The sequence below is a fragment of the Marinomonas sp. S3726 genome, assembly GCF_000967665.1.
In the GTDB taxonomy this organism is placed as follows: Bacteria; Pseudomonadota; Gammaproteobacteria; order Pseudomonadales; family Marinomonadaceae; genus Marinomonas.
Genome location: NZ_JXYC01000004.1, coordinates 634,386 through 692,056, shown reverse-complemented (window position 1 = coordinate 692,056; position 57,671 = coordinate 634,386). Strand labels below are relative to the sequence as shown.

The following is a 57,671-nucleotide window of genomic DNA, read 5'->3' as shown; positions in this document are numbered from 1 at the left end:
GTCGCCGGATAATTTATATCTAAAATTTCATTCTCTTTTATCGTATTACCTAACGTAGCGAGAGAAAGAGCCCCTAAACTAGCAGATATATAGTCAATTAAACGTTCTTCTTTTTGAAAATGTGCGTTTGATTCTTCAATAGCTTCTTGCTTATTTTCATAAATACCCTTGAGCACTTGTTCAAAATTTTCACTCATTATATATTTCTACGATGGATGACATTTAAAAAATTAACGCCCCAATCAGAGGCTATAAAATAGCTGTTTAAAATTGGCGACGCAGGAACAATACTAGCTGTTTTTTTGTCCTTTGACTTAGCTTGTTATATTTATGCAGCCAATACACCCTCAGCCTTAGTTGGTATTTTATTTATAGAAGACTCATACATAACCTTGTAGTCCCCCTCAACAACCGCTGTAATTATTACCTCGACATCAAATGACTTTAAAAGTCCCATTTTTTCATCATCCATTTGATTGGTGTAAAAGTATATTTTATTTGAAACCAAACCGTCGGCTACAAAGCGAGCTCGCTTATTAAGCACCCACCAAAGATCAGTTTCACTATAATCTAAAGACAGACCTACGATATGAACATTACTAGAAAAAAATAGGTCAACCCATGACGTAAAACAGAACTTCTCAGATTTCAGTTTATCTTGCATAGAAGCTACAGAAACGCTTTGACCAGAAACGGTATGCTTATACGTACCTTTAACATAAGAGTCGATTTTACCTACCGAACCACAATAATGATCTAATCCCAACATTATTGATTTGGGATGATCTATTTCACCATGAATATTCCAGAGATATTTAAAACCACTATTGGTTGAATATTTCCTCTTCCGACGTAAGCTATAAATTTCCTCTGTACTCAATTTTTCAGGAGATATATTGAGTGCTTTTTCAAAAGCATAATCGTAATTTGTAGTTAAGTAATTTTCTACGTCCATTGACGCTAGCAATTCAAATATTTCATTTGAACCTTGAGATTTCATCGCTTCAGCTATGCTTTCTTTGATTTTTAGCTCATCCGCTTTGTGGCTCTTTTTAGACACATGCTGTTCCATGAAAATACGTTCATAAACCATCGTGTTTGGAAGGTTACCATTGTCAAAAATGTTTGAGCCTTTGATGGTATTTAGTAAATCATCCCAACTAACAGCATTATCAGAAAGTCGATTTATTCCATTTCCAAAAAGTACAGTATTGCTCATAACGATCCTTCATAAATATAACAATTAAAGATTATTGCGTGGCGAAGCCACGATTACAAGCATCTGTTGAACGGCCGTTTTTTCACAGAGATGAATCGATTTTCATGATATGACCTCCCTGTTTTATACGATATTTAATAGGCTCTTCTTAAACCTAAGGTTGGCTGATAATTTTCTTCAACAAGGCTTTCTCTTCTTCATTTCTGATTTCTAGGCCACTCAACACCCCAACCACCCGCATTCACTCTTCCCCCTCAAGTGAAAAACTAGCAACTAAGCTTAACTTAGGTATTATGTGCGCCTCGCAAAACTGATGTCGCTTTTTTCATCAAAAATGTCGTATTAGTTTTAAAAAATGGCGGTTAATTCCCCTAATCTGGTTATGACTGAACGGGTTTCAGTCTTATATAACGATCGCTAGTTATTCTGAGGAAGAGCATGGAAATAATTAATTTTCTATTTCAAAACCAAGAACTACTGCTTAAGTTAACAATTGAGCATATTTCCTTGGTCGCTGTCGCAGTGGGGCTGGCTACTGTCACGGGTGTACCTATCGGTATCGCCATCACTCAAAATGAAAAAATGGCCAATATAGTTCTCTATATTGCTTCCATCATAATCACGATCCCATCTATTGCCTTGTTCGGTTTGATGATCCCAATATTGTCCGTTATCGGCCAAGGGATAGGCTATCTGCCTGCTGTGATTGCGGTTCTGCTTTATTCGCAACTACCTATTATTCGCAATACCTATACGGCGATAAACAATGTTGATCCTGCCTTGAGAGAAGCCGCTCGCGGTATCGGCATGAACCCTATGCAGCGTTTAAGAATGGTCGAAATTCCCTTAGCGACACCTGTCATTATGGCGGGTATTCGTATCGCTGTGGTGATGAACATAGGGGTTATGGCCATTGCCTCTTATATCGGTGCTGGCGGTCTAGGCGTATTGATTAGCCGTGGCATATCACAGAGTGATCCAAGACAGCTTATTGCCGGTGCTATCGCCGTTAGTGTGTTGGCGATTATCGCTGATTACTCCCTCATGTTTTTACAGAAGAAGCTGACACCAAGAGAGAGTGCCCAAGCCTAATCCCTGACTTCATCGCTTATTGAGATTAAATAAAATGATAAAAATAGATAATTTAACCAAGATATTTGACACCCCCAACGGCCCAGTAACCGCCGCGAACAATATTCAAATGGAAGTCCCTGAAGGGGAAATTTGTGTCCTGCTTGGCCCTTCTGGTTGCGGTAAAACCACCACACTTAAGATGATCAACCGTATCGTGCCGCCCACATCAGGTAAGGTTTACATCAATGGTGAAGACACGACTGACCTAGACACTGTGAGCCTGCGTCGCAACATAGGTTATGTCATCCAACAAATTGGTCTCTTCCCTAATATGACAATCGAAGAGAACATCGCCATCGTGCCTAAGCTTTTAGGTTGGGAAGCCAGCCGCTATAAAAAACGTGCCGCTGAGCTTTTAGACATGGTGGCACTGGACCCGTCCGTTTTCCTAAAACGTTATCCCAAAGAGCTGTCTGGTGGCCAACAACAACGTATCGGTGTCGCCCGTGCTTTGGCCGCTGATCCGCCAGTTATGTTAATGGATGAGCCATTTGGCGCTATTGACCCGATCAACCGAGAAGTGATTCAAGACGAATTTTTGAAGATGCAAAAAGTCTTGAAGAAAACCATCATGTTTGTGAGCCACGACATAGATGAAGCGGTGAAAATGTCGAACCGTATCGCTATTTTCAAAGACGGTGAGTTGATCCAATACGATACTCCCGACGATATCTTGGCTCACCCGAAAGACGACTTTGTGAAGAACTTTGTGGGTGATGACAGAGCCCTAAAACGCTTACGTCTAGTTAATGTTGAGCAAGTGATGGAGCCGCCTATTTATGTGTCACAAGCAGACAGCTTGAGTGATGCTTTTAACAAGATGGAAGCCTGTGGTTATTACCATGCCATTACGCTGGTGAATAAGACGAAGCAACCTATTGGTTTTGTCAGCAAAGAAGCAACTCAAACAAGGCAAGGGCAATGTGGCGAGCACTACCTTGGCCTTAAATCCATTATCAGCCTTGATGATGACTTGAGAAAAGTCGCCTCAAAAATGTTTACCCATGACATCACTTGGATGCCTTGTGTCGACAAAGAAGGCCGCATGGTCGGGCAAATCACCCAAAGAGGCATTACCCACTATCTAGGGGCGACTTATCGTCGTGATGGTTACCAAGCCAGCGCAGAGCAAGCCCCTCTGGGTGATGACCTTGCCACTGCGATCAAAGCCTAAGAGGTGCCTCAGATGAAACAGACAGCTATGAAACAGCTATCTATGAAAAGGTATGGCTACTTCTTTGGCATCTTGATCGCCTTTTGGCTTGGCTCGGTATTTGAAGCCAATGCGATTTTCGAAGCGCTTTGGGAGTATCAAGAAGATGTGGTTTATCTTATCGGTCAGCATATCGAAATGGTCTTGATCTCTGGGGTGATTGCGATTGCCTTGGCCATTCCTATCGGCATTATTTTAAGCCGTCCGAGGTTTGCCAAGGTGGCAGAGTCTGCCATGCAATTGCTCAATATTGGTACCACCATTCCGACATTGGCCATCCTTGCCTTAGCCATGAGCTTTTTAGGGATAGGCACACTACCAGCCATTTTTGGTCTGTGTATCGCCTCTTTATTGCCCATAGTGCGCAACACTTATATCGGTTTAAACGAAGTCCCTGCACACCTTAAAGAAGCCGCGGCTGGCATAGGTATGACAGCCAGCCAAATGCTCATCAAGGTTGAGATACCTAACGCTTTATTTGTCATCTTTGCCGGTATTCGTACCGCCTTGGCAATCAATGTGGGTACAGCGCCATTGGCTTTCTTAATCGGTGGTGGTGGCTTAGGTGAGCTTATCTTTACCGGTATCGACCTAGATGAACCCTTCATGATGCTAGCAGGCGCCATACCGGTTGCCATGCTCGCTGTACTTGTCGATGTGCTAATTGCAGCCATCGCCTTTTTGATCGTACCAAGAGGAGTAAATCCCTTAAGACGTTAGTCACTAGGCGGCTGCCATTAGAGAATTGCTATCAAGCATTTCGATTAACCTTCTCTATTAAATAGCCGCCTCACACTTATCAATTAAGAAAAGTAAAACAACAAAAAAACAAACGAGGATAGAGTCCATGTTGAAAATCGTAAAAAAACTTGCCCTAACCCTAGCGCTGCCTGTTTTGGCTGCAAGCTCGATTAACGCATCTGAGATTGTCATTGGTGGTAAAAACTTTACCGAGCAACAGCTTCTCACTGAGATCACCACCCAATACCTAGAGATCAAAGGATTTGATGTGGAAAAGCGTGCTGGCATGGGCAGTACTGTGCTGCGTAAAGCACAGGAAAATGGTCAAGTGGATCTTTACTGGGAATACACAGGCACCTCTTTGTTGAACTACAACAAGTTCAAAAGCAAGTTAAACCCTGATGAGGTTTATCAAAAGGTAAAAGAACTAGACGCGAAAAAAGGTCTGGTTTGGTTAAACGCTTCTTCTGCTAACAATACTTATGCCCTAGCGATGCGTAAAACCGATGCAGACAAGGCTGGTATTCAAAGCTTGAGCGACCTTGCTGATGCGGTAAACGGTGATGCAGGCTTGAAGATTGCAGTAAACGCTGAATTCTATGCCCGTGATGACGGTTTCAAACCTCTGCAAAAAGCCTATGGTTTTAAGATGAAGCGTAAAGATATCAAACGCATGGACTCAGGCCTTACCTACACGGCGCTAAAAGAAGAGCAGGTAGATATTGCCTTGGTATTTGCTACAGATGGCCGTATCCAAGCTTTTAACTTTGTGACCTTAGCGGATGATAAAAACTACTTCCCTAACTATGCCCTAACACCAGTTATTCGTGCAGATACCCTAGCAGCTAACCCAACACTAGAAGGCCTTTTAAACCAGCTTTCTGGCATGATTGACGACAACATTATGCGTGACCTAAACGCGCGTGTTGATGTGCTACGTATGCCGATCGAACAAACTGCAAAAGAGTTCTTAGCAGGTGTTGGCATTCAATAAGCCTTTTATCAGAGCTAAAGAAAGCTAAAGCGAAACGCTAAAAAAGAAAGAAAAAAGAGCTCTGCATTAGCCACATTTTAAAAGGCTAATGCAGAGGTTTAACCAAACTCTGCCAACGCTCGCGTTCAATAAGATAAGCGCGAAAACGGAGTTCTTTTTATGACACATCTTCTTATCATCGAAGGCAATAGCCCTGAGTTATTAGAGAAAATGGTGCAAGCAGGCCAACTGAGTGATTCACAATCTTACTCGGCCGCGTTACAGGCTTGCCAACCAGAATTAAGCATAGATTTTTTCCAGCCATATCATGCTGATTCAGATCTCACCAAGCTTTCTCTTAGTCAATATGATGGAGTGGTTTTTACCGGCTCTAGCGTTAACTGGTCTGTGGATGAACCAGAAGCCGCACCTTTAAGAGAGACCATGGAAAAAGTCTTTGCCAATGGCATTCCTACCTTAGGTTCTTGCAACGGCATGCAGCTTGCGGCTGTGGTACTAGGTGGCGAAGTAGCAAGCTCTCCAAACGGTAGAGAGTTAGGCATGGCGAAAAATATTAAGCTGACTGATGCAGGTGCCAAACACCCGATTCATCAAGGCCGCGAAGATGGTTATGCCTGTAGCTGTGTCCATAGGGATGAAGTCTCTAAATTGCCACCTGGCGCCATACTCACAGCAGGGAATCAACACTCTCCCGTACAAGCCTTTGTCTATGAAAGAGACGGCATTCAGTTTTGGGGCATGCAATATCACCCAGAGTTAAGCCCAGAGCGCATTGCTGAGCTCGTCGCTGGAGAAGGTTTGTTTAATACCGACCCAGAACTTGCTGAGCATCTAAACAAGGTGGCACAAGACAGTGAAAGCGAATCAGTCGCTGCTTTGGGAATCAAGCCTTCAGACCTTGCGCCTGAGATGCGTATGCGAGAAATAGATAACTGGCTCAAGATGATCCAGCCTTAATCTCGAAGCCATAGCTCAAAAAAATAGCTCACAAAAAGTAGCTCACAAAAACTCAATCAAACTGAAAGATTAAAAAGCGTATTCCTATGGAACAGATTAATCAGTTCATCCATACCTTAAGATTCGAAGACCTAAGTCAGCCTCTTATTAAACAAGCCAGTGATTGTTTGATTGATTTACTTGGGGTTGCTGCAGCAGGCCATGACACCAAGCTTGCTAAAATCATGGAAGCCTTTGTCAGTGAGCAAATGGCAGGCTCTGTGCCCCTGCTGTTTTCTAATAAAAGTGCCAGTGTCAGTGGCGCTAGCCTCTTTGGCGCAAGCTTAATTGACAGTATCGATGCCCATGACGGCCAAGTCTTAACCAAGGGCCATGTGGGTGTAGCTATCTTACCGCCTTTGCTGGCGCTCATCTCTGACTCCATCGAAAAAGGCCAAACCCTTGATGGCAAGGAGCTGATTACCTGTTTGGTAATAGGCTATGAAGTGGCCACACGCGCGGGTATCGCCCTACATGCCACAGCGTTGGATTATCACACCTCTGGGGCTTGGAACAGTATTGGGGTCGCGGCAGTGAGCGCCAGATTACTAAAGCTGGATCAACACCAAACCCGCGAAGCCTTAGGGATTGCGGAGTTTCATGGACCAAGAAGCCAAATGATGCGCTGTATTGATTACCCAACCATGGTCAAAGATGGATCTGGTTGGGGCGCATTAGCTGGGATAACAAGTAGCCTCTTAGCCAAGGCAAACTTCACTGGCGCACCGGCAATCACCTTAGATGCAGATACCTTGTCTAACTCACCAGAGCAAGCACACGCTGTCACCGAAATATGGCAGGATCTTGGCCGTCGCTGGTACATAGAGGAACAATATTTTAAGGCTTATCCTGTGTGTCGTTGGGCACAGCCTGCGGTTGATGCAATACGTGCGATACAAGCAGAAACCCCTTTAGATCACACCCAAGTTGAAAGCATAGAGATAGTCTCCTTCCATCAGGCCAAACGCCTACATGTGACTAACCCCAGTACCACAGAACAAGCACAATATAGCCTGCCCTTCTCGGTTGCTTCGGCCATTATAGATAACGAGGTTAGCCCAGAGTCCATTAGCGAAACTGACCTTGGTCTCTTTAACCCAGAGCGAATTGCCTTGAGTGAAAAGGTACAAATCAGTGAGAGTGATGACTATAACGCTATGTTCCCCGCAGAGCGTTGGGCCCATGCCATTATCACTTTAAAAAATGGAGAAAGGTTAAGGTCCCCTGGCTCAATTGCCAAAGGTAATCCAGAAAACCCGCTTACTGAGCAAGAAATAAAAGAGAAGTTCTTCAGGCTTTCAAGTACTCGCCTTAGTTCTGATCAACAATCTCTTATCTTTAGCATGTGTGACAATATGGCTGCCCTTGACTCACAAGAACTACGCCAGTTTATCGACTTGCTAAAAGCGGGCTAAAAATCAGATAAAGCCAATTTACATAAGGCCTCACTCTTCTGCTCTAACCTAGGCAGAAGAGTGAGATGCTTGATCACGCCTTAATCTTTTCTCTTAAATGTCGAGCCGAACATGATCCCTAAGCTGTCAGAGCAATCATCATTTTTTAGTCCTACCCAGTCTCTTTACCTTAAGTTTATAGAACGCCTAAGGGCTGATGGCTTTAGTGGTGATACTAACCCTGACTATGCCAACCGTGTGGTGCTATCTACGGACAACTCTATTTATCAAGTCTTGCCACAAGGGGTTATTTATCCCAAGTCTGTGGCTGATATTCAATTACTGACTCGCCTTGCCCACCTTGAAGAATTTCAATCCATTGTACTGAGCCCGAGAGGCGGCGGTACGGGCACTAACGGTCAGTCATTAACCGATGGTTTGATTGTCGATTTATCTAAGCACATGAATCAGGTGCTTGAAATTAACGCCGAAGAAGGCTGGGCCAGAGTCCAAACCGGTGTCGTAAAAGATCAGTTAAATGCAGCGGTAAAAGAACACGGGCTTTTCTTTGCCCCAGAACTCTCCACCAGCAACCGTGCGACCATAGGAGGTATGATAAATACCGATGCCAGTGGTCAAGGCTCTGTCATGTACGGTAAAACCCGTGATCACGTACTTTCTTTAAATACGGTATTACTTGATGGCACGCTTCTTAGTTCTGGTCCTATTTCTGATGAAAAGCTAGCGGAAGAAAAGCAACGTGAAGATTATGCGGGCCATATACATCGTGTGGTTGATGATGCCTTTAACCAGAACCAAGCAAAAATAGATGAGATTTTCCCTGAATTAAACCGTTGCCTTACGGGTTATGATTTAGCTCACATACGTGATGATCATAAAGCCTTCAACTTAAACTCGGTACTTTGTGGCTCAGAAGGCACCTTAGGTTTTATTGTAGAAGCCAAAGTTAACCTGCTTAAAATCCCAACCTTCGCCACCTTAGTCAACATTCGTTATGACAGTTTTGAGGGTTCGTTACGCCACGCCAAAGAGCTATTAAATGCAGCGCCCACTTCAATTGAAACCGTGGATTCTCGCGTACTTGGCCTTGCCAAAGACGACATCATTTGGCACTCAGTCGCTGATTTCTTCCCTGATGAAAGTGGAGATAATGCGGGTAAAGAGCTTCAGGGTGTGAACTTAGTTGAGTACACAGGTAACGACCAAACTGAAGTAGACAATCGAATTAAAGTTCTGACAGATTTATTAGATGCGGCGCTTGCTAAACCTAATAGCAAGATACTGGGTTACACCTTGGCCCAAGGTCATGAGAATGTGAAAAAGATCTGGGCCATGCGTAAAAAATCGGTTGGTCTTTTGGGTAATGCCAAAGGCGAAGGCCGCCCTATTCCTTTTGTTGAAGATACGGCGGTACCGCCTGAAAACCTAGCTGACTTCATCATGGAATTTCGTGCCGTACTCGATGCCCATGACTTAAGCTATGGCATGTTTGGTCATGTGGATGCCGGGGTTTTACATGTACGCCCAGCTATCGATATGAAGGATGAAAAGAACGAAGGCCTGATTCGTGACATCACAGATAAAGTGGTTGCCCTCACCCAAAAATATGACGGCCTTTTATGGGGTGAACACGGCAAAGGGGTGCGCTCTGAATACGCGACCGAATTCTTTGGTGAACTTTACCCTGTGATTCAGCAGGTAAAAGGCGCGTTTGATCCACATAACCAGTTAAACCCAGGCAAAATCGCCACCCCATTTGAGCTAGCTAAAGCAAAGGGCACCGAAAAAGGAGCTGAGCTTCTTAAAATTGATGAAGTGCCGATGAGGGGCCAGTTTGATCGTCAGATCCCACTGATAAACCGTGATCAATTTCAAGCCGGCATGTACTGTAATGGTAATGGCGCTTGTTATAATTTTGACCCTAACGATGCCATGTGCCCTTCTTACAAAGGGACACGCGAGCGTATTCACTCACCAAAAGGCCGTGCTTCTTTAATGCGTGAATGGCTACGTGGTATGAGTGAGCAAGGGGTAGATACTCAAGCCATCAGCGACAAGATAAAAGACTCTGGTTATCTAGTGAGTTTCATCACTAGTTTCTTCCCACGCCTGAACAACACCTTGAAAAAGCGTCGCGGTGACTATGACTTCTCCAACGAAGTGCATGATTCCATGATGGGCTGCCTTGCTTGTAAATCTTGCGTAGGCCAATGCCCAATTAAAGTCGATGTGCCAGAGTTTAGAGCCAAGTTCCTAGAGATCTATTACTCACGCTATTTGCGTCCTGTAAAAGATTATGTGGTGGGCTCAATGGAATACATTATGCCGACTTTAGCTAAATTCCCTCAGCCTTATAATTGGATGATGGAGCAAGCTTGGATCAACCGCTTGAGCGCTAACTATCTAGGCATCACAGATAGTCCAACGCTTTCTAAACTCAACATCAAGAAAGAAATAAATAAGCGTGGTATTCGCTTCGCAACGCCTAACAATCTCAAGTCGATTGGCCTAGATAAAAGCCACTCCGGTGAAAAAGGAAAGGCTGTCATCATAGTGCAAGATGCTTTTACCAGTTACTTTGAAACCCAACTGGTATTGGACACCATGGAGCTACTGACACGTTTAGGCTTCCAGGCCTTCTTAGCGCCTTATAAGCCTAACGGTAAGCCTCTTCATGTACACGGTTTCTTCAAGGCGTTTGAGAAAGCAGCGAATAAAAATCTAGACATGTTAGAAGAGTTAGCGGCTTATAAGATTCCATTTGTGGGGGTCGATCCATCCATGACCTTAAGCTTCCGCTCAGAATATCCAAAAGTCATTGGCGATAAACGCGAAATCCCAACCGTGAACTTGCTACAAGAATGGTTAGCAGAACAAAGTGAGCACCTTTCTTCCCTTAATCTTAGCTCTTCTCAACTAAAAGGATCTTTTGCGCTTGAAGATGAAAGCTATCACTTGTTGGCTCACTGTACGGAAAAAACCAATGCCGCAGCCTCTATTCAAGATTGGGTAAAGGTTTTCTCTTTGTTGGGTTTAGACTTAAAAGTTGAGAATGTGGGCTGTTGTGGCATGGCAGGAACCTATGGCCATGAAACAGCAAACCTGCAAACTTCAAAAGATATTTATGAGCTGTCTTGGAAAGACAAGATAAATGATGAAACCTTGCAAGATCGTATTGTGGCAACAGGCTATTCTTGTCGTAGTCAGGTGAAGCGTTTTGATCAAAAAGCCCTGCTTCACCCTTTACAAGCAGCACTTAAGCACCTTAAAAATAGCCGTCAGGATTAAGCAGAGATTTGTATTTGTTTAAAGGCTAATAAACTGCCATCAGCATTTTGTTTCATACCAAAACGGAAGGTTTCTGCATCCGCAAAGAAGCCATCCGTACGTATGCTCGTATCTTGGCTACCTCTGCTTTTATAGTGCTCTTCTTGGTTATATATCTCTTGGCAGAGCTGATCCGTAAAGCATAACTGTGAGGTAACAGAGGTTTTATTCCCTTTTTTAACCTTGAAATGAACATGGGCCGTGCGACCTGGGTACCAACCGGGGAAAGTCGATTTAAAGTTAACTCGCCCCATTGCATTTGTTGTCAGCACACCTCGATACCAGGTACTTTTTGCTGCTGCCACATCACCATTCGAACAAAAGCCCGCTGAGAAACGACGACTATCTAAGCTATTTGAGGTATCAGCCGAATAAATGCCTCGATTATCGCAATGCCATATTTCAACCTCATAGCCGGATACAGGGTTGCAGTCTTGGTCTATGATTTGAAAACAATACATCATGGGTAACCCGCTTAGACCTGTGGAGATATCTTCCCCTGTAGTGGTAGAGAAATAACACGGCCCTTCGGTATTACGTGGAAACAAAGATACCTGACAGGCAGCATCTTGTTCGAAAATACTATCGCTAGGGTAGTTTGCCGTGATTAAAGACGTTTTCCCCGATAGCCAGTTTCTGCTTTTAATGATTTTAGGTTCATTAAGGGATTGAGGAGGATAAGAGGAAGAGGCGCCTAAGTTGCCGGATAAGCAACCGGATAAAGTGCCACCAAAGGCTGAAACAAAAACACCTGCACCCAATAACTTTATCGTATGACGTTTATCGTTTTGCATTTAATCTCCCCTCTTTTATTAATCATAGTCTCATTAGAAACATTATGAATAACGCTGAGCGGATTAATCATGCCAAGCGTTGAAAATGAGACCTATTCCTTATTAGAAGGTTCCTTGGCTTAAACTGAGCCGCTCTTCTCTTGGGGTGCAATTGAACTGTTTGCGATAACAGCGTGAAAAGTAAGACGTGGAGCTAAAACCACAGGCGGTGCTAATTTGTAACATGGATAAATTTGATTGCAGCACCAAATGGTGAGCTCGCTCTAAACGTAATTGCAAATAATGGTTGGCGGGCGTGCTAGATAAAAAAGTTTTAAATAAGCGTTCCATCTGGCGCACAGACAAACCAACTAAGTCGCCAATTTCTTGGCATGTCAGCACCTCTTCAATATTACTTCGCATCAGCTCTAAGGCTTTTAACAATCTTGGATGATGGGCATGGTGGCGTAACTGTAAGTCCATTCTTTGTTTTTCATAAGCAGGTCGAATCGCTGGGTGAATACATTGCTCAGCCACATCTTTTGCCAGTGTTTCCCCATGCTTTAAAGCAATCAACTGTAGCATCAAATCTAGCCCAGCTAATCCGCCAGAACAGGTCATCACATCTCGGTCTATTTCATAAAGTTCACCTGTTACCTGCAAATCAGGAAACTGCTCAGAAAGGCTTTCTTTATTCTCCCAATGTATGGTGCATTTTTGTTGTTTAAGAATCCCTGCTTGAGCAAGCAAAAGACTGCCTGTAGAAGTCGAGCCTAAATTCACTTTTTGGCGTTTTAAGCCTCTTAACCAACTAAACAAAGCCGCATCATTTGCTTCTTGAGCGCCTATGCCTGCGACCACAAAAAGTGTGTCTAAGTCAGTCACATCATCTTGCTGTCGTGTGGGTGCGACGGGCAAACCATTACTGGCAAAAACCGTTTCGTTTTGATGGCAATAAAAGTCCCAAGAATAGAGTGTTTGTCCACTAATTCGGTTTGCCATACGCAGTGGATCGACCACAGCAGCGAGGGATATCATGGAAAAATCTGGCACTAAAAAAAAGCCAAAATGCTCAATACTTTTACTGCTTTTCTCTAGCATAAATTCACCCGTGAATAATCAATTCAAAAAAACTTAATCAAAGTAAAAACACAGACAATAAGTCGTATTTATCACCAATAATGTCGCATTATTTTCATTTATTGCAAGTTTTTTTCGCCATCATACTAATCACAGTCTGGCTGCATTCGCTTCTTTTTACCTGTTAGTGAAGGCTCTATCTGTCCTTATTTACACTATTTAAAACTTGGGAGTTTTACTTCATGATCGAACAAAAAGTTTCTTTTCACAGCGATGGTCTTGTCCTAGATGGCGCCTTCTTTACTGACGAATCAAATAACAATCCAGCACTGCCAATTGTTATCGTTTGCTCTGGCTTTACTGGCCAAAAAAACATCCACCCAGAGCGTTATGCCCGTGCTTGGACTAAAAAAGGCTTCACTGTTTTCGGTTTTGATTATCGTGGTTTTGGCGATTCACAAGGCGAACGTGAGCGCGTTATTTTAGAAGAACAAGTTCGTGATATAGCCAATGCCGTTGCTATCGTTTCTGAACGTGCCCAAGCTGAAAATCGTAAGGTTTTTGTTGCGGGTTGGGGTATGGCTGGCGGCCTAATTCTAGATGCGCTACGTATCTGTGAAGGTCAAATTGACGGCCTAGTTTCAATGAACGGCTTTTTCAATTCAGTACGTGTACAGAAAGCCCTACGTGGCGAGCACGGTTGGAAAGCATTCAAAGCCTTCATGGCCGAAGAACGTCTACGCCTAGCGAAAGGTGGCGAGAAGAAAGGCATCGATCCTTTTGAGATTTACCCGCTTGATCCAGTAAGTCGTGAATACGTGTTCACAGAACTTGTTAAAGCACCTGGCTATGGTGTGACATCTGATTTTGATTTCGCTGACTCTCTGATTAGCTTTAACCCAGAAGCTAACCTAGACGAGCGTTTCTCAAACATTCCATTATTGATCGCCCATGGTGCTGAAAACGACCTGCACCCAGTGACAGAAGCAAAATCACTTTATGCGGCTTACCCAGGCCCTAAATCTTTGTTCTTGCTAGCGAATGGCGGACACACTGAGTGGATGCTTGATGAAGACGAAAGATTCATTGAGTTCTCAACTCACATAGCTAACTGGATTGCTGAGCAGCAATAAGCGCTCATCACATCCTCTTGCTTTTTAAGGGTCTCTTTCTGTTGGCTTAATGCTCTCAGAAAAAGGCCCTGTTTTTTTATTAGATGCTTACCGCCACATTAAGCCTAAAATGGCCTTAAGCATAACCTTCAAGGTGATCGTTAAAATGAAAGAGACTGACAATCAAAATACTCCATTCACACCGCCTTTATGTGATGCCCCTGATCCTTTTATTACCAAACCAGATTTTGGCCTACCTCTGGGTTCTATTGATTGTCACGCCCATGTCTTTGGTCCACTAGATAAATACGACTACACAGAAAACAGAAGTTATACACCGCCTGATGCGCCAGTAGGCGCTTACTTACACATGCATAAGCAATTATCCATTAGCCATGGTGTATTAGTACAACCTAGTGTGTATGGCACAGATAACAGCCTACAAACCGACACACTGAATTACTTACGTAAGCTAGGTGAAGACTACAAAGGCATTGCCGTTGTCGATGCCAATATCAGTGATGAGGCGTTAGACGAACTTGCCTTATCTGGCCATGTGGGTGTGCGCATGAATCTACTCTTTAAGGGCGGAATAGCATGGGACGATGTGTGCCATTTAGCCGAGCGTCTAGCCAAGCGCAACTGGCATCTACAGTTCTTAATTGATATCGCGAATTTCGATGGTTTCGCCGACAAGATACGCCAACTTCCCGTGCCTGTGGTGATAGATCACATGGGGCATATGGACACAAGTTTGGGTCTAGGTCACCCTGCTTTTCAAGACTTATTAAGCCTATTAGAAGAAGGCCGAGTTTGGGTTAAACTCTCAGGCGCTTATCGTACCAGCACCCAAGCCTGCACTCCTTTTAGCGATGTGACCCCTTTTGCCCAAGCACTGGTTAATGCCAATACCAAGCAATGTGTTTGGGGTTCAGATTGGCCTCATCCTCACTTTGATAAAGCCATGCCAAACACCACAGATTTGTTAAACGAACTCACTCAATGGGTACCTGATGAAAACCTACGCAAGCAAATTTTAGTGGATAACCCAAAGCGCCTTTATCAGTTTGATTAAGCAACTCCTAACACAACAAAGAGCCTTAATTTGCCTTAAATCCAGTTATTTCAAGGCATTTTTCTATCAAGCCAAAACTTTCATTGCATGTCCAATGCTAGCAACCTAATATAGCTAAACAAACATTTTTAAAAAGTTGGTTTAGCTAATATGAAGAAAAAAGTCTTTGGCGTTGAAATCCCTCCCAAGAGAAGGGAAGAAGAGCTTTCTTCATTGCCAGGCCAACTTTGGGGAGAGATCTCACCAAAGAAATATGGTTTTGATTCAAAAGGAAACTATTTATCTTGGGATGAGTTTATTCCTAGAAACAAACATCTAAAAGAACATCTACAGCCTGCTTGGTTTCTATTAAAATTTAAAAGGAACCTTGAGCAAATAGAAGAGATCTATGCATTCGATGAAAGTGGTGATGTTCGCTTTGTAGAATATAGTCCTTCTTCCTTGATGGCAAAAATTCATAAAATTGAAATGCTCTCCAGTCTCAAACATCTAGAGTTGGAAAAAGGTAATCGGCAGGGCTTCCTTTCCGCAAGCTTAATTATGGAAGAAGCAATTAATAGTGCTCAATTAGAAGGTGCAGCAACGACAAGACCCGTCGCCAAAGAAATGTTATCGACAAACAGAGAGCCTAGAAACTTTTCTGAACAGATGATATTGAATAACTATCACCTAATGAACTACTCAAAATCTGTCATCAATGAAACACTTTCCATTGAGCTTATTCAAACCTTCAACCAAGTAGCAACAATTGAAGTATGTGAAAATGAACATACCCCTGGAATGATTCGTGATGAAGCTATCACTGTCACCGAAAGTGAATTTAATGAAACCATACATTTCGCCCCAGACAGCGCTCATATTAATAAAATGTTGGAAAGCTTATGTGAGTTTGCCAATAAAGAGCACCAAGATAATGACTTCATTCACCCCATTGTAAAAGCCATTATTTTACATTTCATGATTGGCTATATTCATCCCTTTCTAGATGGAAATGGCAGAACCGCAAGGGCGCTCTTTTATTGGTTTATGCTAAAAAGTGGCTATGATAATTTCCAATACATCTCCATTTCCGCACTACTAAAAAGCTCAAAGAAGAAGTACGCAAGAGCATTTATTAAGTCAGAAAATGATGAATTTGATCTCACGCACTTTATCGACTTTAACATGAATATCATTATTCGATCTTTGGAAGGCTTTACGCTCTATATTCAAAATAAAATAGAGGAAATTCAGAAGTTGAGGCTTGAGATCCATAAGTCTCCCTATTTTAATGAGTTCAAGTTCCAACATATCACTATCATAAAAAAGGCCTTTGAAGACCCAGGCCGTGAATTTACAGTGAAAGAATGGCAGACTGAATTTAATGTGTCGGCCACAGCAGCAAGACGTTATTTAGATAGATTAGTTGAACTCGGTATATTAGTTAAAACGTCTCAAAAAGGTAGGCAACTTGGCTATTTAGCGCCAAGAAACCTCAAGCAGCGCCTTAAACTTGATTAAACCAATAAAGATAAGATAAGCGCCTCATGTTGGGGGCGCTTTGCCACTAGTTTTGTCATCTCATCTTGGGCGAATTCAGCCCGTATAATCAGGCCTTCAATAAAGGTGAGTAGCATTTCTGCTTTTTCCTCGATATCTGCCAAGCTGTCATCCAAGGCATCCTGTATTAACTGACCTAACCAAGCTTTATGATCTAAGGCTATCTGGCTGATTTTCCGATTATTTTGTTTAAACTCAGACAGGGCGTGCATGAACATACAACCCTGAAAATGATCGGACATAAACCAAGCATAATGCCAATCTAAGATGGCTAATAAGCGTCGGTAGCTGGCCATTTTAGCATCCAGTGTAGCCTCTGCCATGGCTTTATTAGCCGCATTTACCTTATCAAATAAACCTTCTTCAAAACGTTGATGACGCCTCTCTAGTACCGCTTCTATCAAGCCATCTTTACCACCAAAGTGGCGGTAAATCGTCGTTTTAGAAACACCCGCTGTGTCTCGAATCAAATCAACCCCCACAGCCGTATAACCTTGCTGATTAAATAAGGATTCAGCGCAATCTAAAATGTCGTGTTTGGTGCTCATGTTTTTCCCTAGGGTTTGCTCAGGTTTTCAGCTAATTCTTTTAAGTCTTGATAAAATGGTACAGATCTGTACAGTTATATAGTACAGATCTGTACCATAGCATACAGGTCTTAAAAATAATTGTTAGTGTGCTTATTCAAAGCACACACAGTGAGGTGCAAAGATGGGTAGATTCTCAGGGGGTGGCAAGCTAGTTCCAAAGCCAGATGCAAAGGCCATTGCGACAGGTTTTATCGGTGGTTTTGTGGGTATATTAAGCCTAGCCTTACTTACAAGTTGGTCTGGCTACCCTCTGCTTATGGCGCCTTTTGGCGCAACCTGCGTCATTCTATTTACCGCCGCCGCAGCACCTTTTGCACAACCAAGAAATGTCATAGGCGGTCACTTTATCAGTGCTTTAGTAGGCTTAATTGCTCTCTACTTTTTTGGCCAAGGTCCTATTGTGATGGCATTCGCGGTTGCAACTGCCATTGCAGCCATGCAGTTTTTCCGAGCAGTACATCCACCCGCTGGGGCAAACCCTTTGGTCATTTTAATGGCAGGCAGTGCAGGCTTTGATTTTCTATTATTACCAGTTTTATCAGGCAGTATTGTTTTGGTGGGTGTGGCAGCTGTGATCAACAATGCTAAAGCAGATGCCAAATGGCCGCTTTATTGGATAGGCAAAGACTAAAAAGCCCTAAGGAAAACGAAAATAGTTATTCATCATACTGTCTCATCTGCTTTCTATCTGGCGCCAGATAAGCAGTATGATGAATAAGGTTTTCAATCATTGAAAACTAACGCGGAACGGAAAAGAGGAAATCAATCACGAGTCCTAAGCTAAGAGGCGTATAATCCTCTCTGCTTCAGCCTGTATAAAAGGCATGACCTTTTGCATAAAGTACATCTTGTCGAACTTGTTAGGCTCTTCATTCATCAGGCGTCTCAGGTTCTCACCTGTGGCCATACGAAGTGATGTCCCTATATTAAATTTAGACACTCTGGTTTGTTTAAGCTTTAGAATATCTTCTTCTTTAATACCTGTAGTGCCATGAATCACCAGAGGAATGTCGCCCACTAAACCGGCAATTTCTTCAAGCCTAGGGTAATCAATTACTGAGTCAGGTGTGGTTAACCTGTGAACATTACCCACAGCAACCGCCATGGCATCTAAGCCACTCTCACTGGCATAGGCCGCTGCTTCTTCTGGTACTGTGCTGATAGATTTAATATGGTCACGACCTTCGTTATAGGCAACCGACCCTATCTCACCTTCGACACTCACCCCCATGGCATGCGCAACCTGTACAACTTGCTTGGTACGGCGAATATTCTCTTCTAGCGGAAGCTGAGAGCCATCAAACATGACAGAAGAAAAACCATGGTGAATGGCCTGGTACACTATCTCTTCTTCATAAGTGTGATCCAAATGTACACACACCTTGGCAGAGCTATTATGAGCAAGAGAAAGCAGCATTTTAGCCAGTGCTTCCACTCCCATAAAATCGACCATGTCCTTATTTGCCGCCAGAATGACCGGGCGCTTTAAGGTTTCGGCCGCAGCAACAATGGCGCGGCCTTCTTCGTATCCAAATACATTGCAGCAAGGAATGGCAGAACTCCCATTCGCAGCATCTGGCAAAATATCATTCAAGCTAACTAGCATGTTTTACTCCATTACTTGAATTTGCTGATCATGTCCTTGATACCAGGGATAGTATGTATCTGATATTCATGGTGCGGATCAAAGTGTTGAATGAGAGACTTAGAGTGTTCGCCCACAATGACAGTGAAGTAATACATTTCATAACCAGGCGCGGCAACACAAGGGTGGTAGCCCTTATCGATAGCAATCACACTGCGGTTTTTAATATGGTAAACAGGGCCAATATCGTCTTCGTGCTCATATAAGAATTGGGCGCCAAAACCTTGATCAGGATTAAAACGGAACTGATACACTTCTTCGTAGCGAGTTTCTTTTGGTAGACGCTCTGTATCGTGTTTATGAGCAGGGAAACCAGACCAGCCGCCTGCGCCGACAGTAAAGAGTTCGCTCACTAGCAAACGCCCTCTTTGACCCGCATTTTTCTGCCCTAGAATATGCTTAATTTTACGGTGTGTTTTGGTGTCGTCACTGCCGTACTGCACTTGGTCGCTGTCTTCTGGTTTCACTTCAAATGGCTCAAGGGTTTCTTCAAACTTACCACCAGCAACCATGATGTCGGCATTCTCAGACACACAGGTAATCACAACCGTCGCACCTAATGGCGCATAAACCGCCGCAGGGTTACCGTCCCAGACATTTTTACGTTTGCCGATGTTATCAAACACTTCATCATTAACCTTGATGCTACAAGTACCGCCAGCAAGCACGACAGCTGTCTCATATTCATCTAACTGATAAGTGTGACTTTCACCTTGTTCTAAGAACACCTGATTGAAATAAATCAGTGGTGTGGTGTCGTCATTCACATCTATAATCGGTTTGTTCTCATTGTTATAAGCAGCAATATGCTTTCCCATAATTCTTATCCTTCCAGAGTATTCGTTTATAATTTTTTATAGTCTTTTTTAAGCCGAACTGTGGTTAATAGAGCCAGCTAGGCTGCAACATTTCTTTGTTCGATAAAGTCCAACAATTCTTGTTTGGTTGGCATGGCATCCGTACAGGTTTTACGAGAAACATTGATCGCAGCGGCAGCCGAACCCAGCTTCACGCCATTTGCCAAGGTGTCACCTTGTAGCAGTGAATACAGAAGTGCTCCGGCAAAAGAATCACCCGCACCAAAAGGCTTTTTCACTTCAACCGGGAAGATACCTTGTGCGAAGTACTCGCCGTCTCGTGTGTATACCTTGGAACCAAATTCACCGGCCTTAATAATGACCACTTGAGTTAATCCTGTGAGGTAGCGTTTCGCTGTCTTGTCATCGTCTTTATTGCCTTGGTCGACAAGATGTTCCATTACATCAAATTCTTCACGGTTACCTATGACTATGTCTGACATGGATGCCACTAGCTGATAATAGGTCGCTGAGTCTTCTGGCGACGCCCAAGAGTAAGCTCGGTAATCCACATCTAAAACCACTTTTGTGCCAGCGGCTTTAGCGTATTGAATTGCCACTAAACAGGCTTCCCGAGAAGGGCTAGATGACAAGGCCGTCCCTGTGACTAACAAGACTTTGGCACTGGCAATATAAGACTGGCTTACTTGCTCTGCGGTAAGAGATAAGTCCGCCGCATTATGACGATAGATCACCACTTCACAGTCTTTTGCCTTCATTTCGGTAATGGCCAAACTGGTACGTGTGCCGGAGGCATCCAGCACAACCCCACGAATATCCACCCCTTCGCGGTTTAGGTAATCGCATACATATCGACCTAAACCATCGTCAGAAACACAAGAAATCAAACCGGGTTTTGCCCCTAAACGAGCCAAGGCCACAGCGATATTTGCTGGGGAACCACCCACATGTTTGTCGAAGCCAGAGACATCAAGAAAGTCGGCATTCTCCTCCTTGGCATAGAGGTCGACGCCGGCACGGCCTAGGCAAATCACATCGATCGGCCTATCTTGAGGAAAGTTAAAATCCATCATGCAAAATCAACCCATTTAGCATTGTCATCGGCTGATTCAACACAACGTTCTAAGAGTTGAACCCCTTCGATACCCGCATCAATATCTGGGTACCAGGTGTTATTTACTGTCTCTAAATCACCTGCGTTCATGGCTTTCATGACAATGCCAAAACGGCTATAAAGATTGGCCCAAGACTCAAAGAAGCCTTCAGGGTGACCCCCACCAATACGGTTACTGCTCACCGCAAGATCATCATTATGTAGATAGCCCATACCACGCTCTAATACGCGTGCAGGTTCACCTTGAATTTCATAGCTGAGTTGGTTTGGTCTTTCATCCCACCATTCGATACTGGCCTTTTCACCTATCACACGTATCTTCTGCTGGTGCATAGAACCCGCATTCACACCACTTGCCCAAAGTGTGCCCACAGCACCATTGGTAAAGCGCATCATGACATGAGCATTGTCTTCTAGCGGCGCACGAGATTTCACAAAGCTTTGACGGGTACAGCACAAAGAGTCGACCGTTAATCCCGCCATTAATTGGGCTAGGTAAAAGGCATGCGTGCCCACATCACCCAAAACATAAGTCGGGCCTGAAACTTCTGGGTTCATGCGCCATTTAGCACCTGGGTCATTTTTCTCCACTTCGGTAGCATGGAAGCCGTGAGCGAACTGCATGTTGATAACGCGAATCTCACCTAGATCACCACGTTGAATCATCTCTTTCGCTTGATGAATCATTTGGAAACCCGTATAGCCGTACATAACGCCAAAGATGCGGCTATGCTGGCTCGCAATCTCTTTAAGCTCTTGCGCTTCTGCCACAGTAAAGGTCACGGGTTTTTCACAAACCACATGTAAGCCCGCTAACAAAGCCGCTTTAGAAATAGCGTAGTGAGTGCCATTTGGCGTTGCGATAGACACGGCTTGGATACCATCTTCACGTTTGGCTTCTGTCTCAAACATGACTTGATAATCTGCATAACAACGATCCGCATCCAGACCCAAGTTAATACCGAAATCACGGCAACGATCCGCATCAATATCAAAAGCACCCGCAACCAATTTAAAGTGACCATCACGGCTAGCACCGGACCTGTGGGCATAACCGATTTGTGATCCACGACCGCCACCGACCATGGCCCAACGTAACGCTTCTGCTTTATTTATTTCTTCACTAAACATTGTCACTTCCTCTTACACGCCAGGACGTTGATGTGTACGCCCTGCACTAAAATCTGATACGGCTTTTTCGGTTCTTTCATCGCGAGTTACTTCTGGTAAACCCACTTCCCACCAGCAATCACAGCTAGACCACTTGGTGGAGTCGATATCAACCACTATGACAGAGGTTCTATCGGCTGCTTTGGCACGGGCAAAGGCCGCATCAAAGTCTTGCATAGAACCTACTTTTTCACTGATAGCACCTTGGGCTTCTGCATGTTTAGCAAAATCCACTCGGGCAAATTCTGTCTCTGGGTTTTCACGACGACAGTCTTTTAATAGGTTGTTGAAGGATTCATTACCTGTGTTGTTTTGCAGCTTGTTGATCACAGCAAAACCCGCGTTATCACAGACAACAATGATCATCTTGTGGCCTGATAAAACCGAGCTGTAGATGTCTGAGTTAAGTATCATGTAGGAACCATCGCCCACCATGACAACAACATCATTGTCTGGGTTCGCGATTTTCGCGCCCCAGCCGCCCGCAATTTCATACCCCATGCAAGAGAAGCCAAACTCGATATCAAACTTACCAATCTGCTTGCTCTGCCAGTTCATATTTAGCTCAGCAGGTAATCCACCTGCCGCCGTCAATACGGTATCGCCCGCTTCAGATAAACGGTTCACAGCACCAATAACCTGTGCATAAGAGGCCATTTCATCCCCAGCCACCGCCATTCTGTCATTACAAAGGGCTTTCCAATCATCCGCTTGCTTTGTAGCTTGGCTAGACCAATCAGTCGACCCTTGCCAATCCGCTAACAAGTGGCTGATTTTAGTCATGGTGACCTTGGCATCGGCGATAATCGGCATGGATAAGTGTTTAATCGCATCATGTCGACCCACATTGATGCTGATAATTTTAAGGTCAGGGTTTCTAAACACAGACCAAGAACCTGTGGTGAAGTCCTGTAAACGCGTTCCTATCGCCACAACCACATCCGCATGAGCTGCTAGATAGTTGGCAGAATTAGAGCCTGTCACCCCAATTGGGCCACCGTTTAATGGGTTGTCTTGCAACAGGGTGGCACGCCCAGCAATGGTTTCTATGACTGGCACATTATGCTTTTTAGCAAATTGCGCTAGCTCATCGGTCGCATGCGAGTAATGCACACCACCGCCACTGATAATCAAAGGACGCTCTGCTTGGCTAATTAACTTAACGGCCTCTTCTAGATCGCGCAGTTCAGGTTCAGGACGACGAATTCTATGCACTTTTTCTGCGAAGAATTGCTCTGGGTAGTCATAAGCCACACCTTGAATATCTTGCGGTAAACCGATAAATACAGGGCCGCAATCTGCTGGATCCAACAAGGTATCAATCGCTTGTGGCAAGGTTTGCAAGATTTGAGCTGGGTGGATAATCCTGTCCCAATAGCGAGTCACTGCTTTGAAAGCATCATTCGCTGTGGTCGATGGATTATGAAAATGCTCAGTTTGCTGCAACACAGGATCAGGCAAACGGCTAACATAGGCATCCCCTGCAAACATCAACAAAGGCAGTCTGTTGGTGTGAGCAATACCGGCTGCAGTAATCATATTGGTCGCACCTGGACCAATGGATGCTGAAGCAATACCAATTTTTTGACGCTTATTAGCTTTGGCATAAGCGACAGCAGCCATCGCCATAGATTGCTCGTTCTGACCACGCCAAGTCGGCAACTCGTCTTCAGCATTCTTTAACTGCTGGCCTAGACAGGTCACATTACCGTGTCCAAAGATGGCAAAAGAACAGCCAAATAAAGGCTCAACCTGTCCATTGATTTCAATTTTCTGTGCAACTAAATACTTCACTAATGCTTCGGCGAGTGTAAGGCGAACCGTTTTCATATCATGTCTCTTTTCAGTAGTTATAGGGGATGTGCTAATCCCAGTTATTAGGCTTTTTTACGTTTTTGTGCATCCAATAACACGGCACTGATGATGATCATGCCCTTGATAATCTGCTGCCAGTAAGGATCTACGCCCAACATATTTAGGCCCTTGTTCATCACACCGATAATCAAAGCGCCGACAATACACATACCAACAGAACCCACACCGCCTGCTAAGGATGTACCACCGATAACGGCTGCAGCGATGGCATCTAGTTCCCACATGTTGCCGAACGTTGGGTTACCTGCATAAGCACGTGAAGCCAACATAGCACCCGCCAAACCCGCTAGAGCACCGGCTAAAACATAGACTTTGACTAAGGTAATTTCGACGTTTACACCACAAATTCTGGCGGTTTTAACATTACCTCCGATGGCGAAAACATGACGACCAAAGGTCATACGGCTCATCATGACGTGACAAACAACCGCCACTAGCACATAGATGATTACCAAGCCTGGAATGCCAAATACTGTGCCATCACCAATTGAGGTAAAAGCATCAGAGCTCGCATCAACAGGGCGACCATCACTGAATAATTGCGCCATACCACGGGCCATTGTCATCATGCCTAAGGTGGCAATAAAAGGAGGGATACGCCCATAAGCGGTAATCGAGCCATTGATCAGTCCACAGACACTGCCAACAAATAAAGCAGCACCGAAGGCAAATATGGTCATGCCATAACCTTCTGACCCTGTGACTATGCTTGCTCCGACAACCGACGCTAACGCCACAATAGAACCACCCGATAAATCAATACCGCCGGTAACAATGGCAAAGGTGACCCCGATGGCAATAATGCCGAACATGGACACCTGTTCTAAAATACTGAGCACGTTACGAATAGAGGCAAAGCCATCTATTTTTAAAGACAAAGCAACAAACAAAAGCACCAAGATAATGAGCATGCCGTACTTGTTGAGAAATTCTGTGTAATTCGTTTTTGTTAAACTCTTATTTGCTAAAGAATCCATTAGGCAACCCCTTCTATGCGCAAGTCTGATGTGTCTATTGTTTGTTCGCTTGGTACGTCACCACCTGCAGCCATTTCTAAAATAACTTCTTGTGTGGCCTGTTCTCTGTCCACTATTCCTATCTCACGCCCTTCAGCCATGACCATAATTCGATCACTCAGTGACAAGAGTTCTAGCATTTCAGAAGAGACGATAATGATGGCTTTACCTAATCTAGCCAGCTCAACAATAAGTTTATAAATTTCGGCCTTGGCACCCACATCTATCCCTTTAGTCGGCTCATCTAAGATAAGCACCTCAGGCTCAAGTAGTAGCCAGCGAGCAATCAAAACCTTCTGTTGGTTACCACCCGACAGGTTATCGATAATGGTATCGACCGTGGGTGTTTTGATGCGTAATTGCTTCTTCATGTCTTCAGCAACATGGGAGGCAAGCTCATCTGAAATCAAACCAGATTTAACGTAAGGACTTAGTTCAGGCATGATCATGTTGTCGGTAACGCTCATATTGAGCATCAGGCCTGTAAGTTTTCTATCCTCAGTCACAAAGCCAATGCGTCGCTTAATGGCATCCATAGGCTTATAAATTTCGACGCGTTTGCCGTGTAGATAAATGTCACCCGATTGAGCAGCTTTATAACCAAAGATGGCTTCCACCACTTCACTTCGACCTGCACCAACCAAGCCTGCAATACCAAAGACTTCGCCTTTTTTCACATCAAAACTGATGTCTTCAAATTTGCCTGGTAAAGACAGGTTATTTACCTCTAAAAGGGTTTCACCGATTTCGACTCGCTCTCGCTCAAACATCTCATCCATTTCACGGCCAACCATCATATTGATTAGCTCTTCTTTGGTGATGTCTGAGGTTTGTTTAGTGCCAATATATTCCCCATCCCGAATGACAGACACTTCATCGGACAGCTCGAATACTTCCCCTAATTTGTGGGAGATATAGATAATAGAGATGCCCCTTTCTTGCACCTTGCGCACTATCTTATAAAGCTGTTGTACTTCTGATTCGGTTAAGGCTGTGGTTGGCTCATCCATGATGATGAGTTTGGCGTCGTAAGAAACGGCCGTTGCAATGGCTAATAGTTGCGCCTTAGCTACTGACACATCTTGCATCAAGGTTTCCACTTCCATGGGAATACCTAATTCATCTAGGACCTTAGCGGTTTCCTTATTCATGGCTTGATGATCCATCAAAAAGCCTTTTCTTAGCTCGCGACCAAGAAAGAAGTTTGCCGCCACAGATAAGTTACCTGAAGGGCTGATTTCTTGAGGTACCATGGCCAATCCAGTTCGAATCGCATCAATCGGCACCTTAGGAGTAAAAGGCTGGCCATCAAATAAGATTTCGCCACCTTCATCTGGTGTATATAGGCCGTACAAAATTTTCATTAAGGTTGATTTGCCTGCTCCGTTTTCACCCATGAGTGCATGGATGCTGCCTTTACGGATTGTCAGGTTGACTTGATCAAGCGCTTTGACTCCAGGAAAAGTCTTACTCACATTGATCATTTCTAAAATGCTGTCGGAGTTAGTCATAAGCAATATTATTTTTATATGTGTCAGTCATTTTAAATAGAGGGCGACCTCTGCAACCGCCCTCTACTCTTTGGTACATCTCTTACTTAGGGAAGCTCACGCTTACCTATTACTGCTTAGCAGCGTATTTCATTAGGTATTCCATTTTTTTGTCTTCTGCGACTAACTCAAAATCGATCCAGTTCATTTTCTGAACCTGCTGACCCATAGCTAGCTTGTACGCAATCTCAGCACCACCGTAGCCTTGGCCACGTGCGCTTTGGAAAACCGTTGAATCTAAGCCTGAACCTAGGTATTCAAGGGCATCAGGAGTGGCATCAACACCAGAGATGATCATGTCAGCATCGGTTTTACCGGCTTTACGGGCAGCAAGGAGTGCACCAATAGCCATTTCATCATTGTTGGCTACGATGACATTAATTTCAGGATGCGCTTGCAATAAATCTTCTACAATCTGCAAGGCTTTGGCTCTATCCCAGCGGCCTTCTTGTTCAGCAACCACCTTGATATTGGAATATTTTTCGAAAACTTGTTTGTTACCAGCGGTACGCTGTATCTGTGCTTCATGACCTAAAGCACCTAATAAGATAGCCACATTACCTTGCTTGCCATCTAGCATGCCTGCCACACTTTCACCCTGGATAATGCCGGCTTGAATAGATTCAGAACCTACATAAGCGTCGACTTTACGCATGGTTTTTTCGCTTGGTAAGCGGTTAACTATGACAAGAGGAATGCCAGCACGATTCGCTTTTTTAGAGATAGGCTTAACAATGGCAACATCGGTTGGTACTACGAGTAAGGAGTTAACACCCGCGTCAATAAAGTTATCCACGTCATTCAACATCTTACTTGGATCTTCATTGGCGTCTGTCATTTTGATTTCAACATCAGCATGTTTGTCATCAAATTCATTCACACCTTCGAACAAGTAACTCATCCATTTATCTGCGAAAGATGGCATAGGCGCACCAATCACCAGAGAGTCAGCAAGTGCGATATTTGAAGCGGAACAAATGACGGCGGCAGCTAATAAGGTTTTTTTTATCATTTTTATTTCATCCTATATTGAGTCTCAACAAGTGGAAGCTGATGAAGTCAGTACACCAGCCTGATCACTCTTTAATCAGACTATCAATATGATTTTATTTTTGCAAGCGCTTGCAAAAACATTTTTAAAACTTATTATGAGTAAGATCAAACATGGGCAACAATGGGATGAAAAAGCATGAAGTTAGAAATCGGTAACGCGCCTTGTTCTTGGGGAGTTGAGCAGGCAGACAATCCCGAGAACCCACACTGGCATAAGGTATTGGATGAGAATAAAGCAGCAGGATTTAAAGGCATAGAATTAGGGCCTGTTGGTTTCTTCCCAGAAGACCCAAGCATTTTAGGTGACGCCTTGGCGGCTCGTGAGCTGCAATTAACCGCCGGTGTTGTTTACCGACCTTTTCATGATCCGAACGCATTTGAAGAGGTATTAGATGCCGCCCACCGTACTTTTAAAGCACTGGTTTCCCACGGCGCTAAGACAGGGGTTTTAATCGACTCTATTTCTGCTGAACGGGCTCTCACTTCAGGCAGGCCAGAAGAATCAAGGCGTCTAACCGGTAAAGACTGGTCGTCCATGATGGATAGAATCGATACCATAGCTAAAATTGGCAGCCTAGAATACGGTCTTGATATTTGCCTACATGGCCATGCAGCAGGCTTTATCGAATACCAAGACGAGATAGAAAACACCCTAGAAAGCATTGATGAAAAGCACCTGTCTTTGTGCATAGACACAGGCCATTGCCTATTCGCAGGCTTTGACCCAATTGCCTTTTATCTAAAACACCAAGAACGTACTCACTATCTGCATTTCAAGGATACAGATCCTGATGTTAAAGCCAGAGTAATTCGCGACAGAGTCAATTTTTATCAGGCCATTAAAGAAGGTTTATTCTGTAATTTGGGTAAAGGAGAGTGTGATTTTAAAACCTTATTTGAGGTGATGGATAAAGCCAATTTCTCTGGTTGGGCAACCGTCGAACAAGAATGCGACCCACTTGCTGATGCGAGCCTAAAAGATGCCAAAAATAATTACCGTTTTCTTGAGAGCATAAGAAATAGCTAAATTAGTCGATCATTCTTTAACCACTTAAAATTTGATTTCAATAACACTCATTTTGGAAATGTTGTACAATTGTGGACTTTATACGAGTATTTGCATGGAAATGCGTCTAAATGGGGTGAACTAGCTAATGTCAGAAGATAGATTTAAACATGTAACTCAAAAGGAGGTTGCAGAAAAAGCTGGTGTTTCATTATCCGCTGTATCCCGCGCATTTACCGATGGTGCAAGTGTTTCCGCTAAGACCAAAGAGAAGATAGAAAAAGCAGCCAAAGCATTAGGCTATAAACCAAATATTTTGGCTCAATCTCTCATGACAAATCGCACTAAGCTGATTGGCATAGTGTCGAGTAATTTCGAAAATCCCGCCTTTATTGAAGTTTTTGACCTCATCACCCGTGAATTACAAGCCAAAGGCTATCGCTCCTTGTTAGAGAATCTGACGGAGAAATGTGAACCTGAGGCAGTACTCGATCGTTTATTACAATACCGAGTAGATGGGGTACTCTTTATCTCCTCTGTTTTGCCAACCATTTTTGCAGAAGTTTGCGCCAAGGCGAAATTGCCAGCGGCTATTATGTTTGGTCGCGCGAATACTAATGGCCCTATCAATGTGGTTACCGCAGACAACTCGGGGGGTGGTAAATTAGGCGCTGAATTATTGCTAGAAAAAGGCTACCAAAGAATCGCCTTTTTAGGTGGACCAGAAGATGCCACGACAACCATAGACAGAAAGCAGAGCGTGATAGATACCTTGAAAGCGCAAGGCCATGAACTCGTCGCTATCGAGCACTGTAGCTCATACTCTTATGAAGCAGGTCGTCAAAAATCCCTTGAGCTATTAAGCAAGAATACAGACATAGATGCGATTTTCTGTGGGGATGACATTCTTGCCATTGCCACCTTAGACACGGTTAGAGACTTAGGTAAAAAATGCCCAGAGGAAATTGGTGTTTTAGGCTTTAACGATATTCTGATGGCATCTTGGGGAGCCTACAACCTGAGTACGGTACAACAGCCAATCCAGCAAATGGTCCTTGCCGCAGTGGATATTATTATCTCCCGTATAGAGAACCCTGAGTTAGGTACTGAGACCCGCTTACTCCCTTGTAAACTGGTCGAAAGAGGCACACTCGCTTCCTAGCTCGTATGCCTTTTGCCATTAAATTGAGCCTTAAAGCGCTACCCAATCTCCGTTATTGTCCCGCGATTTAATCGCTGCCTGCACAAATTTTACCCCTTGTGCGCCCTCTTCAATCGTAGGAAACGAATAAGCCAAAGGATGGGCTTCCACCCCAGTTGCTTTCGCAATAACCACCTCAGCCAAGTCCGTATAAAGATTCGCAAAAGCCTCGCGATACCCTTCAGGATGACCAATTGCAATACGGCTAACGCGATTCGCAGCATCCGTCAAACCAACACCACCTTTTTGCAGTATTTTAGTCCCCTGATCTAGGCTTCTTACCATGAGCTGGTTGGGCTGCTCTTGATGCCATTCAATGCCACCTTTGCTGCCAAAGACACGAATATAAAGACCATGATCAGCCCCAGCAGCGGCTTGGGTAATATAAAAACGACCTCTGGCATTATTTGAATAGCGGGTCAGAATACCGGCATAATCATCAGCTTCTCGCCCGGGTACTAGGTTTGTGACATCGGCACTTAATTCACTCGGTTCCATACCAGTAACAAATGAGGCGAGGTGATAACAGTGAGTGGCAATGTCTCCCAATATCAAAGACGGTCCCGCTATCTCTGGGTCCATATGCCAGTTGGTATTGTCTAATTCAGAAGGTGTCAGCTCAGCCAAATGACCTTGCACATAATCGCATTGCACCATGCGAATTTCGCCCAGTTCGCCAGACTCAATCAAGGCTTTTGCCTCACGTACCATGGGATAACCTGAATAGCCGTAAGCGACACAGCAAGCAAGTTTGCTTTGTTGCACTCGCTCCACCAGATCCATAGCCTGATCAAGTTCATTGGTTAACGGCTTTTCACACATGATATGAAAGCCATGCTCTATGGCTAAGCAGGCAATTTCATAATGACTATTGTTGGGTGTCATGATAGCAATCACATCAACCTTATCTTCCCTTTCGGCCTCTGCTCGTATCATTTGTTCTGGGTTTGCATAACCACGTGCTATACCTAGCTCTTTGGCACTCGCCATGGATTTATCTGGGTTAGATGAGAAGACACCGGCCACCACGTCGTAATACTCTTCTAGCGTGGCAGCACCGCGATGCACTATGCCGATAAAAGAGCCTGGGCCACCACCAATAACACCTAATCTTAATTTACGTCCTAACGCATTAATCACAGGATTTACAGCCATAAAACAACCTCAATACTTCATCATTAATAAGCAATAGACACAGCTAAAAGAGCCACTTTTCAATGGCTCTTTTGCATCAAGACCTTACGCCATCACGTTTGCGTTAATAAAGTCTAAACTCTGCTTAGCATTTTCAAGTGAGCTATTATCCTTGTTTGGATCAACATCTTGCTCGACGGTAATCCAACCTTGGTAATCTATCTTTTCTAGGGTGCTTTTCACTTGAGAGAAGTCCACACAACCTTGGCCTAGTGGGCAAAATACTCCATCACCAATGGCTGTATAGAAGTCGATATTATTGGCAGTGACGACCTCAAGAACAGACTTATTAATGTCCTTAAAGTGCAAGTATTCAACTCTGTCTTGATAGGTTTCAATCAGTTCAGACGGATTAATACCCGCATAAACACAATGACCTGTATCCACACATAAACCCACTAGATCTTTATCCAGCTCTTCCATGGCTCTATCTACTTCGTCACGGTATTCAATAAAAGTACCCGCATGTGGATGCAAAACAGGAATGATATTGTATTCACGACAAACAAGGGCCAGCTCACGAATGGTTGTCATCATCTCATTCCAAGCATCATCAGGCAGACGATAAGCCGTTTCAATCTGACCGGCTTGATCGGTACGTGGGGAAGAAACATGGTCAATCACTACCACATATTTAGCATCTTGGGCCTGTAGCAACTTACAAGTAGCGTGAGTGTATTCAAGGATTTCAGCGCGTTTGGCTGGGTCATGCAGGTGCTTAAAGATGGTTCCTGCAATAAGTTCAAGGCCATTATCCTGCAAGCTAGTTGCCAGCTCAGCTTTATCCGTTGGTAAATAGCCTAAAGGGCCAAGTTCTGTGGCTTTATAACCCGCCTGAGAGATTTCAGATAACACGGTTTGCCAAGAAGGGTTGCTTGGGTTGTCAGCAAATTCGATACCCCAAGAACAAGGTGCATTGGATAATTGAAGTTTCATTATTTTTATACTTCCTACACATAGGTTGATTGAAAGACTAGAAACACATTAATGCAAGCGCTTGCAATAATCAATATACAGGACCTAAATTAGTGCTCATAAAAGCAACAAAACGACAAATATCAAGCTTAGGCCCTATTGCTCTTTTAGCGTCAAATCCCCCTCTCAAGAAAACCCTTAGCGACTAAAACCTATCTAAATCCACTGAGTTACTGGATGAATTTTCACCAAAATTGTCGCAAATAGTTTGAAGCTTGTCGTGATAACGAAAGATTTTGGCGGCATGGCCCCTTGTCCAAATATCTAAGTGGGTAAGATAAAAACACTCACGCATTATTCGAACAGGCTGAGAATAGTGACTTGAAGTATTCTAAAAATAATAAATAGGAAGCTACCTATGAAACAAAAGACTACCACCCCAGTCACAATCCCCAGTTTAGGCGTTGCCCTAATTCCTATTGTGCTCACAATAGGTTTACTCGGCATTCAACTCTTCTACTATGATGACTTCACTCCTCATATTGCCCTTGCTATTGGTTTTGCCATTACCGCCATTGTTGGCTGGTCGCAGGGTTCCCGTTGGAAAGACATAGAGTCAGGCGCTTTTCATGTATTACACGTTGCCATGCCTTCAATCGCGACCTTAATCGTCGTGGGTATGTTAGTCAGTACTTGGATCGCCAGTGGTACAGTTCCTACCCTGATCTACTATGGTCTTGAGTTAATTGACCCGCAATGGTTCTTAGCGGCTAGCATGCTCTTATGTGCCGTGGTTTCTGTGTCTATCGGGACAAGTTGGACCACTGTCGGTACCGTCGGTTTGGCACTTATCGGTATAGGTTCCGCCTTTGAAATTCCGGTTTACTGGACAGCCGGTGCGGTTGTCTCTGGTGCATTTTTTGGCGATAAGATCTCTCCACTTTCAGATACCACTAACTTGGCTGCTGCGGTGACTGAAACGAATGTGTTCAACCACATTAAAAACATGATGCCGACCACCATTCCTTCCATGATTATCGCCTTTGTGATCTATCTTTTTGTGGGTGGCTCAAGTGTGTCTGATCTATCTCAACTAGAGCAGATCAACAGCTTCAAACAAGGTTTGGCAGATAATTTTGATATTGGCTTCTTACCACTCTTACCTTTGGTTGTTGTAATGACTTTGGCCTTCTTTAAAGTCTCGCCAATTCCAGCGCTTTTTGCGGGTTTTATTCTAGGTGGCGTTATCGCGGCGGCGAATTATGGTTACAACTTCAATGAAATTCTGACCTATGCTCATAGCGGCTTTAAGATAGATACAGGCACAGATTCATTAAATAGCCTATTGAACCGTGGCGGTGTGACCTCCATGACTTGGGTAATCACCTTGATGATGTTTGCCCTCGCCTTTGGTGGTGCACTCGAACGTACTGGCTGTCTTGAGTCTGTTGTTGGTGCCATTATGCGTACGACTAAGAGTTTCAAAGGTCTGCAAACTAATGCGATTTTGACCTCGGTTGCGACTAACGCGGTATCAGGTGATGTTTACCTTTCTATCGCATTGCCGGGCCGTATGTATGGACCAGAATACAACAAGCTAGGTTACAGCCGTCTTAACTTATCTCGCGCCATTGAAGAAGGTGGCACCTTGGTTTCACCTTTGATCCCTTGGAACGCTGGCGGTGCTTTTGTAATGGGAGCGCTAGGTTTGAGTGTGGCAGGAGGCGATTATTCTGCCCTGCTCTATATTCCTTTAGCTTTTGCCTGCTGGTTATCACCTGCCATTGGCATTCTCTATGCGCAAACGGGCTGGTTCTGTAAAACAGCAGAAGCCGAAGAGAGTGAAACGAATAGCCAAGCACAACAAAGCACTAGTAATAAAATAGAAAACCCAGCTTAATTAGCGTTTTCTTATACAAACAAAAACCAGCCCCTATCTTTTTTAGGGTGGTAGGGGCTGATCTTGTACCTCGTTTCGATACCTTTGAGTATTGAACCGGGGTTTTATACCTTTATTGATCCAGCAATATTGCGCCATTGAATATTGGATCACCTTGCCTAATACTTATTTGCTAAGGAGAAATTAACGATGCAAATGCAATCACAAACGCCGCCAAAGACCTTTACCTATGGCTTTGTATTAGTCGAAGACTTCTCCCTATTGCCTATGACTTCGGCCATAGAAGCCATGCGTATGGCGAATCAAATATTAGGCTTTAAAGCCTATTCTTGGTACACAATCACCCATAATGGCGCACCGGTAAAAGCTAGCGACAGTATTAGTATTTCTGCCGATTTTGACTTCAGTTCCAGCTTCAATCAGTTTGATACCATCTTTGTGTGTGCAGGCATAAATGTCGTCAAACAGGCTAACCCTAAACTGGTTCAATTTCTCACTCGTATTGAGCAAAAACACCAAAAACTTACCCTAGGCTCCCTTTGCACTGGCACTTATTTATTGGCTCATGCAGACCTGATTAAACAGTCTCGCTGCACCATACAATGGGACCATATGGAAATGTTCTGTGAAGCTTACCCCTCACTGAATATCGAAAGCTCTTTGTTTGTGATTGATGACAAGCGTATCACTTGTGCTGGCGGTACTGCCGCGCTGGATATGATGCTCAATATTATTCGTAATGACTTTGGGCGAGACGTGAGTACTCAGATAGGTGAGGTCTTTCTTGCGGACCGTATTCGTAGTGAAAATGAACGCCAAAAAATCCCGCTACAGGCGTCGCTTGGTAGTAGCCATGAATCTCTAATTAACGCCGTGAGCTTGATGGAAGCCAATACCGAAGAAGTGATAGATTTGGATTCAATCTCAGACTATATCAATGTCTCTCGTCGTCAATTAGAACGCCTTTTTAACAAGCATTTGAAAGACACTCCGTCTCGCTATTATTTAAAAATTCGACTCAATAAAGCCCATAGATTACTGACTCAAACCAGTATGTCGATTACCGATGTGGGCATTTCCTGCGGTTTCTCTACCACACCTCATTTTAGTAAGAGTTATCGTGACTTTTTTGGCATCTCACCCAGTAACGAGCGAATTCAGCAATAGCTTGATTCAAAGTATAAGGGCGCGAAAAGCGCCCTTTTTTGTGAGTACTCTTAGCACTCTATGATTAGTTAACGAAAGGCGAGATCCCTTGGCCAAAGGGCGATTTCTGGGAAATTCATTAACAGTACAGTCACAGCAAATAAGATGAATAAGAATGGGTGAATCCCTCTTATCACATCCATAAAAGGCCGCCTAAACACAGCCACTGCGGTGAATATGTTGCAGCCAAAAGGCGGTGTTGCTGCCCCTATGGCAACCTGCAAGGTAATCATGACACCAATTAAAACCGGATCTAGGCCAGTGGCTTTTACTAAAGGAGCAAAGATAGGTACTAGAATCAGGATAACCACGATGGAATCCACAAACATGCAGCCAATAAAAAAGGCCAAGTTAATGGCAATTAAAGTAGCGACGACACCCGCTCCTTCTAAACCCAAAGAGGCAATAACCTGTTGCGGAATTTGGGCATAAGAAAGCACCCAAGAGAAGGCAGCACCTGCGGCAATCAGGATAAAGACAACAGAGGTCACGGCACTGGTCGAAAGCGCAATGTCTCTTGCATCTTTCACATTAATCGAGCGGAATACACATAACTCTAGAATCAAGGCATAAAGCACGCACACAGAAGCGGCTTCAGTTGGACTGAAAATACCACCGTAAATACCACCTACTACTATCACAGGGAAGCCCGCCGGCCAGATAGCACGACGTAATGAGAAAAGACGCTCTGACCAAGTCGCTTTGGCTTCTACCGGAATATTGTGTCGCTTGGCGTACCAAATGCAATAAATGGAGAAGAGGACAATTATGAGTAACCCAGGCCCAAGACCAGCGATAAATAATTCGGAGATGGATGTCCCTGAAATTACTCCATAAATTATCATGCCGATCGAAGGGGGAATTAGGTAAGCCAAATCCGCCGCATTGATAATCAAACCAATGGAAAAAGAATCGTTATAGCCCGCTTTCAACATTCTTGGACGCATGGCACCACCCACAGCAACCACGGTTGCTTGCGTCGAACCACATACCGCACCAAACATGGCGCAGGCGGCGGTAACAGAGACAGCAAGACCACCACGAAAGTGCCCCATAAAGCGCATAACCACATCGATCAAACGATCAGCCGAATGGCCTCGGGTAATGATTTCTGCGGCAAGAATAAACATGGGCACAGCAATCAAAGAAGAAGGTTTCACACCACCTATCATCTGCTGAATCAGTAGCTGTAAACTCAGGTCTGGATAATAGATAAAGAAAGCGATAATAGCCGCACAAAGCAGTGGCATCATCATAGGAAAGCCGGCAAGTAATAACACCAGCATGACACTTAACATTACTAAAGTCATAGTCTTGGCTCCTGAGGTGATGCCTGATTAAGGTTAATATTTTCGGCGGTTTCTGCAGGTGCTAATTGCGCATTCTCTATCATGTCCTTGATATCTGCATCCTCATATTCATCCACCACACTAAATGAAATAAATACCTTAGGATCCTTATGATCTAGGTTTTTAATCGCCGTTAAAAAGTATTGGATTGAGGCTAATAACAAACCAAGCGCAACCCACATATAGGTAAGATAAAGAGGAACTTGCAGGGCAGGAGTAACCCAACCTCGTTGTGCAATTTTAAGAACATATTCAAGAGCAGACCAAGCCAGAAGTAACATAACAATGGCTGTCACTAAAGCGATTAAAACCATTAAGAGCTTACGTTTGGCCGCTGGCAAAATATCGTAAAAGGCGGACATACGAATATGTTTACCTTGTCGTGTGATATAGCCAAGCCCCATAAAAGTGATGATAACGATGAGGAACTGATTCAGTTCGTCGGAGAAATATAAGCTCTGGTTAAAGAGATAACGTCCAAAGACATTGGCGATTGAATTAGTGGCCATGGCAACGATGGAAACAGTCAAAATCAAGCTTTCAACCTTACCTATGATGTTGTCTAAACCCGTTAATACTCGCCCAAAAAAGGAATTTGCTTGAGGCATAATGCACCTCCTTAAATCAACAGACTCTTGATCCCCAAATAGCACCTTGAGGAAAAGAGAAAAGACCTGACTTTGTTAAAGCACTAACAAGTGACAATTTACAAAAAGCAGGGAAATGAAAACAGGCACCCGGTTTGACCCTAGATGCCTGATAATTTAGTTAAAGGTTTTTGCTTTCGTTCAATAGGTTAGTCAGTAGCTCTTGGCCACGGGCACCCACTATGTCACTAAAGGCGGAGTGAGTAGCACTACTTCTTTGACGAAATACCGCTTGCTCTTCTGGGGTTAACTTAACGAACTCAATTTCAGGTTTAGCCGCTTTGATTTTGGCCAGTTTTTCCTGATTGAAGCGCAATACCACATCATCAATAAAGCCACGCATTTCAGCCATGGTTTCACTAATTAAGGTTTTCTTTGCAGGAGAAAGCGTGTCGTACCAATCACTACCAGAAATAATGCTGGTCACCAGCTCTTGCTCGCCAGCCCAAATCATATAATCCGTTACTTCATAGAACTTCATTTCTTCGATTGTCGGTACTGGGTTGATCTGACCATCAACAATTTTCAACTGCAGCGCGCCATAAACTTCACCAAATGGCAGCGGTGTCGGGCTAGCACCTAGATCTTCATAGGCTTTTAACAAGATAGGCGACACCATAACTCGCATCTTGAAATTATCCAGATCATCCGGTTTGCGTACTTCTTTATTGGTTGTCCACACCTGCGGCCCCTCTGAATACATGGTGTGTAACTTAAGGCCTCTATTGTTAAAATCGTTACCTAGCTCGTCATAAATAACCTTGCTTGAGCTCAACATGGATGAGATAGCACTGGAATCAGAAGGCAGTGCGTAAGGTAATAAGAAAAGTTGAGACTCAGGTACGATAGTGCCTAGGTTACCCACTGAGACATTGGAGAAGTGCACCACGCCATAAGAGGTTTGCTCAATCAGCTGAGTTGGTGTGCCTAAAGAGCCTAGCGGAAAGACATTAACCGTGATTTCCCCATCGGTTTTTAATTCAATTTTACGTTTAAATTCTTGCGCATAAGCATCCATGATTGAGCCTGGAATTTCCTCAATCGCAAACTTCCATTCTTCTGCCTGCAGCAAACTAGTCATACTCATGACACTTGCCGCCAATACTAACTTTTTCAAAGTTTTGTTTAATTTAAGCATTTTATAAAACCTCGTTATTCGCACTTATTATTGTTTTGAAAAACCACACCCATAAAAGGTGTTGGAAAAGGTTACAAATCATTCGATTCCAAATTAGTATTGCAAAGGAAGTTATATTAAAAAATATAAAAGATATTATGTTTACATCACAAAAACTAAAGTATCTTAAAGTCAGTTTCCCGCTTCAATAAACTTGGAGAAAGCAGATGACACAGTATTCAATGAAACATATGCACACCTTCTGTACCGTCGTAGAATGTGGTGGCTTTGTTAGCGCCCAAGCCGCACTAGGTATGAGTCAACCAGCAATAAGCACCCATATTCGAGACTTTGAAATACGCCTAGGGTTTCAGCTTTGTTTGAGAGGAAGAAGCGGCTTTAATCTCACGGAAAAAGGCGAACTGGTTTACGCCAGATGTCGCACCATGCTCAATAACGTCTCTGACTTTGAAGCAGACCTTGGCGAGTTAAGAAACAAACTAACAGGCACATTACGCCTTGGTTTGATAGATAGCACTATCAGTAATCCAAGCTTTCCTATCAATAAAGCCATTCAACGTTTTTTCGAACGGGATAATGATGTGTCTATCAAGCTTGAAATACTCACACCAGAAGACTTAGAAAGAGATTTATTAAATGGTCATATCCATGTGGGTATTGGCCCTTTTCAGCGCCGAGACAACACCTTAAGTTATCAATTATTAGATAAAGAAGAGCATGGTTTTTATTGTGGTAAGAACCACCCTTTATTTGCTTTACCCAGTGAAGAGATGAGTTGGGAGACATTACAAGCTTACCCAGTCTCAACCAGAGCCTACTTGCAGCAAACTGATTTACCCGGCATTCAAAACAAAGCCTATGTCTCAAACATGGAAGCCCAAGCCATCTTAATTACCAGTGGCCAGTTTATGGGCTACCTACCGGATCACTATGCTAAAACCTGGGTCGAAAAAGGCGAGATGCGTGCCATTGATCATCTTAATCTAGAGCATGAGTCACCCTTTTATCTAGCAATGAGAGCCTCTTCTTCGGTACAGAATATTGTCAAAGTCTTAGTACAAGATATTCAAGACGTACTACAAGAAGGTAAAAATTAAACATAAATTTTTATGATATAAGCATAATAACTTTCGTATTTTTTAATGAAAACTTCTTTGCAATACTGATTTCGACAACCTCACACAGACAATAAATAACGAGGTTCGAGTGACAGCATTTGCTGAATAGGAGTTTATAAAATGAGTAATAACACATACGAAAGTGGCCGCTTAAATCTACCTTTTGTTGGCTTTTGTACTTTTGCTAAAAGCCCGACCTGTGAAGACTGGGACAAGATACAGGCCGATGTTGCCTTTATGGGCGCGCCTTTTGACTGCGGAACCCAATGGCGCTCTGGCGCGAGAATGGGGCCAAGATCTGTTCGTGAAGCATCAACCCTCTTCTCTTTTGGTCATGGTGGTGCTTATTCTTATGAAGAAGACATCATGTACTTAGAAGGCGTCAAAATTGTTGATATTGGCGATGCTGACATGGTGCATACCGACACAGTAAAGAGTCATGCCAATATCGAATACGGTGTCAAAAAGATGCTTGAAGCAGGTGTATTACCTGTCACAGTCGGCGGTGACCATTCGGTCAATGCCCCTTGTATCAAGGCCTTCGAGAAATTTGCCGATAAAGGGCCTATCCATATTATCCAGATAGATGCTCACTTGGATTTTGTCGATGAACGCCACGGCGTAAGATACGGCCATGGTAACCCTATGCGTCGTGCCTCAGAGCAAAGCTACATTAGCGGTATGACTCAACTAGGCATACGTAATGTGTCTTCTTCGAATAAAAAAGACCACAAACTCGCTGAAGAAGCCGGCTCTACTATCCTATCGGTAAGAGATGTTCGTCGCCTTGGTTTAGAAGGTGTGATGAAGCTTATCCCCAAAGATGTAAGCTACTATATCACCATTGATATTGATGGTTTTGACCCGTCTATTGCTCCAGGCACAGGTACACCAAGCCATGGTGGTTTCCAATATTATGAAGTAATGGAAGTACTGCAACAGGTTGCTATGCAAGGTGATGTTGTGGGTATCGACCTATGTGAAGTGGCACCAGATTATGACCAGACTGGCACCACCAGCATTTTAGCGGCACAAGTTCTTTTGAACCTACTAGGCTATATCTTCCATGCTCGTAGTTTGAAAGAAACAAACAATAGCTAGTATCACCCCTCCAGATGATGTTTTTGCGTATGCCAAAGGTAACCCAGTCCTTGGCATACGTATTTTTAACAACAGATATCACAGTACTCCCCTAACTCCTCACACAAATATGATCATTTGTTAATTGAGTTATTGCTGCTCAGAAAAGTAAGTAAACGATGTGTGAAAATTAAATGTTATTTCGCCAAAGTGAATACTCCCATAATAAATATTAAAACGCTTTGACCAACAAAAGATGCCATTTTATAAATTTTCTTTTTACGCCTATAAAAACAAACTTAAAAAATTTTAAATGGTCAAAATTACAATGACTTATTACCAAATTAGCAAAATAATAAGTTCACCTTTTATCATCAAGCTTTTTAACCTAATAAAACCATTAAAAACTTATCTTTCCACTGTTTAAAAAGCATTCAAATAAACAGTTCATTCAAATATTAAAATTTATTTAACTTATTGAAAAATATACTTTAAATAAGAAACTTAACATTATAAAAAACACTAAAAAGCATTCAATAGAAATCTTAATTACTCAATACTAAAACCCATAATAATTGAGTGTTAAAACCTGTCCAATTGTACAAAAAACAATCTAAAAAAAGATTTTGCAAACGTATTCAATTGCTGATAAATGTAATTTGCATTCGTATTCAAAGGGGTTGTAAAACGTTATCTTGCAAGCGTATGCAACAGCAAATAAATCGATCAACAGACAACTAGAGTTCTATCAATGGCAGAAATCAAATTGGTTAATCTCACCAAAAAATGGGGAGATTTTAACGGTGTTGACAACTTCAATTTAACGATTAAAGACCAAGAGTTTTTAGTATTACTAGGGCCTTCTGGCTGCGGTAAAACAACAACAATGCGCATGATTGCAGGCTTAGAAGAGTCCACATCTGGCGATATATTGATTAACGATAAACGAGTTAATGATCTGGAGCCCAAAGACCGTGATGTTGCCATGGTTTTCCAATCATATGCTCTGTACCCGAATATGACAGTGTATGACAACATTCGTTTTCCATTAAAGGTTCGTAATGTGCCGAAGGAAGAACAACACGAAAAAGTCATGAAAGCAGCTGACATGGTTGAGCTAAATAGTTTTCTAGAACGTAAACCTGCCGCCCTATCTGGTGGCCAGCGTCAACGTGTTGCTTTGGCCCGCGCCGTTGTTAGACATCCTCAGGTCTTCTTAATGGATGAGCCTCTCTCAAATCTAGACGCCAAATTAAGAGTCTCTACTCGGGCTCAGATTAAAAATCTTTCTCATGAATTAAAAGTAACCACCATTTATGTCACCCACGACCAAATAGAAGCCATGACCTTGGCAGATCGTGTTGTGGTCATGAATGGCGGCGTCGTGCAGCAAGTTGGTACACCAACAGAGATTTATGACAACCCTGTTAATACATTTGTAGCAAGTTTTATTGGCTCACCTGCGATGAACTTGATTGATGGCAACCTAAAAGCAGGGGAGTTTAGTCAAGAAAAAGTCAATTTCAAAGGGTTCAACTTACCTGATGGCAAATACACTTTAGGCTTTCGTGCTGAGGATGGCGAGCTATGTGAACAAGGGGAAGGGCAAATTAATGCACCACTTTATACCTTGGAGCTATTGGGCGACGCCAACATGGTCACGGTATTAATTAATAACACCTTAGTGAGTGTTCGTACGGACAAATATTTCCATGCTGAAATTGGTGACCTAGTTTCAATCAAAATTCCGACAGAAAACTGCCACCTTTTCGATGGCAATACTGGACAAAGAATAAACGACTAAAACAAATCATTAAAAGCACAACGACTAGCCTCAGTAGGCTTAATGACTTGTAGATAGATTGCTGAAAATAAAAATAACAGGAGCTATAGGAGTTCGATATGATTTCTAAAAAAGTAGTTTTAACCAGTGCCGTTGCCACATTAATGAGCAGCTCAGTTTTAGCCAATAACTGCGGTCCAACTGATGCTTCAATCAGCATTTTAGCAAATGACTTCCCGGCTATACATGCCTTAGTAAGTACGGCAAAGAATAATTGCAAAAATTACGCAACTAAATTCACTATCAACCATACCGCTGAAGCTCGTCAGATTATGAACGCAGCGTTGACACCAACACCTGCGGAATATACCTCAGTTATTGTAGCTAACGCGACCTTAGTACAATTGATGAACGATGGTTTAGTTAGGCCTCTCGATGAATATGTTGAAAAATATGGTCAAAACCTGAAGAAGCACCAATTAATCACTATTAATGGCAAAGTCATGGCCATTGCTTTTATGGCCAACTCCCAACACTTATTCTCCCGCTCAGATATTTTAAAACAAGCAGGTATCAAGTCGATCCCATCAACTTATGAAGAAGTTTTAGACGCCGCTGAAGCAATCCGTTCGGCAGGTATCATGGAACACCCTCTTGTGATGAACCTTAAAAAAGGTTGGAACCAAGGTGAAGTGTTCAATACTTTGTATTTAGCTCATGGCGGTCAGTTCTTTAAGTCAGGAACAGCTGAAGTCAGCATTAATAATGAGCAAGGCATTGCTGCATTAAAATTAATGAAGGCATTAACTCAATATGCAAATCCAGATTTTCTTACTCAAGCATCTAATGAAACACAAGGTTTATGGGAAGCGGGCAAAGCTGCTCTAGGAATCATGTGGGGCTCTCGAGGTGAGCCCATCTTAGATGATCAGGGCTCGACGATAGAAGTCACATCAAACACTGTTTTATCAGGTGCACCAACTGTCGCTGGTGGCTCAACTCCAGCTGCGACCTTATGGTGGGATGGCGTCACTATTGCAAAAAACATCCCTGACGCTGATGCCGAAGCAACTTTCGCCGCCTTAGCTTCTGCTATGACTCCTAACATGGTAGCTGCGCATAACGATGATGCTGTATGGCTCATTGATGGTTTTAAACCAGGACCAAATGCTACAGGCATATCTGCAACTGTGAGAGGCGGCGCTAAATCTTATCCTATGTTTCCTCAAATGGGCATTTTACATAGTGCTGTCGGTAATGAGCTTTCTGACTTCTTAAAGGGTGATGAAAGTGCTGAACAAGCACTGGCAGATGTAGAAGCGGCTTACAACATAGCGGCAAAAGAGAAAGGCTTTTTGTAAAAAAGCTAAATCAGGGCCCTCTTTATGAGGGCACACCAAATCAAACTAAAACCTTATAGAGATCAAATAATGGCGAATCGTACCTTTTTTTGGTTTATCTTGCCGACGCTATCGGCCATGATTCTATTTATTGCCTTGCCCATAGTATCTGTATTTATACAGTCGCTACATATTGAGCATGAACAGGTATTAATTGTATCTGAGAACTGTGGCCCATTTGGGTGTACTGAAGTCACAAGCATAGATACGGCGGCAGCTAAAAAGCTCAATGAGGAACAGCCTTTAGGCCGTTTTAATGGTTTCGACACTTATACTAACCGCGCTCATTTAGCCACATCAGAAATAAGCCAAGCTTGGAACAACAATGATAGTCTCTCAGGTTTCATCAATGAGGCTTTAGACCTACCTCTCTATCGGGCTTTATTCTTTACCATTGCCTATACAGCAATTGTTACACCCTTTGTAATCGTCTTGGGGCTTGCTGTTGCTGTGGGTGTCAATAACCTACCCAAATTTGTTAAAGGGCCAACCATCTTTGTGTCCCTTTTACCCATGATTGTCACGCCATTAATCGGCTCTATGATCCTATTTTGGATGGTAGATGCAGACGGCATTATTGGCGCCACGATACAGCGCATATTTGATGACGAGAGCTTAAGTCTAAAGGCATCACCACTGCTCACTTGGATCATGATCATGGTATATGGCGTATGGCATAGCCTACCTTTCAGCTTTATTGTCTTTTATGCAGGGCTACAATCTGTTCCTGAAGACACCATGGAAGCCGCTATGATTGATGGAGCCAGCCGCTGGCAACGTATGAGGTATGTAGTCGTACCCCATTTGATGCCCTTAGTTGTGTTCCTACTCTTAATTCAATTGATGGATAACTTTCGTGTATTTGAGCCGATTGTTGGCTTCTCTGCTGAAGCCCATGCGACCTCATTGTCTTGGATAATTTTTAATGACTTACGTGAAAGTGGTTCGCCTTTATATGGTTCCGCAGGTGCCACGTCCATGCTCACTATCTTGGGTGTCGTCATCCTATTAATGCCAGTCCTGATTAGAACTTGGCGTCAATATAACAAAGCAGCTCACTAATAAGGGTCTTAATCATGATGAAATCACAAGCTCGCAGCCCATTATTGGTTACTGTTTCAGGAATATTAGTACTGGCTTGGTTACTTATAGCCGCCTTTCCGTTCTTATGGACACTTTGGGGAAGCTTCAAAGTTCAAGGGGACTTTTTCTCTAAAGCTGATTGGAGCAATGCTCTTTCTGGTGCTAACACCATAGCTGAAACAGGTTCTGCGTTCACTGGTGATGGCTATTACGGCGCCTGGGTAGAATCAGGCTTTTGGCAAGCGGTGCTCAATTCATCCATTGTCGTCTTCTTCACGGTCGTAATCTCAATAACTTTTGGTACTTTAGGTGGGTATGCTCTGGCTCGTTCGGGTAAGAAGTATGTTTTTTGGATACTGATAACCGCCTTAATTTTTCGCGCTATGCCTCATATCACGCTTGTATCAGGTTATATGTTGCCCTTCTTTGAATGGAATATCTGGGGGCTATTACCCACCACCATTATTGTACTGGTGGCGATTAATCAGCCGTTTACCTTATGGATGCTGCATAGCTTCTTTCAGAACATTCCGAAGGACTTGGATGAAAGCGCCATGGTAGATGGCTGCACCCGTTTTCAAGCATTTCGCTATGTCATCATCCCAGTAATGTGGCCAGGCGTTATTACCACTGGGCTATTTAGCTTTTTGTTGGCCTACAACGACTTTGCCGTCACTTCCATGCTGTTAAGCCAAGAGAATGAAACCATGATTCCTGCTATCGCAAGCTTTATGGGTACCACTCAGGTTGAAGGTAACGTCATGTTTGCCGTCGCAGCAGTCGTGTCAGCAACCGCGCCATTATTTGTCTTAGTCATGTTCTTTCAGCGCCAAATTGTAAGCGGGCTAACCGCAGGAGCAGTGAAAGGCTAAACAGGTTCTCGCACCACAATGTTCAGGCACCTTTTAAGGTGGTTGAAATAATACTTTATCGGTAGATGCCAGCAGATATCTGGTCATCACCTAGTTCAGTTTTAATGTTTATTGAGGAGATTTATATGTCCGGTAACAGACCAGTACAAGCAGCACTCAGCCAAGATACGGATATGAGTAAAACTGCTGAAACACAAAGAGTGATTGAAAGTATGGTTGATGGTTTGAACGATCACCGTATTGCGGATATAGGCGAATTTTTTAGCCAAGGTTTTCGTTGGATGGGAAACCAAGGTTGTGGCTCAAAGACAGGCCTTAAAGAGTTCCAAAATAATTGGCAGAAGCCTTTTCAAGCCGCTTTCTCTGACAAAATTTGCATTGATGAAGCACGCCTATACATGGGTGAGTGGGCCGCCGCTTTTGGGCGTCAAGAAGCCATACATTCAGGTGCTTTTATGGGGATAGAAGCAAGCGGTAAAAAAGTCGAAATTCGATATATGGACTTCTGGAAAGTTGTCGACGGCAAAATTGTAGATAACTGGGTAATGGTTGATTTCCCTTTTGTCTTAGCACAGTTAGGTGTTGATGTTTTTAATGGTGAAGGCTGGGAAGCATTCGATCGCGGTGAAAAACAAGCGCCACAACCAGAACAATAGATAGAGGAATATACATAATGGCAATTGAATGGTTAAAAAACGCCAAAGCAGAAGCAGATAAAGCAGCAGATGATGCTCAAACACGTAAAGTCGTCGAACAAACTCTCGCTAAAATTGAGGCCGAAGGGGACATTGCCGTACGCGAACTTGCGGCTAAATTTGATAATTACACACCCGAATCATTTCGTCTTAGTGATCAAGAAATTCAAGATATCATGGCGAAAGTGTCTGACCGTGACCTAGCCGATATTAAGTTTGCGCAAGAACAAGTACGAAACTTTGCTCAGGCACAACGAGACTCTATGCTAGATGTGGAAGTAGAAACCTTGCCTGGAGTGATTTTGGGCCATAAAAACATCCCAGTACAATCAGTGGGTTGTTATGTTCCCGGTGGCAAATTCCCTATGGTAGCGTCTGCTCACATGTCAGTTGCCACAGCCAGTGTTGCAGGTGTGCCTCGTATCATTGCTTGTACACCGCCCTTTAATGGTGAGCCTAACCCAGCAGTGATCGCTGCAATGTACCTAGGTGGAGCCCACGAAATATATGTATTGGGTGGGATTCAAGCCATCGGAGCTATGGCAATTGGTACTGAATCAATTGACCCTGTACACCTACTCGTTGGCCCGGGTAATGCTTTTGTTGCTGAAGCTAAACGACAACTCTTTGGCCGTGTTGGTATTGATTTATTCGCTGGTCCAACAGAAACCATGGTGATCGCCGATAATACGGTTGATGGTGAACTTTGCGCGACAGATTTATTAGGCCAAGCCGAGCATGGTTATAACTCCCCTGCTTGTTTAGTCACAAACAGCCGTAAGTTAGCCCAAGATACAATGAATGAAATAGAGCGCCTTCTTAAGATTTTACCCACAGCGGATACTGCTGCACCTAGCTGGCGCGATTATGGTGAAATCATCCTATGTGATACCTATGAAGAGATGTTAGCCATCTCTGAGGACAAAGCCTATGAACATGTACAAGTCATGACAGATCGTGATGACTGGTTCCTTGATAATATGACCTGTTATGGCGGTTTATTCTTAGGTGAGAGAACCAATGTTTCGAATGGCGATAAAGTAATAGGCACAAACCATACTTTACCCACAAAAAAAGCAGGCCGTTATACCGGTGGTCTTTGGGTAGGTAAATATCTAAAAACCCATAGTTATCAGAAAATCACCACAGATGAAGCTGCCGTTAAAATTGGTGAGTACGGTTCTCGTTTATGCATGCTAGAAGGCTTCGTTGGCCATGCTGAGCAATGCAATATTCGTGTACGTCGCTTTGGTAACAAAGATGTACCTTATGGCACTGGTGCTGAATAGTTAGGTTTAACTTATGCAAAATAAAGTACTTATAAAGCCTTTTTTAGATGCTTTAGCCGACTTTTCTAAAGAGCAAGTTTGGCAACAAATGCAAACGCTTTTCTCCCCCGAATGTCACGTAAAAATGTGTCATCCTTGGGGAGAAATGAGAGGTCCTAAGGCGTTTTTTGAAAACTGCTATCTCCCCTTACAAGATAGTTTACCTGATCTTGAAAGGCGTGATTTTATCTTGATGTCAGGTACTTGTGACCATGGCCATGAGTGGGTAGGTTGCAGTGGCAATTTTATGGGTACTTTTATTAAACCTTGGTTAGATATACCACCAATAGGTCATTTGACCTACATGCGTTATCACGAATTTTACCGTTTCGAAAATCAGCAAATAGTTGAGGTTCAAGCTATTTGGGATATCCCAGAAGTGATGATGCAAGCTAATGCTTGGCCAATGGCACCTGCTTTAGGAAAAATGTTTTGTATTCCTGCACCCGCTAGTCAAAATGGTCTAAGCATTAAAACAGATTCGACGCGCGCTCAGCAAAGTAAACAAGTCGTGTTAGACATGCTTCAAAACCTAGTTAAACATCCCAGCCAAGGCGGCCCAGAAGTAATGCAGTTAGAACACTTTTGGCACCCTAAAATGAACTGGTATGGACCGGCTGGCGTTGGCACTTGTAGAGGTATTTCTGGCTTTCGTCATTGGCATCAAATACCCTTTTTGGCTGCCATGCCAGACAGAGGTCAGGCAGATGAGAGTCTAATCTTCAATTTCTTTGCTGATGGCGACTATGCCGCAGTCACTGGTTGGCCCAATATGAAACAAACCATTCAATATGATGGTTGGTTAGGTATCGCACCTTCAGGTCAAGAAATCACCCTGTGTAGTTTAGACTTTTGGCGTATGGAAGGTGATAAAATTAGAGAGAATTGGGTGCTTTTTGACCTACTTGATATCCACCGTCAGCTTGGCGTCGATGTCTTGGCTCGCATGCGTGAATTTAATAAAGTACGGCTTCAAAGCAGTATTTCTTTCCCCATTGGAGATTGTTAATGCAATTACCCGAATCCCCTAGTTTTTCACTTGTCGGTAAACGTGCCCTCATCACTGGAGCGTCTTCCGGTATTGGCTTGGCAAGTGCTGTGGCATTGGCCCGTGCAGGAGCTGATGTTGTGGTTGCAGCAAGACGACTTGATCGCTTAACGGATCTAGTCGCAAGTCTACAAGAAGAAGGCTTAAAAGCCAGTGCAATGGCGCTGGATATTAGTGACCTTGAGACTACCCGAGATCAAATAAAACAGGTGGGCAGCTTTGACATTCTAGTCAATAGCGCAGGGACCGCAAAACACAGTCCAGCGTTAGAAACCCAAGTGGCAGATTATGATCAGGTCATGGATATCAATGTTCGAGGAGCATATTTTTTAACTCGTGAAGTTGCTAAAGGACTGATAAAGAGAGGAAAAACTGGATCACTCATTAATATCAGTTCACAGATGGCTCATGTGGGTGGTATTGATCGAGCAGTATATTGTGCCAGTAAATTTGCTGTTGAAGGCTTTACCAAAGCCATGGCGATAGAATGGGGAAGCCAAGGTATTCGTGTCAATACCGTTTGCCCTACCTTTGTTAATACTGAACTGGCAAAGCAAACATTTAGCAACCCAGAACGTAAAGCTTGGGTGGAAGAAAAAATCAAATTAGGCCGTATTGCCGAAGTGCAAGACATTATGGCTGCCGTGATGTACTTAGCCTCAGATGCAAGTTCAATGGTAACTGGCACCAGTTTACTTGTTGATGGTGGCTGGACGGCAGATTAGGAGCGTAATTTATGTCAAAAGTGACTTCACAAGACGTCGCAAAACTGGCTGGCGTAAGCCAATCAGCTGTTTCTAGAGTATTTACTCCTGGAGCCTCTGTTTCTAAAAAAATGGCGGATAAGGTTAACCAAGCAGCGAATGAGTTAGGTTATCGACCTAATGTTTTGGCCCGTTCACTGATTACAGGAAACAGTCGTATTATTGGCGTCGTAGTCTCTTATTTGAACAACCAATTCTATCCGGAAATCTTGGAAATTCTGTCAGCGGAGCTGAGAAAGCGTGGTTACCACCCTCTCATGTTTATGGCTTCCGAATCCGATGATATGGATGAGGTAATGGCAGAGATTCTTGATTATCAAGTTGATGGCGTTGTGCTCGCTTCAGCAAGCATGTCTTCTGCTTTGGCTGACCGTTGCAAAGCCGCAGGTATCTCGGTTGTTTTATTTAACCGTTACTTGGAGAAAGACCGCTTTCATGCTGTCACTACTAATAACTACCAAGGCGGTTGTAAGGTAGCCGAGCTTTTTATTGCAGCAGGTCATCAGCGTATTTCCTATATCGCTGGCTGGGAAGATGCTTCGACACAGAGAGACCGTGAAAAAGGCTTTGTAGACACCTTACAAAAAGCTGGAATCGAGCTTTTCTCAAGAGGTGTAGGCAATTACAACTATGAGGCAACCCTTAAAGTCACACGTACAATGTTTGATAAAGAGCTACGGCCTGACGCTGTATTCTTTGCCAATGACCATATGGCCTTTGCTGCCATCGGCGTGCTTGAAAAAGAGCTGGGGTTACGCATTCCAGAAGATATATCCGTTGTCGGATTTGATGACGTCCCTTTAGCTGGATGGCCCATCTTTAATCTAACGACCGTACGCCAACCAGCAAAGCACATGGTCGCCGAAACCATACGTTTATTATTTAGTGAAAGTAGCACGTCAGACCAGCCCATCCATATAGAAATAGATGGCCCATTAATCATTCGTAAAAGTGCCATTGTGCCAAAAGGATTTTTAACTAATGAAAGGCTTTAACCCTAAGTTCAAAGATTTTCCTGATTACATTATTAGTATTACAAAAGAAATTTGGGAAGATCGCGGCATTGCCACCTTGCACGAATATTATGGTGAAGACATTGTTGTACGCACTCCGTCTACGATTGCTATTGGTAACCAAGGTGTAATAGGCGCCACCATGGCAACCCTAGCAGAGTTTCCCGACAGAACCCTATTGGGCGAAGATGTAATTTGGAGCGGCAACGAGGAAGAAGGCATGCTGTCTTCTCATCGCATTTATTCTACTGCCACCCATTTAGGTGATGGCATCTTTGGTAAAGCCACAGGTAAACAACTTAAGTACCGCATCATTGCAGACTGTTACGCCATCAATAATGCCATTACAGATGAATGGTTAATCCGTGATCAAGGCGCTATTGTCAGACAAATGGGCTGGGACCCAAAGGCCTTTGCTGTCGATCAAATTGAACGCGAAGGTGGTCCTGAAAAAAGTAACATGCCTTTCACCCCTGCAATAGATCAACCCGGCCCTTACAAAAGCAAAGGTAACGATAATGCTTGGGGCCAAAAATATGCAGATATTCTGCTACGCTTGATGAATGCAGATATGGCAACCATACCACGTGAATACGATAGAGCTTGTCATGTTGCCTACCCTGGTGGAATTGAAGGTATTTCTTTCGCCGCTATCGATAATTTTTGGATCGGTCTTCGTGCCAGTTTCCCTAACGCTAAATTTACCATAGAGCACCAAATCGGTCGCAATGATCCAATGATGCCGCCACGCGCTGCAATTCGTTTTAGCCTACAAGGTAAACATGATGGCTGGGGCACCTTTGGCCAGCCGACCGGAAAAGATGTTTACATTATGGGGGCCGCCCATGTTGAGTTCGGTCCTTGGGGCATACGTCGTGAATATGTTCTGTTTGACGAAACCGCTATTTGGAAGCAAATCGCCTTACAGACAGGCTAATCAAGGCAGCAAGTTTTAAACTGATTTTTATTACACTCCCTAGATTATCTAGGTAAGGGATCTATTTTGCCTTTGCTAGATCTAGCGGATTTCTACGCCTAAAAACAAGCAAATGATCATTACAAGCGAGGTTAAAATGGAACAACCACAAATCGTACGTTATGGCGAATTAAAGCCATGCCGTACTGCCTTTATTGATGCACATACACCAGGCTCAGATAAAAAAGAAAACTTTACCATCATAGGTGCAGGTGTAGCAGAAAGCCCTGACCAACATGTTCATATTAAAGCAACGCCCGGTTTCAATATCGGTGCAGCAGGACAGCCTCCTAAGTGCTTTAATTCAATGCATTACCACAATACGGCCGAAGTATTTTTTGTACTTAAAGGCCGCTGGCGCTTTTTTTGGGGTGAGCACGGCGATGCAGGCGAAGTCATTCTGGAAGAGGGTGATATCTTCAATATTCCTACTCGTGTCTTTCGTGGGTTTGAAAACGTCGGTACAGATTATGGCATGATCATGTCCATGCTTGGAGGAGATGATTCAGGTGGTGGTGTTATCTGGGCTCCTCATGTTTTAGAAGCTGCAGAAAAACATGGCCTGATACTCGCTGAAACTGGCGTGCTATACGACACAAAAAAAGGCGAGCAGTTACCTGAAGGGATTAACGCTATGCCGAAAATGAGCCCAGAAGACGTTGCTCTTATTCCAGAAGTATCAGCCAGTGTGGTTGTACCAAATTATGTACGTCGTTATTGGGACATGATGGCATTGGCAAAAGATGCGCCATGTAATGTGATTAGTAAAACCGGTTTAATAAAAGATAAACCAGGCTTTCAAGTGGAACTACTAAGCCGTAATTCAATTCCATCTGATGTCTATACCAATCCGCAGCATGAAGTACTGATGCCTATGCGAGGTCACTGGAAACTAACATGGGAAGGTCATGAGGAAGTACTCAATCCAGGAGACACATGTTGGATTCCTCCAGGTTTAGCCCATGCTGTTGAAGTTTGTGTTACTGGAGAAGCTAGCCTATTTCGCATCAGCAAAACGGATGATTTAGCCGGTTTAACTTGGACGGATAATTAAACCGTATGCAGTCCTAGAAACTTAAAATAGGCTAATTTAAATGACACTTAATAATCTCGTTTTATTACCTGGAATGATGTGTGATGAGCGTTTATTTAAACCTCAAATTAATCACCTACAAGCATTTTCAGAGGTAATTGTTCCTCATTACGGAATGGCAATGACAGTAAAAGCTATGGCACAAGAAGTATTACAGCAAGCACCAGATCAGTTCGCACTTGCGGGTTTGTCTATGGGCGGTATTGTCGCTATGGAAGTGATTCGTCTAGCACCTGAGCGTGTCACAAGATTGGCGCTATTAGATACCAATCCTAGAGCCGAACTAAAAGAGGTACAACAAGCCAGAGAGCCACAGATCATTGCAGTACAAAATGGTGAGCTAGCGAAGATAATGCAAGAGCAAATGATTAGCCGATACTTTGCCGAACAAACACATAAGCAGCCGTTAGCTGATATTTGTTTAAATATGGCACTAGATTTAGGTAGCAAAGCCTTTATAAGGCAATCAAAAGCACTTCAAAGTCGCCCAGATCAACAGTTAAATCTTAAGCAAGTGAAGGTGCCGTCCTTAATTCTAATGGGGCAAGAGGATCAACTCTGCCCTTTAGATCGACATGAACTACTGCATGCCATTATTCCTCATGCTGAGTTTGTCATAGTCCCAAAAGCTGGGCACCTTCCCACTTTAGAACAGCCAAAGATCACTAACCACGTATTAGAGAAATGGTTACAACAATGATTAATCAAACTTTGTTAGCAAAATTACAGCAAGTCGATACACCCACTGTGTGTAATGCCATTGAAGTTGCCCAAGGTAAACGCGGATTTAACCAGTTTACCCGTGGCACCATGTTAAGTTCTGCACCAGACGCTGGCGCTATTGTTGGTTTTGCTCGTACAGCAAAAATTGCAGCGAATGAACCAGCAACCGAGGCAGCTGACATCATTAAAAGCAGGCGAATGGCTTACTATAAGCATATGTTTGAAGGCCCTCGCCCCGCCTTAGCCGTTGTCGAAGATACGGATTACCCAAATGCAGTTGGCGCCTATTGGGGAGAGATAAATACCTCAATCCATAAGGGCTTTGGTATGAGTGGTGCACTGACAAATGGGGTCATGCGAGATCTAGGAGACCTTCCCGATGGTTTCCCTGTTATTGCTGGCTCCATTGGCCCTAGCCATGCTTTCGTACATGTAAAAAGTATTGCCGAAACAGTCGAAATTTTTGGTATGACAGTCAATGATGGCGATTTAATACATGCTGACCGCCATGGTGCATTAGTTATTCCCCTTGATGTTATTCCTATATTGGAAAGTGCGATTGATAAGTTACTTACGACGGAAAAATTAGTCTTAGGTCCTGCCTCAGAAAAGGGGTTTAATTTCGAAAAATTCGAAGCAGCTTGGGCTGCTTTTGAAAAGAGCCGTACTTAAGAGGTCATTATGCTACAACAAGCAAAACAACTCGTTCGTAATTATTATGAATGCTTAGACAATGCCGAGTTAAACGATTTAGAAACTAACACCAAAGACTTTCTAGCTGATCAATATTTATGGCGTGGTTACCACCCTTTTAATGAGCAACAAAGCTACACTGACGTCGTCTCTTTATTTTGGCAACCTCTACGCCAAGCGTTTAAACATCTACAACGCCGTGAAGATATTTTTATGGCAGGCGTAAACCGATTACCTGAAGGCAAAGAGGGTAAAGGTGTTTGGGTCGTTTCTATGGGGCATTTAATGGGCCTATTAGATGACTCTTGGCTGGGCATTGCAGCAACAGGCAAAATGACTTTCTTGCGTTATTGTGAGTTTCATAAAGTTGAAGGAAATAAAATTGTCGAAACGGCAATGTATTTCGATATTCCCCATGTCATGATGCAAGCAGGCTTAAACCCTTTCCCACCAATGACTGGCGCACAACTCGTACAACCTGGACCAATAACACACACAGGCCTTTTGTATGACGAAGTAGATCCAGTTGAAGGAAATAAAACCATTGCGCTCATCGATTCTATGGTCGATAACATCTCGACTTGGCAGCAAGAGATGTCTTTAGAAGATGAGTTACGCCAACATTGGTGCGAAGATATGATTTGGTGGGGGCCTACTGGAATTGGTGCATCTTATACCATTGAGCGCTACGCAAAGCAGCATTCTGGTCCTTTTAGAGCAGGCTTTAAAGATCGTATTTTCAAAGGCCATTTATGCCGCATAGCAGAAGGAGAGTTTGGTGGATTTTTTGGATGGCCAAACCTTACTTTAGAACCAACTGGTGGCTTTATGGGAATGCCTGCGACAGGGAAACCGGGAGACTTACGAGTAATAGATATTTATCGCCGTAAGGGTGACAAGTTAGCTGAGAATTGGATTTTTATTGATCTCCTTCATTTTTGGAATCAACAAGGTCTCGATATTCTAGACCGTATGAACCAAGTGCCTAGAACCTAATAGTGATCGCCTAAAAATCAGAGTTTAAAGCAAAACGATGGGAGGAGAACAAGATGGCGGATAAAGACTCACGGCTCAATGTATTAGACAGTTTTCCACTACAGACCTACGATAAAATTCGCTACGCTGACACAGACCGTCAAGGTCATGTTAATAACGCCATGTTCTCAACTTTTTTAGAAACAGGTAGGGTTGAGTTTATGTCTGATACAAAGAAAGGCATGTTGGCTGATAACTGTGAGTTTGTTATTGCCAATTCGAACCTGAATTTATTGGGTGAAATCAATTGGCCAGGTAATGTTGATATTGGCACTCAGGTAATCAAGGTTGGTAATAGCTCTGTTTGTCTTTTTCAACGTTTGTTTCAAGACGATCGCTGCGTGGCTTCAGCTGAAACTGTGATTGTTCAAATGAATGAAACAACAAGAAAGTCTCAGCCACTTTCTGATTATGCTAGATCCGTATTTATTCAGTATCAAAGTGCAGATCATACATAACTATGAACAATCACTTTATCGCAACTTAGAAACAATAACGGGCCTGATCGGCCCGTTTTTTATTTCCTTTTTTAAGGGCTAAACAATATTTCTCGGTGCAAAAGAGAAGCTTCTAAATTCCTTTTTATACACAGAATCGCCAATCTTTCTGATATTAGCCACGCCCATTTTGTAGTTATAGTTACCACTAATTTGGTCTACAACTCTGGCTGTTAGTGAGTTAGATGGTTGTTTCATATCTATCATATTAGCGTAGAGCACGCCTTTTTTGGTACAAGGGGTGACAATAGCAACCGCTGTTACCGCGGCCTTATCAAGCTGAATATGGCCTGCGTCTAGCAGCTGGTTAAACTGAAAATCATCGCCTTCAACACCTAAGATAGTATCTTTAAAACTCGGCACTCTATCAGAATACATCATCACCTGATCGCCGGATTCAATGCCCCGTTTCTTAGCGTCATCAGGGTGTATTTCGACCCAGTTTTCAGGCCAACGTTGAGCCGTATAAGCGCGGCGCTCCACATCATCAAAACCTGATTGCCAAATCTCATTCACGCGGCCATTAGAGAACCAAAGCTCATCCCCTTTAGGCTTGATCCAAGCATAGAAGTCACTAAAGAGGCCCCACGGATGCTTCTGCATATTGATCTTGCCCGTTTGAGAGTTGAAGCCTGTGAGCTGTTTCTTGAGCACGTTAGCCCCTTGCGGCCCATCAGTGAGACCCTTTTCAGCTAAGATTTCTGCACTCATTTGGGTATCATGCAAACGCTTAGTGCCCACCAGCTTTTTGGTATCATAGTTATAGAATACAGGGCCTTGTATGCCTTCTGTTCCATACTCTTTGAGCTTTTGATGTAAGGTTTTACCTTCTGCATGGGCGGCCACTTTAATCATATTAAAGTCTTTACGGCTACCACGACTAAAGCGTGATGCCTCTTCTGCCACCTCATTTGAGTTCTGCCAATCAAAGCCATCAAACCCCATACGTTTAGAGAGCTGAGCAATAATCCACCAGTCAGGCTTTGCATGGCCAGGGGCATCATTAAACTTTTGATAAAGACGCAAACGGCGTTCACCATTGGCACGCATAAAATCTTCTTCTCCCCAAGTCGCCGCAGGGAAGACAATATCAGCAAACTTAGCGCCAATCGGATCTCGCAAATAGATATCCTGATTCACAACCACCATGCCGCCAGAATCAGCACGGGCTTTTAGGGTGTCGATAATCTCTTGCTTTTCATAACTATAAACCTGATGGGGGTTGGCCACTGTCAGCTCCCAAAATTTCTTTTGTAAGCCTTGAGAACCACACATGGCTTGAATCCAAGTGGTACCTATTACATGGGTAAAACGAGTATGGCCGGAGAATAAATACCTGTCCGTATCCAAGGCACGACGGCGACGTCCCGGTACTTTCTCTGGCGACTTATTTCGCGGTAATTTACCACCAGATTGTCCACCACGTTGGTGACCACCAAAGCGGCCCACCACTTGCCCTTCTCGACCACCAGCACCCACTAAGGTTGCTAGGGTTGAAATCGCATTGGTATTGCCTGTGTTGTTAGACCAGTAAAAGCCTTTTTCGATGCCGATTGAGGTTTTAGGGCGTTTGCCATTAATAGGTTTAGCCAACATCTCAGCCGCTTGATAAAGCTTTTTAACCTCTATGCCAGCCAAGTTTGCCGCATAGTCTGGGTCATACTCAGCTTGGGCTAGATTCCATTTTTTGTAGTCTTCATAACCATTGGTTTGAAACTTGCCCCAAGTCGTACGCCATTGCCATGGTGTGTTTCGAGTACCTTGCCCAAACCCTGAGTTAGATTCCCATTTGCTGTTTACCCAGTTCCCAATCCAATCTTTATCCTGCCAATCGTTCTGCATTATGATGCGAGCAATAGCGCCTACGACTAAGGTATCTGAGCCCGGATTAACATCTAGGTGCAGCCCTCCATGCTTTTTCATATAGGCTATGCCCGCCGTTTCTCTAGGATTAAGAATGACGGTTTTCATGCCCCTTTGAATGGCCGGCATTATGTACTGGGTAAAGATAATGGTTTTGGTTTCATACGGGTCAGTACCACATATCATCAAGGTATCTGCCGCCCCCCAATCGTCATAACTTGGTCCAAAGTTATCAAAGCCCGCATCCCTAAAGCCCGGGGTTGAGGTCACATCTGAAGGTGTATCATGGAAACTAAAGTTTGCCGTATTTACATGGCGCAAGGCGTACTTGGTGATGGCGTAAGTATTCTCAATGTATTGATAAGAGTAGGTTTTCACCCCATAGGCATTAGTACCATGGGTATCAATAACATGTTGGCCAACAGCGGCGGCTATGTCTAAAGCAAACTCCCAAGTCACAGGCTGTAAGCTGCCACCAATACGAACCAAAGGTTGCGTTAATCTGTCTCTAGTCCCTGTGGATGGGTTATAAACTTTTTTCGCTAATAGGCCACCTCGCATGGAAGAGTCACCCATTTTATTCACCACAGTGGCGTCCTTAT

At 43.5% G+C, this 57,671-nt stretch carries 51 protein-coding genes (2 of these 51 cut by a window edge); 32 read left to right on the top strand and 19 right to left on the bottom strand.

Translation table 11 applies throughout. The features are described from left to right. Both TW85_RS04315 and TW85_RS04310 read right to left on the bottom strand, forming a co-directional pair. Window positions 1–197, bottom strand: partial view of a DUF5677 domain-containing protein gene (locus TW85_RS04315; protein WP_046015806.1) — the beginning only. The gene continues 652 nt to the left of window position 1, outside the view; only the first 197 of its 849 coding nucleotides appear in the window; the start codon lies at window positions 195–197; the stop codon falls past the left edge of the window. 131 nt (window positions 198–328) lie between these two features. Beyond that, entirely contained in the window at window positions 329–1,219 is an 891-nt protein-coding gene (locus TW85_RS04310) for an SIR2 family protein (protein ID WP_046015805.1), read from the bottom strand. Window positions 1,220–1,657: 438 nt separating this feature from the next. On the opposite strand from TW85_RS04310, the gene TW85_RS04305 reads away from it, so the two are divergent. The 7 genes from TW85_RS04305 to TW85_RS04275 all read left to right on the top strand — a co-directional run bounded on the left by TW85_RS04305 (window position 1,658) and on the right by TW85_RS04275 (window position 11,000). Next, complete coding sequence (locus TW85_RS04305; RefSeq protein ID WP_009833974.1) at window positions 1,658–2,311, top strand: ABC transporter permease; 654 nt, start codon at window positions 1,658–1,660, stop codon at window positions 2,309–2,311. A 34-nt stretch (window positions 2,312–2,345) separates the two neighbouring features. After that, window positions 2,346–3,527: an ABC transporter ATP-binding protein gene (locus tag TW85_RS04300; protein ID WP_046015804.1), complete on the top strand. Its 1,182-nt coding sequence runs from the start codon at window positions 2,346–2,348 to the stop codon at window positions 3,525–3,527. A gap of 12 nt (window positions 3,528–3,539) precedes the next feature. Then, window positions 3,540–4,286 (top strand): ABC transporter permease, encoded by a 747-nt coding sequence (locus TW85_RS04295; protein ID WP_084616099.1) that lies wholly within the window; start codon window positions 3,540–3,542, stop codon window positions 4,284–4,286. Between the two features lie 127 nt (window positions 4,287–4,413). Then, window positions 4,414–5,301 (top strand): glycine betaine ABC transporter substrate-binding protein, encoded by an 888-nt coding sequence (locus TW85_RS04290; RefSeq protein ID WP_046015803.1) that lies wholly within the window; start codon window positions 4,414–4,416, stop codon window positions 5,299–5,301. 159 nt (window positions 5,302–5,460) lie between these two features. Then, window positions 5,461–6,258 (top strand): type 1 glutamine amidotransferase, encoded by a 798-nt coding sequence (locus tag TW85_RS04285; protein WP_046015802.1) that lies wholly within the window; start codon window positions 5,461–5,463, stop codon window positions 6,256–6,258. Window positions 6,259–6,344: 86 nt separating this feature from the next. Then, the gene (locus TW85_RS04280) at window positions 6,345–7,712 is read left to right on the top strand and encodes an MmgE/PrpD family protein (RefSeq protein ID WP_046015801.1); all 1,368 of its coding nucleotides are present in this window, start codon (window positions 6,345–6,347) and stop codon (window positions 7,710–7,712) included. Between the two features lie 111 nt (window positions 7,713–7,823). Beyond that, window positions 7,824–11,000, top strand: a complete 3,177-nt coding sequence (locus TW85_RS04275; protein WP_046015800.1) for an FAD-binding and (Fe-S)-binding domain-containing protein — start codon at window positions 7,824–7,826, stop codon at window positions 10,998–11,000. On the opposite strand, the gene TW85_RS04270 is transcribed toward TW85_RS04275, so the two are convergent. Together TW85_RS04270 and TW85_RS04265 are read right to left on the bottom strand one after the other, a co-directional pair. Next, entirely contained in the window at window positions 10,997–11,833 is an 837-nt protein-coding gene (locus TW85_RS04270; RefSeq protein WP_046015799.1) for a hypothetical protein, read from the bottom strand. The genes TW85_RS04275 and TW85_RS04270 overlap by 4 nt on opposite strands. A gap of 102 nt (window positions 11,834–11,935) precedes the next feature. Beyond that, window positions 11,936–12,913 (bottom strand): GlxA family transcriptional regulator, encoded by a 978-nt coding sequence (locus TW85_RS04265; RefSeq protein WP_046015798.1) that lies wholly within the window; start codon window positions 12,911–12,913, stop codon window positions 11,936–11,938. 221 nt (window positions 12,914–13,134) lie between these two features. Here TW85_RS04265 and TW85_RS04260 point away from each other — a divergent pair, with 221 nt between their 5' ends. The 3 genes from TW85_RS04260 to TW85_RS04250 all read left to right on the top strand — a co-directional run bounded on the left by TW85_RS04260 (window position 13,135) and on the right by TW85_RS04250 (window position 16,579). After that, entirely contained in the window at window positions 13,135–14,025 is an 891-nt protein-coding gene (locus TW85_RS04260; RefSeq protein ID WP_046015797.1) for an alpha/beta hydrolase, read from the top strand. A 145-nt stretch (window positions 14,026–14,170) separates the two neighbouring features. Continuing rightward, the gene (locus TW85_RS04255) at window positions 14,171–15,079 is read left to right on the top strand and encodes an amidohydrolase family protein (protein WP_046015926.1); all 909 of its coding nucleotides are present in this window, start codon (window positions 14,171–14,173) and stop codon (window positions 15,077–15,079) included. A gap of 150 nt (window positions 15,080–15,229) precedes the next feature. Continuing rightward, window positions 15,230–16,579, top strand: a complete 1,350-nt coding sequence (locus TW85_RS04250) for a Fic family protein (RefSeq protein WP_046015796.1) — start codon at window positions 15,230–15,232, stop codon at window positions 16,577–16,579. Here TW85_RS04250 and TW85_RS04245 read toward each other — a convergent pair. After that, complete coding sequence (locus TW85_RS04245) at window positions 16,576–17,166, bottom strand: TetR/AcrR family transcriptional regulator (RefSeq protein WP_046015795.1); 591 nt, start codon at window positions 17,164–17,166, stop codon at window positions 16,576–16,578. The genes TW85_RS04250 and TW85_RS04245 overlap by 4 nt on opposite strands. A 163-nt stretch (window positions 17,167–17,329) precedes the next feature. Here TW85_RS04245 and TW85_RS04240 point away from each other — a divergent pair, with 163 nt between their 5' ends. Then, window positions 17,330–17,839 (top strand): HPP family protein, encoded by a 510-nt coding sequence (locus TW85_RS04240; protein WP_046015794.1) that lies wholly within the window; start codon window positions 17,330–17,332, stop codon window positions 17,837–17,839. 144 nt (window positions 17,840–17,983) lie between these two features. Here TW85_RS04240 and TW85_RS04235 read toward each other — a convergent pair whose 3' ends face one another. The 8 genes from TW85_RS04235 to TW85_RS04200 all read right to left on the bottom strand — a co-directional run bounded on the left by TW85_RS04235 (window position 17,984) and on the right by TW85_RS04200 (window position 27,408). Further along, window positions 17,984–18,814: a class II fructose-bisphosphate aldolase gene (locus TW85_RS04235; protein WP_046015793.1), complete on the bottom strand. Its 831-nt coding sequence runs from the start codon at window positions 18,812–18,814 to the stop codon at window positions 17,984–17,986. A gap of 11 nt (window positions 18,815–18,825) precedes the next feature. Continuing rightward, window positions 18,826–19,671, bottom strand: coding sequence for a 5-deoxy-glucuronate isomerase (locus TW85_RS04230; protein WP_046015792.1), 846 nt, complete (start codon window positions 19,669–19,671; stop codon window positions 18,826–18,828). Between the two features lie 77 nt (window positions 19,672–19,748). Next, window positions 19,749–20,744, bottom strand: a complete 996-nt coding sequence (iolC, locus tag TW85_RS04225) for a 5-dehydro-2-deoxygluconokinase (protein WP_046015791.1) — start codon at window positions 20,742–20,744, stop codon at window positions 19,749–19,751. After that, window positions 20,741–21,916, bottom strand: coding sequence for a Gfo/Idh/MocA family oxidoreductase (locus TW85_RS04220; protein ID WP_046015790.1), 1,176 nt, complete (start codon window positions 21,914–21,916; stop codon window positions 20,741–20,743). The genes iolC and TW85_RS04220 overlap by 4 nt, the downstream gene beginning before the upstream one ends. A 12-nt stretch (window positions 21,917–21,928) precedes the next feature. Further along, window positions 21,929–23,785, bottom strand: a complete 1,857-nt coding sequence (gene iolD / locus TW85_RS04215; RefSeq protein ID WP_046015789.1) for a 3D-(3,5/4)-trihydroxycyclohexane-1,2-dione acylhydrolase (decyclizing) — start codon at window positions 23,783–23,785, stop codon at window positions 21,929–21,931. Window positions 23,786–23,832: 47 nt separating this feature from the next. Beyond that, window positions 23,833–24,807 carry an ABC transporter permease gene (locus TW85_RS04210; RefSeq protein WP_046015788.1) on the bottom strand — a complete coding sequence of 325 codons (975 nt, stop codon included), beginning with the start codon at window positions 24,805–24,807 and terminating at the stop codon, window positions 23,833–23,835. Next, a complete protein-coding gene (locus TW85_RS04205) occupies window positions 24,807–26,357 on the bottom strand; it encodes a sugar ABC transporter ATP-binding protein (protein WP_046015787.1) in 1,551 nt (516 codons plus the stop codon). The genes TW85_RS04210 and TW85_RS04205 overlap by 1 nt, the downstream gene beginning before the upstream one ends. A gap of 109 nt (window positions 26,358–26,466) precedes the next feature. After that, window positions 26,467–27,408 (bottom strand): substrate-binding domain-containing protein, encoded by a 942-nt coding sequence (locus tag TW85_RS04200; protein ID WP_157196880.1) that lies wholly within the window; start codon window positions 27,406–27,408, stop codon window positions 26,467–26,469. 177 nt (window positions 27,409–27,585) lie between these two features. On the opposite strand from TW85_RS04200, the gene TW85_RS04195 reads away from it, so the two are divergent. Both TW85_RS04195 and TW85_RS04190 read left to right on the top strand, forming a co-directional pair. After that, window positions 27,586–28,476, top strand: coding sequence for a TIM barrel protein (locus tag TW85_RS04195; RefSeq protein ID WP_046015786.1), 891 nt, complete (start codon window positions 27,586–27,588; stop codon window positions 28,474–28,476). A gap of 127 nt (window positions 28,477–28,603) precedes the next feature. Continuing rightward, complete coding sequence (locus TW85_RS04190) at window positions 28,604–29,617, top strand: LacI family DNA-binding transcriptional regulator (protein ID WP_046015785.1); 1,014 nt, start codon at window positions 28,604–28,606, stop codon at window positions 29,615–29,617. A gap of 30 nt (window positions 29,618–29,647) precedes the next feature. On the opposite strand, the gene TW85_RS04185 is transcribed toward TW85_RS04190, so the two are convergent. Then, window positions 29,648–30,811: a Gfo/Idh/MocA family oxidoreductase gene (locus tag TW85_RS04185; protein ID WP_046015784.1), complete on the bottom strand. Its 1,164-nt coding sequence runs from the start codon at window positions 30,809–30,811 to the stop codon at window positions 29,648–29,650. Between the two features lie 84 nt (window positions 30,812–30,895). Beyond that, a complete protein-coding gene (locus TW85_RS04180) occupies window positions 30,896–31,786 on the bottom strand; it encodes a TIM barrel protein (RefSeq protein ID WP_046015783.1) in 891 nt (296 codons plus the stop codon). 397 nt (window positions 31,787–32,183) lie between these two features. Between TW85_RS04180 and nhaC the strand changes: the two genes are divergently transcribed. Further along, window positions 32,184–33,665, top strand: a complete 1,482-nt coding sequence (nhaC, locus tag TW85_RS04175) for a Na+/H+ antiporter NhaC (protein WP_046015782.1) — start codon at window positions 32,184–32,186, stop codon at window positions 33,663–33,665. A 189-nt stretch (window positions 33,666–33,854) separates the two neighbouring features. Continuing rightward, window positions 33,855–34,832 (top strand): GlxA family transcriptional regulator, encoded by a 978-nt coding sequence (locus TW85_RS04170; protein ID WP_052701841.1) that lies wholly within the window; start codon window positions 33,855–33,857, stop codon window positions 34,830–34,832. Window positions 34,833–34,900: 68 nt separating this feature from the next. On the opposite strand, the gene TW85_RS04165 is transcribed toward TW85_RS04170, so the two are convergent. From TW85_RS04165 to dctP, 3 genes are all read right to left on the bottom strand, one after another. Next, entirely contained in the window at window positions 34,901–36,181 is a 1,281-nt protein-coding gene (locus TW85_RS04165) for a TRAP transporter large permease (RefSeq protein WP_046015781.1), read from the bottom strand. Beyond that, complete coding sequence (locus TW85_RS04160) at window positions 36,178–36,828, bottom strand: TRAP transporter small permease (protein WP_071210255.1); 651 nt, start codon at window positions 36,826–36,828, stop codon at window positions 36,178–36,180. Before TW85_RS04160 ends, TW85_RS04165 begins: the two co-directional genes overlap by 4 nt. Window positions 36,829–36,988: 160 nt before the next feature. Then, the gene (gene dctP, locus TW85_RS04155; protein WP_046015780.1) at window positions 36,989–38,005 is read right to left on the bottom strand and encodes a TRAP transporter substrate-binding protein DctP; all 1,017 of its coding nucleotides are present in this window, start codon (window positions 38,003–38,005) and stop codon (window positions 36,989–36,991) included. Window positions 38,006–38,211: 206 nt separating this feature from the next. Here dctP and TW85_RS04150 point away from each other — a divergent pair, with 206 nt between their 5' ends. The 17 genes from TW85_RS04150 to TW85_RS04070 all read left to right on the top strand — a co-directional run bounded on the left by TW85_RS04150 (window position 38,212) and on the right by TW85_RS04070 (window position 55,167). After that, window positions 38,212–39,102, top strand: a complete 891-nt coding sequence (locus TW85_RS04150; RefSeq protein WP_231870345.1) for a LysR family transcriptional regulator — start codon at window positions 38,212–38,214, stop codon at window positions 39,100–39,102. Between the two features lie 141 nt (window positions 39,103–39,243). After that, on the top strand, window positions 39,244–40,224 hold the full coding sequence (gene speB / locus TW85_RS04145) for an agmatinase (RefSeq protein ID WP_046015779.1): 981 nt from the start codon (window positions 39,244–39,246) through the stop codon (window positions 40,222–40,224). A 730-nt stretch (window positions 40,225–40,954) separates the two neighbouring features. Beyond that, window positions 40,955–42,007: a sn-glycerol-3-phosphate ABC transporter ATP-binding protein UgpC gene (ugpC, locus tag TW85_RS04140; protein ID WP_046015778.1), complete on the top strand. Its 1,053-nt coding sequence runs from the start codon at window positions 40,955–40,957 to the stop codon at window positions 42,005–42,007. A gap of 98 nt (window positions 42,008–42,105) precedes the next feature. Continuing rightward, window positions 42,106–43,347, top strand: a complete 1,242-nt coding sequence (locus TW85_RS04135) for an extracellular solute-binding protein (RefSeq protein ID WP_046015777.1) — start codon at window positions 42,106–42,108, stop codon at window positions 43,345–43,347. A gap of 69 nt (window positions 43,348–43,416) precedes the next feature. Continuing rightward, complete coding sequence (locus tag TW85_RS04130) at window positions 43,417–44,448, top strand: sugar ABC transporter permease (protein ID WP_046015776.1); 1,032 nt, start codon at window positions 43,417–43,419, stop codon at window positions 44,446–44,448. A gap of 14 nt (window positions 44,449–44,462) precedes the next feature. Then, window positions 44,463–45,341, top strand: a complete 879-nt coding sequence (locus TW85_RS04125) for a carbohydrate ABC transporter permease (protein ID WP_046015775.1) — start codon at window positions 44,463–44,465, stop codon at window positions 45,339–45,341. A gap of 125 nt (window positions 45,342–45,466) precedes the next feature. Then, on the top strand, window positions 45,467–45,997 hold the full coding sequence (locus TW85_RS04120) for an ester cyclase (RefSeq protein WP_046015774.1): 531 nt from the start codon (window positions 45,467–45,469) through the stop codon (window positions 45,995–45,997). A gap of 17 nt (window positions 45,998–46,014) precedes the next feature. Continuing rightward, window positions 46,015–47,325 carry a histidinol dehydrogenase gene (hisD, locus tag TW85_RS04115; protein WP_046015773.1) on the top strand — a complete coding sequence of 437 codons (1,311 nt, stop codon included), beginning with the start codon at window positions 46,015–46,017 and terminating at the stop codon, window positions 47,323–47,325. Between the two features lie 13 nt (window positions 47,326–47,338). Then, the gene (locus TW85_RS04110; RefSeq protein WP_084616097.1) at window positions 47,339–48,373 is read left to right on the top strand and encodes an ester cyclase; all 1,035 of its coding nucleotides are present in this window, start codon (window positions 47,339–47,341) and stop codon (window positions 48,371–48,373) included. Further along, window positions 48,373–49,137, top strand: a complete 765-nt coding sequence (locus TW85_RS04105) for a glucose 1-dehydrogenase (protein ID WP_046015772.1) — start codon at window positions 48,373–48,375, stop codon at window positions 49,135–49,137. Before TW85_RS04110 ends, TW85_RS04105 begins: the two co-directional genes overlap by 1 nt. Window positions 49,138–49,148: 11 nt before the next feature. Then, window positions 49,149–50,171, top strand: a complete 1,023-nt coding sequence (locus tag TW85_RS04100; protein WP_046015771.1) for a LacI family DNA-binding transcriptional regulator — start codon at window positions 49,149–49,151, stop codon at window positions 50,169–50,171. Further along, window positions 50,158–51,126, top strand: a complete 969-nt coding sequence (locus TW85_RS04095; RefSeq protein WP_046015770.1) for a polyketide cyclase — start codon at window positions 50,158–50,160, stop codon at window positions 51,124–51,126. The genes TW85_RS04100 and TW85_RS04095 overlap by 14 nt, the downstream gene beginning before the upstream one ends. A 136-nt stretch (window positions 51,127–51,262) precedes the next feature. Next, window positions 51,263–52,219, top strand: coding sequence for a cupin domain-containing protein (locus TW85_RS04090; protein WP_046015769.1), 957 nt, complete (start codon window positions 51,263–51,265; stop codon window positions 52,217–52,219). A gap of 40 nt (window positions 52,220–52,259) precedes the next feature. Then, window positions 52,260–52,958 carry an alpha/beta hydrolase gene (locus TW85_RS04085; protein WP_046015768.1) on the top strand — a complete coding sequence of 233 codons (699 nt, stop codon included), beginning with the start codon at window positions 52,260–52,262 and terminating at the stop codon, window positions 52,956–52,958. Then, complete coding sequence (locus tag TW85_RS04080) at window positions 52,955–53,653, top strand: RraA family protein (RefSeq protein ID WP_046015767.1); 699 nt, start codon at window positions 52,955–52,957, stop codon at window positions 53,651–53,653. Before TW85_RS04085 ends, TW85_RS04080 begins: the two co-directional genes overlap by 4 nt. 9 nt (window positions 53,654–53,662) lie before the next feature. Further along, window positions 53,663–54,670, top strand: coding sequence for an ester cyclase (locus TW85_RS04075; protein ID WP_046015766.1), 1,008 nt, complete (start codon window positions 53,663–53,665; stop codon window positions 54,668–54,670). 53 nt (window positions 54,671–54,723) lie between these two features. Then, the gene (locus TW85_RS04070) at window positions 54,724–55,167 is read left to right on the top strand and encodes a thioesterase family protein (protein WP_046015765.1); all 444 of its coding nucleotides are present in this window, start codon (window positions 54,724–54,726) and stop codon (window positions 55,165–55,167) included. Window positions 55,168–55,245: 78 nt separating this feature from the next. Here TW85_RS04070 and TW85_RS04065 read toward each other — a convergent pair whose 3' ends face one another. Further along, a protein-coding gene (locus tag TW85_RS04065) for an arsenate reductase (azurin) large subunit (protein WP_046015764.1) crosses the window boundary here: on the bottom strand, window positions 55,246–57,671 show its 3' portion. It continues 271 nt past the right edge of the window; the window shows 2,426 of its 2,697 coding nt (coding positions 272–2,697); its start codon lies off the right edge, out of view — the gene reads right to left on this strand; the stop codon is at window positions 55,246–55,248.

Bases quoted from the DNA above. Each gene is read 5' to 3' on its own strand.
- TW85_RS04310 (WP_046015805.1), bottom strand. From the start codon at position 1,219: ATGAGCAATACTGTACTTTTTGGAAATGGAATAAATCGACTTTCTGAT.
- TW85_RS04305 (WP_009833974.1), top strand. From the start codon at position 1,658: ATGGAAATAATTAATTTTCTATTTCAAAACCAAGAACTACTGCTTAAG.
- TW85_RS04300 (WP_046015804.1), top strand. From the start codon at position 2,346: ATGATAAAAATAGATAATTTAACCAAGATATTTGACACCCCCAACGGC.
- TW85_RS04295 (WP_084616099.1), top strand. From the start codon at position 3,540: ATGAAACAGACAGCTATGAAACAGCTATCTATGAAAAGGTATGGCTAC.
- TW85_RS04290 (WP_046015803.1), top strand. From the start codon at position 4,414: ATGTTGAAAATCGTAAAAAAACTTGCCCTAACCCTAGCGCTGCCTGTT.
- TW85_RS04285 (WP_046015802.1), top strand. From the start codon at position 5,461: ATGACACATCTTCTTATCATCGAAGGCAATAGCCCTGAGTTATTAGAG.
- TW85_RS04280 (WP_046015801.1), top strand. From the start codon at position 6,345: ATGGAACAGATTAATCAGTTCATCCATACCTTAAGATTCGAAGACCTA.
- TW85_RS04275 (WP_046015800.1), top strand. From the start codon at position 7,824: ATGATCCCTAAGCTGTCAGAGCAATCATCATTTTTTAGTCCTACCCAG.
- TW85_RS04270 (WP_046015799.1), bottom strand. From the start codon at position 11,833: ATGCAAAACGATAAACGTCATACGATAAAGTTATTGGGTGCAGGTGTT.
- TW85_RS04265 (WP_046015798.1), bottom strand. From the start codon at position 12,913: ATGCTAGAGAAAAGCAGTAAAAGTATTGAGCATTTTGGCTTTTTTTTA.
- TW85_RS04260 (WP_046015797.1), top strand. From the start codon at position 13,135: ATGATCGAACAAAAAGTTTCTTTTCACAGCGATGGTCTTGTCCTAGAT.
- TW85_RS04255 (WP_046015926.1), top strand. From the start codon at position 14,171: ATGAAAGAGACTGACAATCAAAATACTCCATTCACACCGCCTTTATGT.
- TW85_RS04250 (WP_046015796.1), top strand. From the start codon at position 15,230: ATGAAGAAAAAAGTCTTTGGCGTTGAAATCCCTCCCAAGAGAAGGGAA.
- TW85_RS04245 (WP_046015795.1), bottom strand. From the start codon at position 17,166: ATGAGCACCAAACACGACATTTTAGATTGCGCTGAATCCTTATTTAAT.
- TW85_RS04240 (WP_046015794.1), top strand. From the start codon at position 17,330: ATGGGTAGATTCTCAGGGGGTGGCAAGCTAGTTCCAAAGCCAGATGCA.
- TW85_RS04235 (WP_046015793.1), bottom strand. From the start codon at position 18,814: ATGCTAGTTAGCTTGAATGATATTTTGCCAGATGCTGCGAATGGGAGT.
- TW85_RS04230 (WP_046015792.1), bottom strand. From the start codon at position 19,671: ATGGGAAAGCATATTGCTGCTTATAACAATGAGAACAAACCGATTATA.
- iolC (WP_046015791.1), bottom strand. From the start codon at position 20,744: ATGATGGATTTTAACTTTCCTCAAGATAGGCCGATCGATGTGATTTGC.
- TW85_RS04220 (WP_046015790.1), bottom strand. From the start codon at position 21,916: ATGTTTAGTGAAGAAATAAATAAAGCAGAAGCGTTACGTTGGGCCATG.
- iolD (WP_046015789.1), bottom strand. From the start codon at position 23,785: ATGAAAACGGTTCGCCTTACACTCGCCGAAGCATTAGTGAAGTATTTA.
- TW85_RS04210 (WP_046015788.1), bottom strand. From the start codon at position 24,807: ATGGATTCTTTAGCAAATAAGAGTTTAACAAAAACGAATTACACAGAA.
- TW85_RS04205 (WP_046015787.1), bottom strand. From the start codon at position 26,357: ATGACTAACTCCGACAGCATTTTAGAAATGATCAATGTGAGTAAGACT.
- TW85_RS04200 (WP_157196880.1), bottom strand. From the start codon at position 27,408: ATGATAAAAAAAACCTTATTAGCTGCCGCCGTCATTTGTTCCGCTTCA.
- TW85_RS04195 (WP_046015786.1), top strand. From the start codon at position 27,586: ATGAAGTTAGAAATCGGTAACGCGCCTTGTTCTTGGGGAGTTGAGCAG.
- TW85_RS04190 (WP_046015785.1), top strand. From the start codon at position 28,604: ATGTCAGAAGATAGATTTAAACATGTAACTCAAAAGGAGGTTGCAGAA.
- TW85_RS04185 (WP_046015784.1), bottom strand. From the start codon at position 30,811: ATGGCTGTAAATCCTGTGATTAATGCGTTAGGACGTAAATTAAGATTA.
- TW85_RS04180 (WP_046015783.1), bottom strand. From the start codon at position 31,786: ATGAAACTTCAATTATCCAATGCACCTTGTTCTTGGGGTATCGAATTT.
- nhaC (WP_046015782.1), top strand. From the start codon at position 32,184: ATGAAACAAAAGACTACCACCCCAGTCACAATCCCCAGTTTAGGCGTT.
- TW85_RS04170 (WP_052701841.1), top strand. From the start codon at position 33,855: ATGCAAATGCAATCACAAACGCCGCCAAAGACCTTTACCTATGGCTTT.
- TW85_RS04165 (WP_046015781.1), bottom strand. From the start codon at position 36,181: ATGACTTTAGTAATGTTAAGTGTCATGCTGGTGTTATTACTTGCCGGC.
- TW85_RS04160 (WP_071210255.1), bottom strand. From the start codon at position 36,828: ATGCCTCAAGCAAATTCCTTTTTTGGGCGAGTATTAACGGGTTTAGAC.
- dctP (WP_046015780.1), bottom strand. From the start codon at position 38,005: ATGCTTAAATTAAACAAAACTTTGAAAAAGTTAGTATTGGCGGCAAGT.
- TW85_RS04150 (WP_231870345.1), top strand. From the start codon at position 38,212: ATGACACAGTATTCAATGAAACATATGCACACCTTCTGTACCGTCGTA.
- speB (WP_046015779.1), top strand. From the start codon at position 39,244: ATGAGTAATAACACATACGAAAGTGGCCGCTTAAATCTACCTTTTGTT.
- ugpC (WP_046015778.1), top strand. From the start codon at position 40,955: ATGGCAGAAATCAAATTGGTTAATCTCACCAAAAAATGGGGAGATTTT.
- TW85_RS04135 (WP_046015777.1), top strand. From the start codon at position 42,106: ATGATTTCTAAAAAAGTAGTTTTAACCAGTGCCGTTGCCACATTAATG.
- TW85_RS04130 (WP_046015776.1), top strand. From the start codon at position 43,417: ATGGCGAATCGTACCTTTTTTTGGTTTATCTTGCCGACGCTATCGGCC.
- TW85_RS04125 (WP_046015775.1), top strand. From the start codon at position 44,463: ATGATGAAATCACAAGCTCGCAGCCCATTATTGGTTACTGTTTCAGGA.
- TW85_RS04120 (WP_046015774.1), top strand. From the start codon at position 45,467: ATGTCCGGTAACAGACCAGTACAAGCAGCACTCAGCCAAGATACGGAT.
- hisD (WP_046015773.1), top strand. From the start codon at position 46,015: ATGGCAATTGAATGGTTAAAAAACGCCAAAGCAGAAGCAGATAAAGCA.
- TW85_RS04110 (WP_084616097.1), top strand. From the start codon at position 47,339: ATGCAAAATAAAGTACTTATAAAGCCTTTTTTAGATGCTTTAGCCGAC.
- TW85_RS04105 (WP_046015772.1), top strand. From the start codon at position 48,373: ATGCAATTACCCGAATCCCCTAGTTTTTCACTTGTCGGTAAACGTGCC.
- TW85_RS04100 (WP_046015771.1), top strand. From the start codon at position 49,149: ATGTCAAAAGTGACTTCACAAGACGTCGCAAAACTGGCTGGCGTAAGC.
- TW85_RS04095 (WP_046015770.1), top strand. From the start codon at position 50,158: ATGAAAGGCTTTAACCCTAAGTTCAAAGATTTTCCTGATTACATTATT.
- TW85_RS04090 (WP_046015769.1), top strand. From the start codon at position 51,263: ATGGAACAACCACAAATCGTACGTTATGGCGAATTAAAGCCATGCCGT.
- TW85_RS04085 (WP_046015768.1), top strand. From the start codon at position 52,260: ATGACACTTAATAATCTCGTTTTATTACCTGGAATGATGTGTGATGAG.
- TW85_RS04080 (WP_046015767.1), top strand. From the start codon at position 52,955: ATGATTAATCAAACTTTGTTAGCAAAATTACAGCAAGTCGATACACCC.
- TW85_RS04075 (WP_046015766.1), top strand. From the start codon at position 53,663: ATGCTACAACAAGCAAAACAACTCGTTCGTAATTATTATGAATGCTTA.
- TW85_RS04070 (WP_046015765.1), top strand. From the start codon at position 54,724: ATGGCGGATAAAGACTCACGGCTCAATGTATTAGACAGTTTTCCACTA.